This is a genomic window from Mesorhizobium sp. USDA 4775 (assembly GCF_054062655.1).
On record NZ_JBSSFM010000002.1, the window covers coordinates 1 to 57,671 of the forward strand.

At 59.2% G+C, this 57,671-nt stretch carries 37 protein-coding genes and 20 pseudogenes (1 of these 57 running past the window's edge); 31 read left to right on the plus strand and 26 right to left on the minus strand.

Annotated features, from left to right (window positions below; genetic code table 11):
* Positions 1 to 1,440: hypothetical protein (locus ACVILI_RS31780; protein WP_457102751.1), on the minus strand; the 1,440-nt coding region annotated here is incomplete at its 3' end.
* Positions 1,441 to 1,659: 219 nt separating this feature from the next.
* Here ACVILI_RS31780 and ACVILI_RS31785 point away from each other — a divergent pair.
* A pseudogene (locus ACVILI_RS31785) lies at positions 1,660 to 1,938 on the plus strand (helix-turn-helix domain-containing protein); the annotation flags it as partial.
* Positions 1,939 to 1,971: 33 nt separating this feature from the next.
* Here the strand turns inward: ACVILI_RS31785 and ACVILI_RS31790 are convergent.
* From ACVILI_RS31790 to ACVILI_RS31800, 3 genes and pseudogenes are all read right to left on the minus strand, one after another.
* Positions 1,972 to 2,214, minus strand: a pseudogene (locus ACVILI_RS31790) (IS256 family transposase); the annotation flags it as partial.
* A gap of 42 nt (positions 2,215 to 2,256) precedes the next feature.
* Positions 2,257 to 3,480, minus strand: a complete 1,224-nt coding sequence (locus ACVILI_RS31795) for an IS256 family transposase (RefSeq protein ID WP_038649879.1) — start codon at positions 3,478 to 3,480, stop codon at positions 2,257 to 2,259.
* A gap of 58 nt (positions 3,481 to 3,538) precedes the next feature.
* Positions 3,539 to 4,570 (minus strand): annotated as a pseudogene (locus tag ACVILI_RS31800) (IS256 family transposase); the annotation flags it as partial.
* Between the two features lie 280 nt (positions 4,571 to 4,850).
* Here ACVILI_RS31800 and tssK point away from each other — a divergent pair.
* From tssK to ACVILI_RS31835, 7 genes and pseudogenes are all read left to right on the plus strand, one after another.
* A complete protein-coding gene (tssK, locus tag ACVILI_RS31805) occupies positions 4,851 to 6,188 on the plus strand; it encodes a type VI secretion system baseplate subunit TssK (protein WP_038654562.1) in 1,338 nt (445 codons plus the stop codon).
* Positions 6,189 to 6,214: 26 nt separating this feature from the next.
* Positions 6,215 to 7,588, plus strand: a complete 1,374-nt coding sequence (gene tagH / locus ACVILI_RS31810) for a type VI secretion system-associated FHA domain protein TagH (protein WP_084791829.1) — start codon at positions 6,215 to 6,217, stop codon at positions 7,586 to 7,588.
* 16 nt (positions 7,589 to 7,604) lie between these two features.
* Entirely contained in the window at positions 7,605 to 8,891 is a 1,287-nt protein-coding gene (gene icmH, locus ACVILI_RS31815) for a type IVB secretion system protein IcmH/DotU (protein WP_051726977.1), read from the plus strand.
* Positions 8,892 to 8,902: 11 nt separating this feature from the next.
* Positions 8,903 to 12,496 carry a type VI secretion system membrane subunit TssM gene (tssM, locus tag ACVILI_RS31820; protein WP_240565387.1) on the plus strand — a complete coding sequence of 1,198 codons (3,594 nt, stop codon included), beginning with the start codon at positions 8,903 to 8,905 and terminating at the stop codon, positions 12,494 to 12,496.
* 330 nt (positions 12,497 to 12,826) lie between these two features.
* Positions 12,827 to 14,416: a hypothetical protein gene (locus tag ACVILI_RS31825; protein ID WP_038654566.1), complete on the plus strand. Its 1,590-nt coding sequence runs from the start codon at positions 12,827 to 12,829 to the stop codon at positions 14,414 to 14,416.
* A 543-nt stretch (positions 14,417 to 14,959) separates the two neighbouring features.
* A pseudogene (locus ACVILI_RS31830) lies at positions 14,960 to 16,288 on the plus strand (IS1634 family transposase); the annotation flags it as partial.
* Positions 16,289 to 16,357: 69 nt separating this feature from the next.
* On the plus strand, positions 16,358 to 17,338 hold the full coding sequence (locus ACVILI_RS31835) for an IS5 family transposase (RefSeq protein ID WP_457102752.1): 981 nt from the start codon (positions 16,358 to 16,360) through the stop codon (positions 17,336 to 17,338).
* Here the strand turns inward: ACVILI_RS31835 and ACVILI_RS31840 are convergent.
* The 9 genes and pseudogenes from ACVILI_RS31840 to ACVILI_RS31880 all read right to left on the minus strand — a co-directional run.
* Positions 17,337 to 17,504, minus strand: a pseudogene (locus ACVILI_RS31840) (sigma factor-like helix-turn-helix DNA-binding protein); the annotation flags it as partial. The gene ACVILI_RS31835 and the pseudogene ACVILI_RS31840 overlap by 2 nt on opposite strands.
* A 154-nt stretch (positions 17,505 to 17,658) precedes the next feature.
* Positions 17,659 to 17,905, minus strand: a pseudogene (locus ACVILI_RS31845) (IS110 family transposase); the annotation flags it as partial.
* Positions 17,906 to 17,969: 64 nt separating this feature from the next.
* A complete protein-coding gene (locus ACVILI_RS31850; protein ID WP_051726975.1) occupies positions 17,970 to 18,428 on the minus strand; it encodes a nuclear transport factor 2 family protein in 459 nt (152 codons plus the stop codon).
* Between the two features lie 157 nt (positions 18,429 to 18,585).
* A pseudogene (locus tag ACVILI_RS31855) lies at positions 18,586 to 18,830 on the minus strand (DDE-type integrase/transposase/recombinase); the annotation flags it as partial.
* 133 nt (positions 18,831 to 18,963) lie between these two features.
* Positions 18,964 to 19,944 (minus strand): IS5 family transposase, encoded by a 981-nt coding sequence (locus tag ACVILI_RS31860; RefSeq protein WP_457102752.1) that lies wholly within the window; start codon positions 19,942 to 19,944, stop codon positions 18,964 to 18,966.
* A 116-nt stretch (positions 19,945 to 20,060) separates the two neighbouring features.
* Positions 20,061 to 21,404 (minus strand): RNA polymerase factor sigma-54, encoded by a 1,344-nt coding sequence (gene rpoN / locus ACVILI_RS31865; protein WP_240565370.1) that lies wholly within the window; start codon positions 21,402 to 21,404, stop codon positions 20,061 to 20,063.
* Between the two features lie 168 nt (positions 21,405 to 21,572).
* Positions 21,573 to 22,106, minus strand: a complete 534-nt coding sequence (locus ACVILI_RS31870) for a peroxiredoxin (RefSeq protein ID WP_038654552.1) — start codon at positions 22,104 to 22,106, stop codon at positions 21,573 to 21,575.
* 1,084 nt (positions 22,107 to 23,190) lie between these two features.
* Complete coding sequence (locus tag ACVILI_RS31875) at positions 23,191 to 23,907, minus strand: IS6 family transposase (protein ID WP_183465491.1); 717 nt, start codon at positions 23,905 to 23,907, stop codon at positions 23,191 to 23,193.
* A 73-nt stretch (positions 23,908 to 23,980) separates the two neighbouring features.
* Positions 23,981 to 24,262: pseudogene (locus ACVILI_RS31880) on the minus strand (recombinase family protein); the annotation flags it as partial.
* A gap of 475 nt (positions 24,263 to 24,737) precedes the next feature.
* Here ACVILI_RS31880 and ACVILI_RS31885 point away from each other — a divergent pair.
* From ACVILI_RS31885 to ACVILI_RS31920, 8 genes are all read left to right on the plus strand, one after another.
* Entirely contained in the window at positions 24,738 to 25,007 is a 270-nt protein-coding gene (locus tag ACVILI_RS31885) for a putative hemolysin (protein WP_038654549.1), read from the plus strand.
* Between the two features lie 25 nt (positions 25,008 to 25,032).
* Positions 25,033 to 25,341, plus strand: coding sequence for an EamA family transporter (locus tag ACVILI_RS31890; protein ID WP_240565418.1), 309 nt, complete (start codon positions 25,033 to 25,035; stop codon positions 25,339 to 25,341).
* Between the two features lie 84 nt (positions 25,342 to 25,425).
* The gene (locus ACVILI_RS31895; RefSeq protein WP_038654543.1) at positions 25,426 to 26,064 is read left to right on the plus strand and encodes a CDP-alcohol phosphatidyltransferase family protein; all 639 of its coding nucleotides are present in this window, start codon (positions 25,426 to 25,428) and stop codon (positions 26,062 to 26,064) included.
* 36 nt (positions 26,065 to 26,100) lie between these two features.
* Positions 26,101 to 26,880 (plus strand): NTP transferase domain-containing protein, encoded by a 780-nt coding sequence (locus tag ACVILI_RS31900; protein WP_240565419.1) that lies wholly within the window; start codon positions 26,101 to 26,103, stop codon positions 26,878 to 26,880.
* Positions 26,877 to 27,776 (plus strand): GHMP family kinase ATP-binding protein, encoded by a 900-nt coding sequence (locus tag ACVILI_RS31905; RefSeq protein WP_038654537.1) that lies wholly within the window; start codon positions 26,877 to 26,879, stop codon positions 27,774 to 27,776. Before ACVILI_RS31900 ends, ACVILI_RS31905 begins: the two co-directional genes overlap by 4 nt.
* 70 nt (positions 27,777 to 27,846) lie before the next feature.
* Positions 27,847 to 28,887 carry a glutamate cyclase domain-containing protein gene (locus ACVILI_RS31910; RefSeq protein WP_038654534.1) on the plus strand — a complete coding sequence of 347 codons (1,041 nt, stop codon included), beginning with the start codon at positions 27,847 to 27,849 and terminating at the stop codon, positions 28,885 to 28,887.
* Between the two features lie 122 nt (positions 28,888 to 29,009).
* A complete protein-coding gene (locus ACVILI_RS31915) occupies positions 29,010 to 29,702 on the plus strand; it encodes an EamA family transporter (protein ID WP_457102753.1) in 693 nt (230 codons plus the stop codon).
* A gap of 211 nt (positions 29,703 to 29,913) precedes the next feature.
* Positions 29,914 to 31,629, plus strand: a complete 1,716-nt coding sequence (locus ACVILI_RS31920; protein WP_038654750.1) for an asparagine synthetase B family protein — start codon at positions 29,914 to 29,916, stop codon at positions 31,627 to 31,629.
* A gap of 198 nt (positions 31,630 to 31,827) precedes the next feature.
* Here ACVILI_RS31920 and ACVILI_RS31925 read toward each other — a convergent pair.
* Positions 31,828 to 32,168, minus strand: a pseudogene (locus tag ACVILI_RS31925) (transposase); the annotation flags it as partial.
* A 272-nt stretch (positions 32,169 to 32,440) separates the two neighbouring features.
* On the opposite strand from ACVILI_RS31925, the pseudogene ACVILI_RS31930 reads away from it, so the two are divergent.
* Positions 32,441 to 32,536: pseudogene (locus ACVILI_RS31930) on the plus strand (IS6 family transposase); the annotation flags it as partial.
* Positions 32,537 to 32,566: 30 nt separating this feature from the next.
* Here the strand turns inward: ACVILI_RS31930 and ACVILI_RS31935 are convergent.
* Positions 32,567 to 32,950, minus strand: a pseudogene (locus tag ACVILI_RS31935) (DDE-type integrase/transposase/recombinase); the annotation flags it as partial.
* 58 nt (positions 32,951 to 33,008) lie between these two features.
* On the opposite strand from ACVILI_RS31935, the gene ACVILI_RS31940 reads away from it, so the two are divergent.
* A complete protein-coding gene (locus tag ACVILI_RS31940; RefSeq protein ID WP_457102754.1) occupies positions 33,009 to 34,232 on the plus strand; it encodes an IS256 family transposase in 1,224 nt (407 codons plus the stop codon).
* 24 nt (positions 34,233 to 34,256) lie between these two features.
* Here the strand turns inward: ACVILI_RS31940 and ACVILI_RS31945 are convergent.
* Both ACVILI_RS31945 and ACVILI_RS31950 read right to left on the minus strand, forming a co-directional pair.
* Positions 34,257 to 34,598 (minus strand): annotated as a pseudogene (locus ACVILI_RS31945) (IS6 family transposase); the annotation flags it as partial.
* Between the two features lie 54 nt (positions 34,599 to 34,652).
* Positions 34,653 to 34,970: pseudogene (locus ACVILI_RS31950) on the minus strand (IS256 family transposase); the annotation flags it as partial.
* An 82-nt stretch (positions 34,971 to 35,052) separates the two neighbouring features.
* Between ACVILI_RS31950 and ACVILI_RS31955 the strand changes: the two are divergent.
* Positions 35,053 to 35,397, plus strand: a pseudogene (locus ACVILI_RS31955) (IS6 family transposase); the annotation flags it as partial.
* A 26-nt stretch (positions 35,398 to 35,423) separates the two neighbouring features.
* Here the strand turns inward: ACVILI_RS31955 and ACVILI_RS31960 are convergent.
* Positions 35,424 to 36,692, minus strand: a complete 1,269-nt coding sequence (locus tag ACVILI_RS31960) for an IS256 family transposase (protein WP_457102496.1) — start codon at positions 36,690 to 36,692, stop codon at positions 35,424 to 35,426.
* 94 nt (positions 36,693 to 36,786) lie between these two features.
* On the opposite strand from ACVILI_RS31960, the pseudogene ACVILI_RS31965 reads away from it, so the two are divergent.
* From ACVILI_RS31965 to ACVILI_RS31990, 6 genes and pseudogenes are all read left to right on the plus strand, one after another.
* Positions 36,787 to 37,071: pseudogene (locus ACVILI_RS31965) on the plus strand (DDE-type integrase/transposase/recombinase); the annotation flags it as partial.
* A gap of 704 nt (positions 37,072 to 37,775) precedes the next feature.
* Positions 37,776 to 38,138: a Nif11-like leader peptide family natural product precursor gene (locus tag ACVILI_RS31970; protein ID WP_091586492.1), complete on the plus strand. Its 363-nt coding sequence runs from the start codon at positions 37,776 to 37,778 to the stop codon at positions 38,136 to 38,138.
* A gap of 147 nt (positions 38,139 to 38,285) precedes the next feature.
* On the plus strand, positions 38,286 to 39,818 hold the full coding sequence (locus tag ACVILI_RS31975) for a radical SAM family RiPP maturation amino acid epimerase (protein ID WP_457102755.1): 1,533 nt from the start codon (positions 38,286 to 38,288) through the stop codon (positions 39,816 to 39,818).
* Positions 39,802 to 40,680, plus strand: coding sequence for a GNAT family N-acetyltransferase (locus ACVILI_RS31980; RefSeq protein ID WP_457102756.1), 879 nt, complete (start codon positions 39,802 to 39,804; stop codon positions 40,678 to 40,680). Before ACVILI_RS31975 ends, ACVILI_RS31980 begins: the two co-directional genes overlap by 17 nt.
* 1 nt (position 40,681) lies before the next feature.
* Positions 40,682 to 42,655, plus strand: a complete 1,974-nt coding sequence (locus tag ACVILI_RS31985) for a RiPP maturation radical SAM C-methyltransferase (protein WP_038654485.1) — start codon at positions 40,682 to 40,684, stop codon at positions 42,653 to 42,655.
* Positions 42,656 to 42,969: 314 nt separating this feature from the next.
* Positions 42,970 to 43,686, plus strand: coding sequence for an IS6 family transposase (locus tag ACVILI_RS31990; RefSeq protein WP_457102757.1), 717 nt, complete (start codon positions 42,970 to 42,972; stop codon positions 43,684 to 43,686).
* Between the two features lie 577 nt (positions 43,687 to 44,263).
* On the opposite strand, the gene ACVILI_RS31995 is transcribed toward ACVILI_RS31990, so the two are convergent.
* A complete protein-coding gene (locus ACVILI_RS31995) occupies positions 44,264 to 45,892 on the minus strand; it encodes an IS1634 family transposase (RefSeq protein WP_038655116.1) in 1,629 nt (542 codons plus the stop codon).
* A gap of 738 nt (positions 45,893 to 46,630) precedes the next feature.
* Between ACVILI_RS31995 and ACVILI_RS32000 the strand changes: the two genes are divergently transcribed.
* Both ACVILI_RS32000 and ACVILI_RS32005 read left to right on the plus strand, forming a co-directional pair.
* Complete coding sequence (locus ACVILI_RS32000; protein WP_038654855.1) at positions 46,631 to 47,221, plus strand: helix-turn-helix domain-containing protein; 591 nt, start codon at positions 46,631 to 46,633, stop codon at positions 47,219 to 47,221.
* A complete protein-coding gene (locus tag ACVILI_RS32005; RefSeq protein ID WP_038655397.1) occupies positions 47,214 to 48,443 on the plus strand; it encodes a type II toxin-antitoxin system HipA family toxin in 1,230 nt (409 codons plus the stop codon). The genes ACVILI_RS32000 and ACVILI_RS32005 overlap by 8 nt, the downstream gene beginning before the upstream one ends.
* A gap of 951 nt (positions 48,444 to 49,394) precedes the next feature.
* Here ACVILI_RS32005 and ACVILI_RS32010 read toward each other — a convergent pair.
* A pseudogene (locus ACVILI_RS32010) lies at positions 49,395 to 49,493 on the minus strand (MucR family transcriptional regulator); the annotation flags it as partial.
* A 206-nt stretch (positions 49,494 to 49,699) separates the two neighbouring features.
* Here ACVILI_RS32010 and ACVILI_RS32015 point away from each other — a divergent pair.
* Positions 49,700 to 49,885 (plus strand): annotated as a pseudogene (locus ACVILI_RS32015) (hypothetical protein); the annotation flags it as partial.
* Between the two features lie 20 nt (positions 49,886 to 49,905).
* Here ACVILI_RS32015 and ACVILI_RS32020 read toward each other — a convergent pair.
* The 6 genes and pseudogenes from ACVILI_RS32020 to ACVILI_RS32045 form a co-directional block, all read right to left on the minus strand.
* Positions 49,906 to 50,427, minus strand: a complete 522-nt coding sequence (locus ACVILI_RS32020) for an EF-hand domain-containing protein (protein WP_038654858.1) — start codon at positions 50,425 to 50,427, stop codon at positions 49,906 to 49,908.
* Positions 50,428 to 50,927: 500 nt separating this feature from the next.
* Positions 50,928 to 51,628: pseudogene (istB, locus tag ACVILI_RS32025) on the minus strand (IS21-like element helper ATPase IstB).
* Positions 51,588 to 52,659: pseudogene (locus ACVILI_RS32030) on the minus strand (IS21/IS408/IS1162 family transposase); the annotation flags it as partial. The pseudogenes istB (ACVILI_RS32025) and ACVILI_RS32030, both read right to left, overlap by 41 nt.
* A 122-nt stretch (positions 52,660 to 52,781) precedes the next feature.
* Positions 52,782 to 53,597, minus strand: coding sequence for an IS21-like element helper ATPase IstB (istB, locus tag ACVILI_RS32035; protein WP_284278837.1), 816 nt, complete (start codon positions 53,595 to 53,597; stop codon positions 52,782 to 52,784).
* Positions 53,594 to 55,108, minus strand: coding sequence for an IS21 family transposase (istA, locus tag ACVILI_RS32040; RefSeq protein WP_457102398.1), 1,515 nt, complete (start codon positions 55,106 to 55,108; stop codon positions 53,594 to 53,596). The genes istB (ACVILI_RS32035) and istA overlap by 4 nt, the downstream gene beginning before the upstream one ends.
* Before the next feature lie 178 nt (positions 55,109 to 55,286).
* Positions 55,287 to 55,808, minus strand: a pseudogene (locus tag ACVILI_RS32045) (helix-turn-helix domain-containing protein); the annotation flags it as partial.
* Between the two features lie 165 nt (positions 55,809 to 55,973).
* Between ACVILI_RS32045 and ACVILI_RS32050 the strand changes: the two are divergent.
* The 3 genes from ACVILI_RS32050 to ACVILI_RS32060 all read left to right on the plus strand — a co-directional run.
* A complete protein-coding gene (locus ACVILI_RS32050) occupies positions 55,974 to 56,324 on the plus strand; it encodes a transposase (RefSeq protein ID WP_038654724.1) in 351 nt (116 codons plus the stop codon).
* On the plus strand, positions 56,324 to 56,689 hold the full coding sequence (locus ACVILI_RS32055) for an IS3 family transposase (protein WP_148307453.1): 366 nt from the start codon (positions 56,324 to 56,326) through the stop codon (positions 56,687 to 56,689). Before ACVILI_RS32050 ends, ACVILI_RS32055 begins: the two co-directional genes overlap by 1 nt.
* Positions 56,690 to 56,825: 136 nt before the next feature.
* On the plus strand, positions 56,826 to 57,671 hold the 5' portion of the coding sequence (locus tag ACVILI_RS32060; RefSeq protein WP_457102496.1) for an IS256 family transposase. 423 nt of this gene lie beyond the right edge of the window; the window shows 846 of its 1,269 coding nt (coding positions 1–846); the start codon lies at positions 56,826 to 56,828; the stop codon falls past the right edge of the window.

A 57,671-nucleotide genomic window follows, 5' to 3' on the forward strand; every position in this document is an offset into this window, starting at 1 on the left:
CGCATATGCTGTGGCCTTTATCAGAAGGGGCGCCGCACTGCCCAGGCCTCCCGTCGCATAGGCAACGCCGCTGGCCCCTCCCAGCAAGGCGACAGTCGATAGACGAGCACTGCGTGTCAGCCAGTTGGCTGAACCATCCACCTCCTGCCGGATTGCAGACGCCACGTTGAGAATCCCAAGCCCAGCGAGAACAGTTGATGATGCAGCGATCTTGACATGGTCTGGCATGTTACCGAGATGCTGCGCGGACAGTTTGCCAACGACTTCGCGCAGGGCGGTTGTCAGAAACGTGATAGTGCCATCGCGAGCACTTGCATGCAGCAGGTTTGTGGCCCAGCCAGCGCCATCCTTTTTGAAAGTATTGGTTATTATTTGGTGTAGAACCCCAACTTGTTCTGAGACAAACGCCTGATCCTCAGGCCCGGCGCGTTCGAGCTGAGATGGGGTCGTACCTAGTGCCGCCAAATTGCCGGGGGAAGGTGGCTGGATGGCATCGGACAGTCCGGATGCACTAAATTCCGAACGCGCGCTGCTAAACTGGTTGTCCCGCAGGGAGGGCGGCGGTATCCGCATAGCCCCTCTGTCTGGCTCAGCAGCGGGTCCGCCGAAGTTCAACCCGTTCATCTGCTGCTCCATGCCCGATTGCTGCCCTAGTGCCGCCAAATTGCCGGGGGAAGGTGGCTGGATGGCATCGGACAGTCCGGATGCACTAAATTCCGAACGCGCGCTGCTAAACTGGTTGTCCCGCAGGGAGGGCGGCGGTATCCGCATAGCCCCTCTGTCTGGCTCAGCAGCGGGTCCGCCGAAGTTCAACCCGTCCATCTGCTGCTCCATGCCCGATTGCTGCCCTAGTGCCGCCAAATTGCCGGGGGAAGGTGGCTGGATGGCATCGGACAGTCCGGATGCACTAAATTCCGAACGCGCGCTGCTAAACTGGTTGTCCCGCAGGGAGGGCGGCGGTATCCGCATAGCCCCTCTGTCTGGCTCAGCAGCGGGTCCGCCGAAGTTCAACCCGTCCATCTGCTGCTCCATGCCCGATTGCTGCCCTAGTGCCGCCAAATTGCCGGGGGAAGGTGGCTGGATGGCATCGGACAGTCCGGATGCACTAAATTCCGAACGCGCGCTGCTAAACTGGTTGTCCCGCAGGGAGGGCGGCGGTATCCGCATAGCCCCTCTGTCTGGCTCAGCAGCGGGTCCGCCGAAGTTCAACCCGTTCATCTGCTGCTCCATGCCCGATTGCTGCGCCTGCTGATGAAGCTGACGGTAGTTCCGCATCAACTCCTCGGTTGTCCTCCCTGTCAATCCCGCTACCCAGAAGACTTCAGCGGGATCATATTCTTCGGAAGTATTGTAGGGCCACGCCCGGCCTGCGTTGTCCAATGGGTTCTCTCCGGCAGCAAATTCCGCAAGGAATGCCACAGCCCACCCATTGGCGGCCATGCATAGTTCATATGCCGTCATTCTGTCGGATGATGGGTCGCCATCGGCGGACCATGACGAACCGTGGGGCAGTTTGTCGATACCGGGTCAATACTCCCCAGAAGTGCCGTTTGAATCTTCCTCAGTTTAGCGTTGCCGCCGGTCTTCCGGGGCGCGCCCCGGAGGACCGGCGGCGCGTCATCACCGATACTGCTCTCGATGGTCGAGAGGGGAATGGCGGTGATCAAACTCGGGGAGATAGTCATGATCTTGGATATGCATCGGCAGGGGCTGTCGATGTCAGCGATCGCCAGGCAGACCGGCGTCGATCGAAAGACAATCCGCAAATACATCGAGCGTGGCCTTGAGGCCCCTGCCTATGGACCAAGGAAGCCGCGGGCGACGGTGATTGATCCCTTCACCGCTTATTTGCGTGAACGGGTTGCTGCCTATCCCGGCCTTAGCGGTCGGCGGCTCTTGCGAGAGCTGAAGGATCGTGGGTTTGCCGGGGGCTACACTAGAGCTATGCTGGAATTTGGGTGACGAGGCTGATCAAGCGGCGCTCTGCGGCTTCAATTCGATGACCTCGATTCCATCTTGGAATCTGGCACCTGCGATGAGTTTCGGCAACTGATTTTGTCCTTTCAATCGTCGCCATGTCCTGGCGGCGGCCATGACCAGTTTGAAGACCATCAGCCTTGCGGTCTTCGATGATAGGGAGCCTTTCGTGCGCACCGTGCGATGGCGAACGGTGGCAAAAACGCTCTCGATGGGATTCGATGTCCGCAGATGATCCGGGACTGTCAGGAATTCCGTGTGCGGGCGGGCTGTTGAACATTATGCAGCCATTGCCCTGATGAAGCGCTCGCCGAAGATGACAGCGAATTGGGCCTTGGCCATGGTCCACTCACGTGGCGGCATTTTCCACTCTTTCTCGGATCGGTTCAAGATCAGATAGAGCAGCTTGGTCGCCGCGTCGTCGCTGGGGAAATGGCCCCTGGCCCTGACAGCCCGTCGAAGTTTCGAGTTCAACGCCTCTATTGAGTTCGTCGTGTAAATGATCCGGCGGACGTCGTCAGGGAACGCGAAGAATGGAATGACCTCGGCCCAGGCGCGCCGCCAGCTCTGGCCGATGGCGGGATAGCGCAGGCCCCAGGGGCCGGCCTCGAACGCCGCCAGCGCCTTTTCGGCGGCATCGGCATCGACGGCGCGGTAGATTTCCTTGAGTGCGCCGGCGAGGCTCTTGCGATCTTTCCAGGACACGAAGTCCATCGAGTTGCGCAGCAGATGGACTATGCACGTCTGGACGATCGCCTCCGGGAACACAGCGGTGATCGCGTCCGGGAAGCCTTTCAGGCCATCGACGACGGCCAGAAGGATATCCTCCGTGCCGCGGTTCTTGAGCTCGTTCATCACCCGCAGCCAGAACTTGGCGCCTTCATTCTGCTCGAGCCACAGGCCCAGCACCTCCTTTGCACCATCGGCGCGCACGCCCAGTGCGATGTGGATGGCCTTGTTGCGGACCATCCCTTCATCGCGGATCTTGACCCGGATCGCATCGAAGAAGACCAGCGGGTAAATCGGATCGAGCGGCCTTTGCTGCCAGGTGGCGACTTCGTCGAGCACGGCGTCCGTCACCGTTGAGATCAGGTCCGCAGACACATCGATGCCGTACAGATCGCGCAGGTGCCCGGTGATCTCCCGGGTGCTCATGCCACGCGCGTACATCGACACGATCTTGTCATCAAAGCCGGGAAAACGGCGCTGGTACTTGGCGATCAGTTGCGGATCGAAACTCGACTGGCGGTCACGCGGAACATCGATCTCCAGCTTGCCGGTCTCGGTCGTCACCGTCTTGCGGCCATAACCGTTGCGCGTGTTGCCAGCGTCTTCGCCGCTCGCCAGATGATGGTCCATCTCCGCGTTCAGCGCGCGCTCGGTCAGAGCCTTCTTGAGCGTATCCAGCAGGCCGCCCTGTTCGAAGGCAGCACTGGCTGCCCCGCCTGCCAGAAGCTGGTCGAGAAGATCATTCGGTATCGCAGGTTCTTTGCGTCGGGTCATAGTGGGAATCCTTTTTACCCATTATGCCCGCCCGCACACGGAATTCCTGACAGTCCCGATGATCCCAATGTTCGGCGGGGAAATCGTAGAACGCCAGCAAGGCATTCTGATCTTTGGTCAGGCAGTCGACCGCCTTGCCGTATTTCGCATCATATTTCTCGACAAAGACGGCAATCGCCGTCTCGGCTGAGGCTCGGTTCGGGGCGGAAAAGATTTCGCGCAGATCTGTCTTCATGCCGGCCTGCATTGAGTTCGGCACCTTGTTGAGCACGTTGGCTGTCTTGTGCACCCAGCACCGCTGGTGCTTGGTGCCGGGAAGGACCTCATCGAGCGCGCTCCAGAAGCCAAGCGCGCCGTCGCCGACGGCAAGATCGGGCGCGATTTGCAGGCCACGACGCTTCACGTCGACCAGCAGCTCGCGCCAGCTCTGCGCACTCTCACGAATCCCTGTCTGGAAGCCGACGAGTTCTTTTTTGCCCTCAGGCGTGGCGCCGATCAGCACCAGCATGCATTCGGCATGGTCTTCCATGCGCGCCTGGAGATAGACCCCGTCCGCCCACACATAGACATAATGGCGCGCCGAAAGATCGCGCTTTTGCCAACGCTCGTATTCGGTGGTCCACTCTGCCGTCAGCCGCGTGATCACCGAGGGTGAGAGGTTCGCTGCCTCCTTGCCGAGCAGGGCTGCCAGAGCTTCCTGAAAGTCGCCCGTCGAAACGCCGCGCAGGTAAAGAACGGGAAGCAGCGCGTCCAGACTTCGCGTCCGACGCGCCCATTTGGGTAGGATCGATGAGGAAAACCGGACCCGGTCCGCTTCGCCGGTCGCGCCGCGGTCCCGGACCTTCACCCGGCTGACGGGCACCGGCCCGATCCCCGTCTGGATGCTCCGCTCCGGGCCGCGACCGTGCCGGACCAGCCGCTCACGTCCGTCCGGCAGCTTCAGATCCCGCATCTCGGCAAGAAACGCTTCGGCCTCCATCTCGATCGCCTGCGCCAGCAATTTGCGCGCGCCGGTGCGGAGCACATCCGTCAGGGGATCATCGATCTCGTCGGGCTGACGAAGGCGAACAATGTTGATAGTCTCGTTCATGGCGTATCGCTCTCCTTGAGAGGTTCTGGCAGGCTTCAATCACCCGCCTCGATACGCCGCCCTTCTCAAACCGTCATCACCCATTTTCCGCCATAGCTCACCGGCAGCAGGCCACAGGCCTCATGTGGAATGCGAAATTGATATGCAGCCATGGCAAGAGCGAGCCTGTAGTCCTGTCTCTAATGGCTGCATACTAACTGCGCATATAAGGATTTCAGAAAGATGCCTTACAGCCGTCTCATTGAAGACTTGATTTATCGAATGACGCGGAGCCAGGCGGATGTCTTGGGACAATAAGGTCGTTTGGTCGGAGGGGTTATTCCTCCGACCGCAGCATTTTCAGCAAAACGACCGTTACGTCGAAAAGCTGGTGCGCAGCAGAACGGCCGCTTTGCAGCGTTATGGCTGGGGCATCACCCAGCTCCGGCTCAATCGCGAGCTGCTTGGCTTGGGTAAGATCGCTATCGAAACAGCGTGCGGCGTTTTGCCGGACGGGACTCCGTTCAGCATTCCAGATGACGCCGACCAGCCCACTCCGTACGGCGTTCCGGGCGATCTCCGCGACTCACTCATCCACGTGGCAGTATCCCTCTATCAACCAGGGGCGGTAGAAACGGATGCGCGAGCAGAAATCGACGTCCCGGCCCGCTTTGAGGTTGCAGTCCAAGATCTTGTCGACACAAATGCGGGCGAGCGAGGCGGCGCCTCCATTGAGGTGGCACGGCTGCGTTTTCAGCTCTTGCCGGACGTAGCAAATCGCGCGGGGTTCGCCTGTCTTCCTATAGCACGCCTAATTGAGGTCCGGGCCGACGGTCAAATCATTCTCGATGAGAACTACATCCCACCAACTCCTGACTGCGCCAGTTCCCCTGTCCTGTCGAACTACGTGACCGAAATCACCGGCTTGCTTCACCATCGAGGTGAGGCGCTGGCAGCCCGGGTGTCGCAGTCGGGCACGCGCGGGGTGGCCGAGATTGCTGATTTCCTTCTGCTCCAGGCGATCAATCGTTATGAGCCCTACTTCGAATACCTTTCCAAAGTAGCAGGCGTGAATCCGGTGGGGCTGTACGGCCTCACGGTCCAGTTGGCTGGTGAGCTGGCCACGTTTTCACGGGACGAGAAGCGTCCCCCGTCCTTCGCCGGCTACAAGCACGACGCTCTGTCGCACACTTTTGCGCCGGTGATCAGTTCGATTCGATCCTCGCTAAGCACTGTGCTAGAACGGACGGCGATACCTTTGCCGCTGCGGGAGTATAAATACGGTGTCCATCTCGCCGAGGTGCTTGACCGTTCGCTGTTTACGACCGCGAGCTTCGTGATAGCCGTGCGAGCCGATGTTGAGACCGAGCGGCTACAGCGCGAGTTTCCCAGCCAAATCAAGATCGGCCCAGCTGAGAAGATCAAAGAGTTGGTCAATGTCGCGCTGCAGGGGATCAGCATCAACCGTCTCCCGGTCGCCCCAAGGCAGATCCCCTTCCATGTCGGCGTCAGTTACTTTGAGATCGATCAGCAGAGCCGCCTCTGGAAGGACATGCCTCATTCCGCTGGCCTGGCGCTGCACGTGGCCGGTGATTTCCCAAATCTCGACATGGCACTCTGGGCCATTCGGTCCCAATAGCCACCATTCGCGAATGCGGGTTCAACATGCCACTCGTTCTACGTGTAACGAATACGGGACCCGGCCTATCGGGTAAACGCGGTATGAGCTGGCTAATTGAGTCAGTTGGCGGACTGTCGGTAGGCGTGTCCGAGGACAATGGGTTTGTTCTGTCGGATGATCAGCAAACAGTCTCGACGCACCGCTTCTCGATCGAACGTGCGGAGGGGAAATTCTTGCTGATCGAGCCCAACGGCAATGGCACATCGTTGAATGACGGGGCTAAGCCGCTGCCGTCGGACCTGCCTGTTATCTTGGAGGCCGGTGATATCGTTCGAATTGGCGGATACATGATCAAGGTCGATGTAGCTTCCATGGAGGATTCTGCCGAAGGCGAGCCGCGCACTCTAGGCGCACTTGAGGCGTCGGATCTTCTGGGGGTGGTTGAGATGGCTCCTGCCATGTCGGTTGGTAAGACCACTCGACTCTCGTTCGTCGAGTCCTTCGATAGAGACTTTCCGCCGTCGTCGTTCTTGGACGCCGAGCAAGACTTATCGCCAGCCACCGCTGGAGCTTGGCAGATGGACAGTTATCCAGATCGTATACCGGACCAGTGTGGCATCTTCGTGCAGCCGGTGTCGTGCGTCGAGATCATCCCGGAGGAGTGGGATCTTGCGACAGAGCTCTCAGCGGAACAGGCGGCGAGAATTGGGCCAAGCTTCACCAGCGTCAACAAAGACCCTCCTGTAGAAACCGGCCTAGCCCCGTCACCGCCGGCGCCTGAGCAGTTGTCTCATCCGATCGTGGCTGGGCAGACAGAGTCTGGCGGGCAAAATCATGCTGCTATAGCGGCCTTTCTCACCGCCTGTGGGCTATCTCTGGCAGATCTCGGGCAAGCTGATATTTCAACGATCATGGATCGTGCGGGGCGGATGCTTCTGAATTCCTTCGTCGGTCTCAGTAGTACCGTCTCCGCTTGCCAGCACGCCCGGCACGAATCCGGCCATCAGTGTACGAGCACCGCGCAGCCGATCGAAAACACCCTGAAGTTGATGCTGAATGCCAAGGACGCCTTGCGCAGGGCTCTATGCACCGACATCCCGCGGCTCCTTAATGGAGACGTCGCCGTCGAGCAGGCCCCTGCTGACATCACAGCGCATGAGGGTCCGATGCTAACGGCACTGCACAAGGCTCTACCCAGTGCCCGTGAACGCCTCTGTCCTAAAGCGATCGAGGCGTCGATTGTCCGGAGCAGGAAGCTCTGGCTCGGCAGCCGGAAAGCTAGGCTTTGGGACGAGTACTGCCGAGTTTTCAATGCCGTCGTCTCCGACATCGAGACTGAAACGCTTCAGAGTGTTGAGTCGAGTTTTAGCCTCCGGGTCGTGAGAACATCGCTAGCGTGCACAAGGCACAAGCCATGATAATAGAGTCCGCCCAATGGAACCGGTAGCCATACCGACTGAGGGTACCGTCTTGCGTCCCGACCTCGCAGTCGGCCCTGGCCCTTCGGCTCTTTCGTCACCGCCGATATCAGACCAGCCGCTCTGGGAAACGCTAACGCTTCACCGGCTCAATCCGCTGGTCGCGGCTGCGGCAGCGCTGTTGGGCCTCTGTGCTCACCTCAAGACCAGTTCGGATCAACTTGATGTCGAAGAGTTGCGCTTGCGGGTGTTGCGAGGGATCGATGCATTCGAGCGTGGAATAATGTCGCTCGGACTGCCGACGCGGACGATCAAGATCAGCAAATACGCTCTTTGTGCCACGATCGATGACATCGTGCTGAATACGGCTTGGGGTAGCCACAGCGTCTGGACAACGCGAAGCATGGTCGGAACGTTGTTCGGCGAGACTTGGGGCGGCGATCGCTTTTTCGAGCTTCTAGAGCAAATGAAAAAAAACCCGACAAACGACCTCGACCTGCTGGAGTTCCTCTACTACTGCATGCGGTTGGGCTTCGAGGGTCGCTTCCGGGTGGCCGCGCGTGGGGCCTCCGAGATAAGCGTGTTGTGCGAGGACACGTACCGCCTGATCCGGGCAGCGCGTGGTAAGTTTGAGCGTGACATATCTCCACACTGGCAAGAACGGGCCGCGGCGCGAAGACCGTCCAGTAGATTCGTTCCATCTTGGGCCGCAGGCGCTACCGGGGCAGCAGCCCTTCTGTCGCTCTATACCGGGCTATTATTTGCACTCGATGGCCAGTCGGATGCAGTCCTTGCTAGGCTGGCAACTCTAGAGCCGCGTGGAGCGGTGAGCTTGGCGAGGACCGCAGCACCGCCCCCAGTCCTGAGGAGTGGCGATCGACTGCGTCGCTTTTTAGGCGCGGAAATTCGCGATGGGTTGGTCGCTGTCACGGAGGATGCGCACCAGATTGTGGTAACCATCCGTGCCCCAGGGATGTTCGACTCCGCAAGTTCGATCGTGAAGGATACGTTCGTTCCGCTTTTTCTGCGGATTGGGCGAGGCCTGAACGAGCAGCCCGGGGCGGTTCTTTTGACCGGACACACAGACTCGATGCCGATCGGATCTCGTGCTTATCTTTCCAACCAAGACCTCTCAATGGCACGTGCCAAGGCAGCGGCTGACATTATCAGATCGACGATGAGTGAGTCTGGCCACTTGCGGGAAGAAGGCAGAGGTAGCGGAGAACCGATCGCTTCGAACCAGACGCCAGAAGGCCGCGCCAAGAACCGCCGGATCGAAATCATAATCACGAAGCCACACTGAGAGTTAGCCCCATGCAGTCATTCAAGAGAGCGCTCGATGGCCGCTGGCTCGGTGTCATAGCAGTCGCCATAGCTACTGCTATGATCTTTATTTTTGGACGGCACCTCTCAATTGGAGGGTTTATCCCACTTGACAGCCTTGGTGAACAACTTGCGGCGTCAGCGTTAATGCCGATCGCGTACGTCGTGATTTACATGATCCAAGGCAACGTTCAAGACTTTTTCCTTGGACGAGTGTCCGGCATGCTGGAGGGGATCGGGACAAAGCAAAAAGAGGCGGATGGTGGAGGATCGACTTCTTCCGATTGGGACGGAGCGCGAGCCAGCGCCGCTGCCGAAGCAAAAGCCATGTCAGCTCGCTTTCGCCAAACTCGTATTACGCTAAAGCGGCTTCCTCGACACAGCGTTCTCGGCAAGCCGCGGCTCGATCAACTGCCGTGGTACGCGATTATCGGCTCGCCCGGATCGGGAAAATCCGCTGCCCTTGCCAATTCTGGCCTCAGCTTCCCATTGGAGGAAAAACTCAGCCGGAAATCGGGCGGCGTGGTCGAGGCCACGCGCAATTGTGATTGGTGGTTCACGGATCATGCCGTGCTCATCGACACTCCCGGATACTACATGGTTCAGAAGCGCAACCCGGAACAGGACAGAGCGGTATGGCAGGGCTTCCTTCGTCAGCTCAGCCGCAGGGGTCGGCACCAGCCGCTGAGCGGGGTGTTGGTATCAATCGCGATAAATGAGCTGAGCTCGTCATCCGAGGAGGAGCTCTTAGATCACGCCAGATGCATCCGGCAGCGGATCCTTGAGCTGTATGAAGAACTCGGATTGCGGCTGCCGATTTATATATTGCTCACCAAGAGCGATCTAATAGCGGGATTTAGCGAGTTCTTCGACGACCTCGGCCGCGAGGGGCGCGAGGCCGTATGGGGTTTCACTTTCGCGCAACAGCCATCGGAAAGTGAAGGCGATCCGATGGACTCTTACGCTGCAGAATATGACACACTCGTCGGGCGCCTCAATGACAGGCTGCTTGAACGACTGCAGCAAGAGAGCAACATCCACCGGCGCGCGCTTGTGTTCAGCTTCCCACAGCAGGTCGCAAGCCTCAAGCATCTGTCCCATCAATTTCTGCAGGAGGCCTTCGCTCGCAACGCCTACGAGGTCCCGATCTTGCTCCGCGGCATCTACTTCGTGAGCGCAATGCAGGTGGGTGCGCCCTTTGATCGCATTGCGGGGGCCAGGTCTCCGACCTTCGGCATCTCTCTGCCGGCCACCCCTATTTCATCCGACCAGAAGCGTAGTTATTTCATCACTCGTTTGCTTCGTCAGGTCGTCTTCGCCAACGCTGGACTTGTTGAAGCCCATCCCCGTGTCGAACGCCGACAGCGGTGGATTCAATATGGCTTGTGCACGACAATCGCGGCAGCTATGGCCTCAGCAGCTGCCTTCTTGATAGTCAGCTACAGCCGCAATGTCCACTTGATGGAAGGGGCTCGTCTAGCGGCCAGCAGCTATGCCGAGGAAGCGGGGAAACTGCGCCTCGACCGGGTAGACAGTAGCGATCTCCGACCAGTTCTGCCGCTGCTGGAGCGGCTGCGCACCGTGAAGACCGACTATGACGAAGCCGCCAGAGCGGAAAACAACTTCTCGGGATTAGTTTCAGCTCAAAGTGAAAACCTTCGGATACAAGCGCATGAGGCCTATCGCCGGGGCCTAGAGACGATCTTGCTGCCCCGCCTAGCTTTCCGACTGGAAGCACTACTAGCGGAACACCAGGACGACCCTCCGTTCCTCTATCCGGCGCTGAAAATTTATTTGATGCTTGGGGGGCGTGGACCGTTCCAGCCACAGGACATCAATGAGTGGATGACCCTCGACTGGGAGGGGATGTATCCAGCTGAGGCCGACGCCACCCTTCGTCGTGCGTTGGCCGATCACCTTGATGCCCTTTTGGACAACCCGCCGCTAACTATCGATCTCAACAGCGAATTGATCGAAAAGAGCCGCGCAAAGCTTCAGCGCCTCTCGATGCCGCGTCGTGTGCTCAACATCGTCACAAACAGTACTCAGGCCGCCAACTTGCCAACATGGCGTCTGTCCGACCACGCCGGATCGATGGGGGGGGACGTCTTGATGCGCAAATCAGGACAGCCCCTCAACACTGGCATCGCCGGTATTTACACCCTAGCCGGTTTCCATGGGACATTCCTGCGCCTGCTGCCACAGGTAGCACACGCGGTTGCTGCAGAAGGTTGGGTTCTTGGCGACCAGGCGACCACTTCCACAGGTGAAGCGGAAGAGACGTTGCGACGGGCGGCGATGGATCTCTACTTTCAGGAGTTTGCGGTTGGTTGGGACGAACTCATTAATGACATTTCGCTGCGGCCAATGGCGAGTGTCGATGACGCTTTGCGAACGCTGAACGCGCTTTCAGCACCCACCTCGCCGGTGCGCTTGTTCCTTGCCGCAGCGGCACAGGAGACCAAGCTCGGTGAACCGCCCGAACGCGACACGCCGACCGAAGGTAAAGGCAGCGCTCAGAAGGAACCATCCGAAAGCGATCTTCAGTCAATCTTCCGATCGCCGACTGTCGCCGACACTCCTGAAAGCCATGGCCAGCTCTATACGGATGTGCATTTTCTATGGCTACACCAACTTGTCGATGTGCCGCCCAACAGCCCCCCAGGTGCTCAAGCGCCGATCGACAGCGCTTTAAGCGATCTTGCTGCTCTTTACCAATCGATTGGTGAAATGCAGGGCCTCGCCGGCTCACACTCGTCGGTGAAGGGTGATGAAACCGCTATCGCGATCCGTAAAATCGAAGCGGGAGCCGCCAATCTGCCGCCACCCATTCGGCAATGGATCCTGAGCGTGGGCCGGTTAAGCTCGAAACTGTCCATGAGCGAGGCAAAACGTCATGTCGCCAGCTTGTGGGCAGAAGGTGCTGGCGACTTATGTCGGCGGGTAACCGCAGGACGGTATCCCTTCAGCCGCAAATCCCGTCGAGACGCTCCTTTAGAAGATTTCGCTCGGCTGTTCAGCAGGGATGGGCTTATCGACACGTTTTCTGCGCAGTATTTGGCTCCCTTTGTTGATAGGTCTTCGGGCCCGCGGGAAGTACAGTCCACGGGAAGCGTCGATTTACAAATCGACCGGGAGTCCTTGGCACAATTCAAGCGAGCAGCCGCAATCCGGGACTCTATGTTCAAGGATGCCGGTCGTCAGCCGTCAATCGAGTTTCTGCTAACCGTCGCTGATACCGATCGGTCGACCGACGAGGTGGTGGTTGAGATCGACGGCCAGCAAATCACGCAGCGACGAGGAGCATACAAACCTGTGCGTTTCCGTTGGCCCACTGTCGGCGGCCTCGGTGGCGCTTCGGTCACTTTCAACGGCTTCGCGCCTGCTGCCCTTTCGAAGGTAGGCCCCTGGGCCTTGTTTCGACTATTGGACGAAGGGAAGGCGATTCCTCAAGTAGCGACCGACGAGGTTTATGTACGGATAGCGGCTGGCCGCCACTGGGCGACATTCATCCTCCAGGCGGACACCCTGAACAACCCACTATCTGGCAACATGCTATCGCGATTCCGATGCCCACAAATCTGAGGAGGCCCACTGTTGCTGCCACACGTACGTCCTGCGGCTCCTACAGAGAGGTGCTACCACAGGAGGATTTCATCTGCACGAGGCGCCACTCCGAGACTGCCTCTCAAATGCCGATGGGACTGGCAGAGTCCACGGCCGATCCCCGTACAAGCGGACTGACGCCGTTCTTCGCCAAATTAATAACCAGGACGGTCGTGCTTAAATCCCGATCATGGCTTTGACCTACTGCGCGTGAAATGCCGTGAGAACTAATCGGGCGGGATTGACGACTCTTTGCGGGCCCATCCTTAAACGTAATTGAATCTGCGTTAACCAAAGTGGAGATCTATAATGAGCCAGGTACATGGTACACAAATAGCGCAGCGGTTCTTGTCCGTGATGAGGAGCACCCAATCCGACGAAAGACTGGAATTCTGCTTTGCCGTCGGTACTATTGTCATTGCCGGAGAAAAGAAGCCGGTGGTGTTAGTGCGGAAGAAAGGCTTGACGAGTCTGCGGCGAACTCTGGAAGATATGCGCTATAAAACTCCCAAAGGTGTTCAGGAGCCCATTGACTTCAAGTTTCTGAGATCTGGTACAGGAAGGATGAACCAAGAGGGCGTCATCGTCGTACGGCTGGCCAAAGGAGGCATGGCCAAATTTATGGCGATCAAGACCCAAATGAGGCGTTATTTCAAGGACCTGAGAGTAAGCCTCCCGGACATACAGGAGGCTGAGCCCCTGAGTGAAGAAGACCTCAACCGATTTGAAATCGCAGCCCAGGCGAACTCTGACGACCTGCCTTCGGATGAAAATCAGGAAGTCGTCAAAGAGAATGTGGCGGAAGGCGCTCCGGAATCTCTCTCTGAAGGACTGAAGCAAACCATAGCCACTTCGGCAGCGTCAATCGCAGCTCACTCCAATCGGATTAGTCGGCAAACGGGGTTAATGCAAACCGCTGAGCTGGGCCCATTGACTAATAAGATCGCCGATTGGCTCAAGGCAATACTGACGGCAACGCCGCTTGAAGAGCGAGAGAATGCCCTCCACAACTTCACTTGCAGGCTGCTATTAATGCTGGCCTACGACGACAATCGGAGAAATCTCCAATATGTGGACGAGGCACCCGATGGCGATGAGATGCAAACAGATCGCCCAACGAAGCCGGATGAAGCGGGCGTAGACGACGGCGCTGAGCGTGAAGCGATCGTCATAGATGGGATCGATCTCGAACGTGTTTCGAAAGACCTGGTCGATCAAGACGAGGTCGTAGAAACCCTGTTCCGAATGACCAAGGCAGAGGCACAAGAGCGACGGCTTCCTTATCCTCTGGAAACCGCGAGCTCCGACAGACTCGCCATGCTGGTGTCGTCGAAATGGCCCAAAGAAGAAGGCAATGCTGCCAACAGGTGCGATATTGTGGAGCGTCTAATTGCCGTGGTGGAGCAGCAGCTGGGCAACGATAATCAACTGATCGCCCTGCTTGGCCTCAATAAGATCGATAAGCTGGAAGAGGATTTCGCCACCACAGTTCGCAGCATGCAAGCTAAATGGCAAGTGTGCCGCGAGGCCGTGTTGGTGCATTGGGAGGACACGAAGAGCAAAATCAACAAGAAGTACGACGTCGAAGCCCTCGGTGGTACCTGGAAGTCTGTCGACGAGATCATCCTGAAGGTCAATGATGCGGTCTCGAACCAGCTTAGCGCTCTAAATGAGCAAGAGGCCGAGCTAAAAGTTGGCGTGATCGCGCGCGGTGAAGCAATTGTTGAATCGATCCTTCACGACCTCAACAGTAACCAATTCATCCAACTGCTTGACAATCCTCCGGCGGCCTTCGCTCCGATACCAATCGGGGAGACGCTGCGGGAAGGAATCGGGAGTGTCGGCAGCGAACTGAAGCGCATCAAAGCCTCTCTCGCCGCGGCCGCACCCGCCGCATAGCCGCTCAAGTAATGCCCTAGCCCGAAAAATTCATGGTGGGTTGGCGGATGTAGTGCAAGCCGTTGAAATAACGTAGGATTTGGTTGCTAAGGCCGATCCGACTCATTTCCCGGAGACCACACCCGCCATGAATGCTCTTACCCTGCCGCTGAGCGGTTTGTCATCAGTGGGCGGCAAGGCCGTCGTCGCCCGTTTCGACGGAGGCATGTTGTCCTCCGGCGTTGTCACATTGCAAACAACGTGACAACGCCGGCGGAATGGGCACGAAGAAGGGGCGGCATGGCACTGTAAAGTTATCAGCGGATTGATGCAGCGATAGCTGGCCGGGACGGCTGTCACGCTGCGGCGAGACACGCGATTTTGTTCCAGATTTGCATGGCCCAACTTGAACAGTTGGACGTGAACGGATAGCGAACACTGTCCGTTAAGCCATTGAATTCATTTGCCTTGAATTTCGGGCGCGAAAATGTGTGGTAACAACATTTGATCTGCTAGCCGCATGTTGTATGGATTTTATGGCATTTATTCGCTAACAACGCTGGCATGTTTGTCGTTGAGAGAGTCGCGCGCGGCCATCGCTATCTCTACCTCGTGGAAAGTGTCCGCGACGGCAAAACCGTTCGCCAGCGCACGATAAAGGCACTGGGCCGCAAGGATGCGCTGGTTGCCAGCGGCGAACTTGACAGATTGGCGGCCTCGATTGCGCGCCATGGCGAACGCAGCCTCATCCTGTCCGACATTGACGCGGGGCGGATTGCCTCTCGCCGCATTGGCGGTCCGCTGTTGTTCGGGCGGCTGTGGCAGCGGCTCGGGATTGGCGATGTGCTGGAAGAGGTGCTGGAAGGGCGCCAGTTCGGCTTTGCGGTGGAACGGGCGGTGTTCATTGGCACGTTGCATCGGCTGTTCGTGTCGGGCTCGGACCGCGACTGCGCGAACTGGATGGCCGATTATGGTATCGAGGGCGCCGAGGGTCTGGCGCTCCATCACTTTTACCGGGCCATGGCGTGGCTGGGCGAGGAACGCGGCGAAAAGGCGCAAGGCGCGCTGGTGGCGCGCTGCGTGAAAGACGTGATCGAGGAAAAGCTCTTCGCGCGCCGGCAGGACCTGTTCACCGACCTCAGCCTTGTGTTCATGGACACAACCTCGTTATCCTTCTACGGCGCGGGCGGCGAGACGCTGGGCAAGCGCGGGCATTCCAAGGACTTCCGCCCCGATCTGGCGCAAATGATCCTGGCGCTGGTCGTTGATGGCGAGGGCCGGCCGATCTGCACCGAGATGGTGCCTGGCAACACCGCTGACGTGACCGTCCTGTTGCCGGTGGTCGATCGGCTGCGAACGCGCTTCGGCGTCACACGCGCCTGCGTTGTCGCCGATCGCGGCATGATCAGCGCCGATACCATCGCCGCGCTCGAAAAGCTGGGCATGGAATACATTCTGGGGGCCCGCGAACGCTCGAGCAGCGTGATCCACAACGTCGTGCTCAATGACACGGCGCCGATGGTTCCGCTCGTTCTCGAGCGCCAGCGCGGTGAAACTCAGTTGTGGGTCAAAGAGGTCAAGTTCGGTAAAGACCGCTACATCGTCAGCCGCAATGACGCCGAGGCCGAGAAGGACAAGGCCGACCGCCAGGCGATCATCGCCGGCCTCGAGGCACAGCTCAAGAAGGGCGACAAGGCACTGGTCGGCAACTCGGCCTACCGGCGTTACCTCAAGGCCAGCGGCAAGAACTTCAAGATCGATGTCGGCAAGCTTGCCGAGGAAGCCCGCTACGACGGTATCACCGTGGTGCGGACCAACGCGAAGGTGACCCCGCTCCAGGCCGTGCTGCGGTATCGCGATTTGCTCGAGGTCGAGAGCCTGTTCCGCGCGGCGTTGTTGCGTGGATCACCCGGCGACTGATATTGAGCGGTGGTTTTCAGTCTCCTGATCCGGATTTCGACGATGCCGCACAAGTTCAATGCCGATCGGCGGGACAAGATTGCCAAGCAGAAATATCGAGTGACGAATTGGCCGGCATATAATGAAAGCCTGCGTCAACGTGGTGATTTGACCATCTGGGTGAAGGATGAGGCCCTGTCTTTATGGACGGCGCGGAGGCGGACATCGCGGGGTGGTCAGCCGAAATACTCGGATCTGGCGATTACGTTGTGCTTGACCCTGCGCGTCGTCTACGGGCTGGCGCTACGCCAGACCCAAGGCTTGATGCGCAGTGTCGCGGCGCTGATGGGGTTCGATATTGCCGTGCCTGACTTCTCCACCCTGTCTCGCCGGAGCAAAGGGCTGGCGTTGCCGTCGACAAAGTCCCGAGCCACAACATCAGGTCCGGTCCATCTGGTTGTCGACAGCACCGGCTTGAAGGTCTTCGGCGAGGGTGAGTGGCTGGAAAACAAGCACAAAACCAAGGGCAAACGCAAAAGATGGCGCAAACTGCACCTTGGTCTCAATCTTGTCAGTGGTGAGATTGTTTGTTCCGATCTGACCGTGGATGATGTCGGCGATCCGACAGCGTTACCAGGACTTCTGGACCAGATCGGTGGCCCCGTCGAGAAGTTCATTGCCGACGGCGCCTATGATGGAACGCCAACCCGAGATCTTCTGGCGACACGCTTTGGTGAGATCGTGGAGGTCATTATCCCACCTCCCAAGACTGCCGTTGCCAGCCCTCAATCGGTGCTGGTTCCATCTGTCCGCGATCGCCATATTGCAGAAATCCAGACCAAAGGGCGGATGGCATGGCAGAAATCCACCGGCTACAACAAGCGCAGTCGCGCTGAGACCCAGATGGGTCGATGGAAGGCTGTGATCGGGCCCAAACTCAAAGCGCGACATTTTGACAATCAGAAGACTGAAGCGAAGATTGGCGTCCGTGTTCTTAACCGGATGACAGAACTTGGCCGGCCCAAGTTCGAGCGCGTTGCATGAAAAATGCAGTGGATAGGGTTGCCTCGTCCAAGTCTGATCCATGCAACAGGGCTCGCCGAAGCGTTTCGCGCACCGTCGAGGGCGCTGCGCCCACACGGTATGAGATCGCCTTGTGGCCAAGGCCCTCTTCAAATCGATATCTCAAAATCTCGCGGACACGCCGCATGGTCAGTCTCTCCGCAGGCATTTCGTTCCTTCCCTGGACAACCCAAAAGAAGAAACATTCCACCAGCAGAGCACCGGCCCAAACACCGCCACCAGGGGACGGTTAATTCTCGGAACGAGGGGGCGACATCATCTCGGAATCGGGAGGCGACTTCCCTTGGAATTTGCACATTGCCTAGGCGGATGCCGAACGAACGAATGGTGTTCTCACGGTCGAGGAACTTGGCCTTCAGATTGCGCCGGTGCGTCAGCAGAAGCTTGGTCCGGTATCAGCTTTCCGACTTGATATGGGCCTGGCGGAACCAGCCGGTGCGCATGATATGGGCGATGCTGAGCGCATCGGGCCTTGTCGGTTTTGTTGCGCTGCGCCGAGTAACTTCTGACATGTCCAATCTTCACACATCTTCCATCGCTCCTTACGACAAAACGAGAAGGTCAGGTAGATTCTACCGGACCCTCGTTCATTTTACATCCCCGGGACGAACATCGGGTTGCCGCTTTTGGTTTGGCTGGCTGGAACCTCCTCCTGAAGAACGTCCCAGTGTTCGATGATCTTGCCTTTTTCAACGCGGAACGTATCGACCGCGATCATCGGTTTGGGACCAAAACCTGTATACCGACCGCGCACCATGACAATGTTCCCGTCGGCAACGACGGCACCCATTTCATATTTGAAGCCCGGCGAAGTGTTGGATACAAATCCCTTGATGACGTCCCTGCCGTTGGGAAACATGGGATTGTGTTGGATATATTTCTGGCTCCAGTATCTGTCGACGACCGCCGGATCGTGATCGATGAAGAGGCCGACAACAGCCCTGATGACCAGTTCCTTGTTTTTTTCAGGACCCGCGTGTGCAGCGACTGCAAGGCTTATGACGGCAACAGCCGCAAATACGCCAGCGCGCATGAAGTTCTTCAAAGACATAGGTTCTCCAATTCAGTTGACTTCGAAATGCAGCTATCCTCAGCTGTGTTGGATCGCCGGGACGAATCCCCACAAATCCTGATCTTAGTTAGAGAATTGGCCAGGCACTGTAAAGTTATCAGTGGATTGATGCAGCGATAGCTGACCGGGACGGCTGTCAGGCTGCGGCTCGACACGCGATTTTGTTCCAGATTTGCATGGCGGCGTTACGCAGGTCTCGATGTTGAGCTGATGACAGCGTATTGCGGGAAAAGTGGAACAGGTTGGCAATCGGATCATGGAAACGAACCGCTGAAGCTGGCGTGCCGACTTGAAGCGTTTCATGATCCTTTCGCGTCGTCGGGTCGGCTGGTGCGAATTTTCCGCTCGATTATTGAGGCCTTTGTGCGACCGGTGTTCGACACCGGGCATGAGGTCGAGCCGGGGACTGTCAGGAATTCCGTGTGCGGGCGGGCTGTTGAACATTATGCAGCCATTGCCCGAGCCCTGTTGCATGGATCAGACTTGGACGAGGCAACCCTATCCACTGCATTTTTCATGCAACGCGCTCGAACTTGGGCCGGCCAAGTTCTGTCATCCGGTTAAGAACACGGACGCCAATCTTCGCTTCAGTCTTCTGATTGTCAAAATGTCGCGCTTTGAGTTTGGGCCCGATCACAGCCTTCCATCGACCCATCTGGGTCTCAGCGCGACTGCGCTTGTTGTAGCCGGTGGATTTCTGCCATGCCATCCGCCCTTTGGTCTGGATTTCTGCAATATGGCGATCGCGGACAGATGGAACCAGCACCGATTGAGGGCTGGCAACGGCAGTCTTGGGAGGTGGGATAATGACCTCCACGATCTCACCAAAGCGTGTCGCCAGAAGATCTCGGGTTGGCGTTCCATCATAGGCGCCGTCGGCAATGAACTTCTCGACGGGGCCACCGATCTGGTCCAGAAGTCCTGGTAACGCTGTCGGATCGCCGACATCATCCACGGTCAGATCGGAACAAACAATCTCACCACTGACAAGATTGAGACCAAGGTGCAGTTTGCGCCATCTTTTGCGTTTGCCCTTGGTTTTGTGCTTGTTTTCCAGCCACTCACCCTCGCCGAAGACCTTCAAGCCGGTGCTGTCGACAACCAGATGGACCGGACCTGATGTTGTGGCTCGGGACTTTGTCGACGGCAACGCCAGCCCTTTGCTCCGGCGAGACAGGGTGGAGAAGTCAGGCACGGCAATATCGAACCCCATCAGCGCCGCGACACTGCGCATCAAGCCTTGGGTCTGGCGTAGCGCCAGCCCGTAGACGACGCGCAGGGTCAAGCACAACGTAATCGCCAGATCCGAGTATTTCGGCTGACCACCCCGCGATGTCCGCCTCCGCGCCGTCCATAAAGACAGGGCCTCATCCTTCACCCAGATGGTCAAATCACCACGTTGACGCAGGCTTTCATTATATGCCGGCCAATTCGTCACTCGATATTTCTGCTTGGCAATCTTGTCCCGCCGATCGGCATTGAACTTGTGCGGCATCGTCGAAATCCGGATCAGGAGACTGAAAACCACCGCTCAATATCAGTCGCCGGGTGATCCACGCAACAACGCCGATCACGAGCAACTTCTGACATGGCCCAGTTCGCACATCTTCATCAGCCGTCGGTTAACTTTACGGTGCCCTTGAGGCCTTGATTGCGCCAAAAGCGTTTTTCCCGGCGCCGCTGTACCGAGGAGGGGATATTCATCGCCTCGCGATATTTTGTGACGGTGCGGCGAGCGAGATCGATGCCGTATTCCTTGAGCCGGTCGGCGATGTCATCGTCCGAAAGCACGTTATCAAACGATTCTTCGGCGACCATTGCTTTGATCCTTTGGCGGACAGCTTCGGCGGAGTGCGCGACATCGCCTTCGGAAGAGGCGATCGCGACAGTGAAAAAGTACTTGAGCTCGAACACCCCGCGTGGGGTTTGCATGTACTTGTTCGACGTCACCCGGCTTACAGTCGACTCGTGCATGTTGATCGCGTCAGCGACCGCCTTGAGTTTGAGAGGCCGTAGGTGGGCGACGCCATATTTCAGGAAGGCATCCTGCTGGCGCACGATTTCGGTCGAAACCTTGACGATCGTCTTGGCACGCTGATCGAGGCTGCGGATTAACCAGGTCGCGTTCTTCAAGCATTCGTTGAGAAATGTCATGTCTTTTGATTTTTTGGCGACTCGGCGTGAAACCTCCTTGAGATAAGTGTGGTTGATCAGCACCTTGGGCTGCGTGTTCGGATCAAGCTCGATCTGCCATCCACCTCCGGGCGAGGGCGTGACCCAGACGTCCGGTACGGTGCCTTCCGGCGCGCCCGAGTGGAATGCGTTTCCGGGCTTGGGGGCGAGCGCACGGATTTCCTGCAGCATGTCGAGAAGATCTTCGTCATCGACGCCGCAACGCTCCTTCAAAGTCTGAAAATCGCGTCGCGCAACCACGTCAAGGTTGGCAATCAAAGCCGCCATGGCCGGGTCGAACCGGTCTCGCTGGCGCAGCTGTATCTCAAAACATTCGCCGAGAGATCGTGCGAAAATTCCCGGCGGATCGAGGTGCTGCAGGATACCCAAAACTCGTTCCACATCGGCCAGCGGGATGTTTAGCTTCCCGGCCAGCTCCGAAGCACTTGCCCCAAGATAACCAGTGTCATCCAGATGACCCGCAAGCACATTAGCAATCAGCCGCTCGTGCGGTGTGAGGGCGGTGAAGGAAATCTGACTAGCGACATGGTCGTGCAACGTTTCGGGTAAAGCGACAAACTCCTCGAAGGCGGTGCTCGATTTCCTTTGCCTGGGCAGATCCCGGGACCCCTTCGGATGCTCCAGAAGGGGATTGTTCTCGAGCTCCTGCTCCACGAACTGATGCAGTTCGGGAATGTTCAGCTGCAGCATGCGAATCGACTCGATGAGTTGAGGCGATAATGCAAGAGACTGTTTCTGAAGTAGGCTGAATGACGATTTCATGGTCACTTGGTATTCCTGTCTAAGAAGCTCTTGACCGCGGCCAGTTCGATCTCTCACAGGTCGACGCTTGCGCGTGACCTTTGAATGACCTCACCGGACGCGCCGCTTTAGAGCTTTGCCCTTGTGCAAGTGTCGTCCAAAACGCAGCTGCACAACTTCGGCACCAGGTCATGCTGCGTCCTTCAATGTTTGAAGGACGTTCTGCGGGGATGAGACGCCATAGGGGTCGGTCTCGCAGTTGTCGGAGAAACCTTCCTCCTCAAACCACTGCTCCACCACGCCATTATTGACCAGAGCCGCGTAGCGCCAGGAGCGCATACCGAAGCCGAGATTGTCCTTGGCAACAAGCATGCCCATTTTGCGAGTGAACTCGCCTGAACCGTCCGGGATCAGCTCGACTTTCTGCAGCCCCAAGGACTTCCCCCATGCATTCATGACAAAGGCATCGTTGACGGAGAGGCAGTAGATCGCGTCAACTCCTTCCTTCTTGAATTCCTCGTAGAGGTCTTCGAAACTGGGGAGTTGGTAGGTCGAACAGGTCGGGGTGAAAGCGCCAGGCAGCGAGAACAGGATGGCCCGTTTGCCGGCAAAGTAGTCGTGGGATGTTCTTTCTTCCCAGCGGTATGGATTGGGGCCCTGGACTGAATCATCGCGAACACGCGTAAGAAACGTGACGAAGGGAACCTTCTTTTGACCGGTCATCAAATTTCTCCGTTAAAGGAAACTGGCACTGGATTCTTGCAGGGGCTGGTGCAATACCGAGCGGCGGGTCTTGTGATGCCGGGCATGATGCCCACGGCGCTCCCGATGCTTTCCCCACTAGGGTGTATGGGAACGGCCCGGCTCCAGATCTTTCTCACCCGAAGGGCATAGATATGAGGGATGAGGGCACCTTCGAGCGCCTCGATCTGTCTTGCCGCGAATACGGCGCCGGAGCCGGCATGGATCACCCACTCCTCATAGCCGGGGTGAATCTCCTGGCAACCGGAAATGACCAGTAGCGGGATGAGCGTATGAGTCGCAAATGTGAGTCTCCACGCCACAGACCGGCGTGGCTGAACTGGTTCAGCGTATTGGCTGGACTTGCCTGTTTCCGGCCGACGTGGGCTCTGCCGAAACTTTGAGGAGCCTCTTGGCCACTGACATGCTGATGCAAACCGATGTCTGGCAAATGCGCGAGCATCATCTGGCGTCTCGGCGTCGGACCCCAGCTGCAAAGCCGCTTCCGAGGACGGATCTCCAAACCGGACGATGTCCCGGTCTTCAGCGAGGACGGCCGCCGTCGGCTTTGTCGATCGTTTGGAGCTTCGCGCGTCAGCCATGGTAGTCGCCTTCTTCGTGGTTTGATGGGCTCTAACCAGAAGAGTGCAAGCGGCATGCCATTCCAAATGAAGCTGCTTCTGCACCAGCGCTATCGCTTCGGGACGACGTCTTCGCCAACCCGGGGCTGCGCGCCAGAGCCGTCACGTCATCACACTGGACAAAAGTCCTGTGTAGAGCGGGTATTCACGCTTCCGGCACCGGCTGGCAAAGGACGGACCAGACAGCGCAAGCCCAGGCAATACCCCGCATCGGCCGGCACAGCGATTGCACAGTGTGTCTGCCCCGGCGTGCTTTTACGTGCGACTAACGTGAACGCAGGCCGGTCGCAGCAATCATCGCCGGCCGCTCTTCGGCAAGCGCCATTGTCCAGAGTCGATGAGGTCGAATTCGGCTCGGGTACATGCTGGAGGGCACTGTAAAGTTATCAGCGGATTGATGCAGCGATAGCTGGCCGGGACGGCTGTCACGCTGCGGCGAGACACGCGATTTTGTTCCAGATTTGCATGGCGGCGTTACGCAGGTCTCGATGTTGAGCCGATGACAGCGTATTGCGGGGAAAGTGGAACAGGTTGGCAATCGGATCATGAATGGAAACGAACCGCTGAAGCTGGCGTGCCGACTTGAAGCGTTTCATGGTCCTTTCGCGTCGTCGGGTCGGCTGGTGCGAATTTTCCGCTCGATTATTGAGGCCTTTGTGCGACCGGTGTTCGACACCGGGCATGAGGTCGCGCCTGGCGGCATCATAGGACCGGAGCTTGTCGGTGATCATGACCCGTGGTGTCCGCCCTTGAGCCTTCAGCAACTTGCGCATCAGACGCTTTGCCGCCTTGGCATTTCGGCGGCTTTGCACCAGCACTTCGAGGACGAAGCCGTCCTGATCGACGGCACGCCAGAGCCACTGCTTCTTGCCATTGATGGCCACCACACATTCGTCGAGATGCCATTTGTCGCCCAGGCAGCCGGCTGACCGTCGCTTGATCTCCCGGGCGAAATGCCGCCCGAATTTCTCCGCCCAGCTTCGAATGGTCTGATGCGTGACGATGATGCCGCGGGCCGCCAACATGTCCTCAACCATGCGCAGGCTGAGCGGAAAGCGAAAGTAGAGCCATACCGCGTGCGCAATGATCTCGGCGGGAAAGCGGTGGCGACGATAAAGCGGATCACGAGCAACTTCTGACATGGCCCATGTTCGCACATCTTCATCAGCCGTCGGTTAACTTTACGGTGCCAGCGAGTGAGCCAAAGATGTTGAACAGCGAGCGGAAAGCGACGCCACGCTCCTTCATCTCGTCGACGATCCGGATCAGATGTGACAGGGAACGTCCGAGGCGATCGAGCTTCCACACCACCAGGACGTCGCCGGATCGAAGCTCCTTCATGCACGCCTTCAGCCCCGGACGATCGTCGCGAGCGCCGGAGGCTTTATCGTGATGGAGATGACGTTCGTCGACACCGGCAGCGATGAGCGCATCGCGCTGCAGGTCGACCGACCGTCGTTCGTCGGCGGACGAAACACGCATGTAGCCAATGAGCATGTACGGCAAACCTCGAATTGGACGTTTTCGTACACAGCCACAATCCGACAGGGTTTGTCGCGCAAAATAGCGGGGTGGTTTGACGGTTTCGCAGGGCCGCCTTGCCGGGTGACGACAATCACTTGTTTTCCGTCAGGCAGGAATGTCCGATGTCCGACGCATGATGTCGAGTGAGCGACATGGGGCTGTTCGACTTGGCTCCTGCTCCCACCATCATTGAAGTCATTGAATATGATATCGAACACCTTGTTCTGAGTCTTTTCCTGCGTAGTTGGCACGATTTTTGAACCTTGAGATGACAGTAGCCGCCGACCGACTTCATGTCGTGGTCGATATCGGGATCACGGAAACAAAGGGAGGAAAGCAGCATGTCAGATCTGCGTCCGATGCGTATACTATCGGAAAAAGGGCGTCACCTGCAGAATCCGGGCGGCAATGGCGAAAGTGTAAGTAAGCTACCCCAAGGGAGATTGCGATGAAAAAAGCCTCGATTTTGGCCGCCGGCCTTGCCTTGATGTCGTCGATGCCGGTTGCCGCCGGTGCCGCCGCGCAAAAACCGGTCGGCATGGCCAATCCGGCATCCGTCCATTGCGGCGAGATCGGCGGGCACCTGGTGATCAGGAAAGACAGAGCCGGCAACGAATACGGCTTCTGCCGGCTTCCCAAAGGGCGCCTCTGTGAAGAGTGGGCGCTGTTTCGCGACAACAAATGCGTCGGGCCAAAGGCGGCCATGCACGGCAAGTGATGCGCACGCTCTATAGGGTGAGATGATGTCCGAACCACCTTCGCATCTTTGGCCCGGCGTGCCGCTCGCCCTCGGCTCGGCTGCTCTGTTCGGCGCGACACCGCCGCTTTCCAAGCTGCTGCTCGATGCCGTGAATCCCTTCATGCTGGCCGGGCTGCTCTATCTCGGCGGCGGTCTCGGCCTCGCTCTCTATCGCTTGCTTCGCGGCAAGCAGGCGGCGGCCGGTGAAGCGCAACTGGCCGCCCGGGATATCCCCTGGCTGGCGCTGGCAATCGGCATGGGTGGCATCCTCGCGCCGGTTTGGCAGTTGCCACCGCGACAGCCGACTACATGAGCGGCAGATGAGCATCGTTTGTTCAGCTGGGACCCGACAATGGAAGAGCACCGATCATCGCCAACGAGGCTACGAGCAACAATCATGACCAACGCATCTTCGATGGAACAAGAACGCCGCCAACCCATACTGGGAATTCTCCTGGATCCGCCGAACGCGATAACGTTCGTCGGAGCTCTTTCAGCGATGTCCGCATGCGCGATGGCAGTGATGGGTCAATACAACATCGCCCTGGTATGCGTTCTCTGGAGTCACCTGGCAGATTCGTTGGATGGTCTGGTTGCCCGCAGGATGCACCATCGCCAATCAGGGATGAGCGATGTCGGAAAGGCGATGGACGCGCTGGGAGATTTCCTATCCGCTGGTGTCTTTCCCTTGATCTTTCTCGCTTCATTGGGTGAGGCAGCGCCATTCCCGACGTTCGCCGGACTACTGATCTGTGCCGCGGGCATTTTGCGGCTGAGCTACTTCGAAGCGTTCGGACTGTCTGGAGGCTCTTTCGTAGGAGTGCCGCTGCCCCACAACATCCTCGTATTCGTCCTGTCGTACTACCTCGGCTCCCAAATCGTAGCGGATCACCTGATCCCGCTTATGGGGGCCGTTGCGGTCATCATGAGCGGGTTACATCTCTCATCGATCCGATTTCCAAAGATGAATGTGACTTGGATTGCCCTTTCGGCAGTCTTCATTACCGCGATGAGCGCTCTTCTCGTTCTTCAGTAAACAATTGTCTGAAGATCAGTTTCTATGGAGTTTTACATGCCAATAAAGACAGCGGTAATACTCGCTGCAGGTCTGGGAACCAGGCTTGGCGATATCACGAAGCATTCCCCAAAGGCCTTGGTAAAAGTCTGGGGCGAACCGCTTATCGTTCGATTGTGCAATCAGCTGGTGGACGCTGGGATCGAGGAGATCGTCGTGGTCGTCGGTTACATGCGTTCTAACATCATGAGCACTTTGGGAGCGGCCCATCGAGGAACGCCGATCACCTATCTTGAGTCGGACAATTTTGCATCGACCAACAATGTGACATCGCTGGCCAAGGCGGCGTCATACCGGCGGCCGTTCCTGCTTTGTGACTGCGATGTCCTGCTGGAATCCCTGCCGGCAGAATGGCTGGTCGAACACGGTCGCGGCCTGGGGGTGCCGGTACGGATGCTCGGCGTCGACGAAGTCGGCACAGTGATGCGTCTGATCGAGGGCGAAAGATGGGAAATGCGCGTGAAGCGGCGAGGAGACCCCAGCCACGACGGCGAAATGAAGTCGCTTAGTATTTATGCGATCTATGAGAGCTCCCTTGCGTCGACATTGCTGGATCGTTGCGTCGCGGCAGTTCAGAATAATGAAATCAACATCTACTACGAGGATATTCTGAGCCGAATCCTGCCGGACTTCACCGCGGCCGCGATTGATGTTGACGCAGCCGGCCTCCGGTCATTCGAGATCGACACCCCTCTTGACCTCGCTGAAGCAGAGGAATTCCTGTCGGTTCGCACTATCCAGCCAGCAGCGATCAGCGCGGGAGGGCGCACGCGATGAACGCGACGACCTCACTGGCAATTGGACATCACGGTGAAATCCTGCAGGGGGTGTTTCGAGACGATAGCCGTCGCCTGCATCGAGGCTTGGTGTCGCTGCCCTTTGCGCATCGATTTTCCATTGCGCGTGTCAGACCGTCTTCAGATCGGGGCATGACTGTCGTTCCGGACTATAAGAAGAAATCATTGGCCGCTGTGCAGGTGCTCTGCCGCGAGCTTGGATATGTCGGTCCAGGATTCGAGCTGAGCATCCGATCAAACATACCCGAGGGATATGGCCTAGGTTCCTCAACAGCCGACATCGTCGCAGCGCTGCGAGCGGTCGCACGGTTTCTCGGACACCGCCTGACCGCGCGCGCGGAATTTCGTATTGCGGTTGAAGCCGAAACTGCCAGTGACAGTACGATGTTTACGGGGCCCGCGCGGCTTGTGTGCCACCGCGAAGGGACGGTGCTTGAACGGTATGTAGGCGGGCTGCCTGCTTTTTCGTTGCTGAGTGTGAATGTCGCTCCGGATGATCCCGTCGATACGCTTGCCTTTCCTGCTGCGCGATACACCGAGGACGAGATCGAGGAGTTCGACCGCCTCCGCATCATGATGCGGCGCGCTATCTCGAAACAGGATCTCTCCTTGCTGGGAGAAATTGCGACGCGAAGCTCAGTTCTCAACCAACGGCAATTGCCGCAACCACACTTTGACGAAATCCGCGAAATAGCGCGCCCGTTAAAGGCGGCCGGCGTCCAGGTAGCACACAGCGGTCGGATGGTCGGCATTATGCTCAGTCCGAAAACCTCGATAACGGACCCGTGTTTCATCTCTGCCATGCAGCAGCTGATCGATCTGCACCTCCTACCGGAGTTCTACTCGGCAAATCTGTGTGAAGCCGGCAAGAAGTAACAAAACAAATATCTGAGTGATGTCGATCCGGCGTCACGCATCAGGATCAGTAATAAGCGGGAGACGTTCAATGGACTATTTCCAGTATCTTACAATTCTGACAACACAGGACGATTTAGACCTGCGACTTGGTAACGCCCTGGATACGCTCATGGCGCTTGATTTGAACTTAACAGGTCGTGTGCAACGGTTCTATCAGGCATGCCGCGGCGAGCGCGGCGACCCATTGTCGACGACCGCTGCGAAGGCCATTCTGGATGCTGTCGGCAAACATGAGGTCGCCCTGTTCGTGACCGGGTGCGCAGTGCGGCCGGAAATCGACGTTTCGATCGGCGAGCTGGATGGTCCGGCCGGCGCCGCAGCATTGGCACGGTCTCTTTTCCTCACTCGCGGCGTCGTCAGCGTTGTCGTGGTGGCGGAGCCTCTCGTTCCCCAGATCGAGGCTGCGTTTCGGGCGGCTGGCGCCAGTATCGTTAGTCCGTCGCAGTTGAACGAGGCCAAAAAGTCCCGGTCGCTGCTGTTTGCAGTCTCAATCGTCGGCATGCCAAACGACGAAGCCTTGCACGAGGCAGCCGTCAGGCTCTTCGATCATGTCAAACCAAAGGTGGTCGTCGCCATTGAGAGCCTCGGAATCGCGACCGACGGCAAGGGATATTTCTCAACGGGCAGAGCTTTCGAACGGGGTGTGCTTCGATCTGACGCCATCTTTGCCGAGGCCTCAATGAGGGGGATCGTCAGGCTTACGTGTTTCGACAATCCGAATGAGTCTGGGACTGGCCGCCTCCACACGTCCGACACAAAACATCCCCCCATCGCAGATGATTTCGAGTTTCTGATCCCGGGTACCAATGCAAACTGGGCGGCATTTGCGATTGCGGCTGCGATCGCGGGGATTGAAGCACGGCCGGAAGCGGCTATCACGCCCGCTCTCGACGTCGCGGCGGTTGAGGCCTCCCTGCGCGCAGGTTCGATTGATCCGTTCAGCGGCATGTCGGACCCTCTCTACGGCATCGATACGATGGAGATGGGCTGCCATGACACCGTTACCGGCCTAATGGCGAGGGCCGCAAAGGGATTCGTAGTCGCAAGCGCCCGCGGCGATCCTCGCTGAAAAGCAAGGGAACAACAGGCCACACGGGGCTGTCGCTCAGCGGTACGAGGTCAAACGTCCTGTCCGAGATCAATCGGCGATCCTCATGGCGGTATGAAATGCGATCTTCAACTCAAGCGATCGTGGCAACGAGCCTTGCAGCGCTCGTCAGTCCAGTCAACGGCATGTTCGTGCGGATACTTCCGGAAAACGTCGATTCTGCCGCCATCGTTTTTGCCTCATTTGTGCTTTTTGTCGTTCCCGCCGTCTTGTCAATCGGGACTGGATCGACCTGGGCAGCGAAGGGATCGGCACGCCTTATCCTCGTTCGGGGCATAGGATGTCTTCTGTCGATCATCGTCACCGTCGTCGCCCTGCGCCGGATCGATTTCGCGACGATATATTTTCTGAATATGTCGGGTCCCTTAGTGGCTTCGCTGGGCGCTGTCGGGCTCCTTCATGAACCAATTCGCAAAGCTCACTTTGTCGGCGCGCTTCTAACCCTACTCGGAGCGTCTCTGGCTTTGTCGCCGCAATTGCTCGGTTCTGCCGAGGATCTGCTGATAAGTGTTGCAGTTGTGGGGAGTTCCACACTGTTATCATTGACCGCTCGGACTGTTGGGAAATCTCTGAATCCCATAAACTTCACGGTGATCTCGATGGGCTTCGCCGCGATCCTCAGTGCGCCATTTGCGGCCCAGTCGCTCAAGTTTGAGGAACCGACAACATATGCGCTGTTGCTCGGGATATCCCTGTCAAATTTCGCCGCGATAATGTTGAGCTCGTTTGCCTACCACAGGGCTACATTTCGTCCAATGCGCCTTTTGAACTGCTGAAAGTCGGCGCTGCCGGCGCTGTTGGGGCGCTGATTTTCGGGGCGGTTCCAACTGCGCAAATGGTGTGCGGTGTGAGCGTCATATTGTTGACGACTGCTGTTTTGGTCCTTCGGGAATTCCGACTACCCACATCGTAAGCGCGTAGGCATCCCCACGTAGCGTGCAGGCTCTGATCTCATTTTTCGAACAGGAGAAGATTATCTTGGACGCGATGTTTGGCTCGATCGCCATGCCACTTGTCGACTCGGTACCAGTTTCCCGGATGCTGAAACACCGCGGAACTTACGTCGAGACGATCGAAGGGACCGACATTTCATTGACCACGGTCAGTAGGTCGCCTGGTAGAATCTTCAAGGATTCAGCGTTGATGGTGGCCTTTACCGGCACCCCTTTTGTCGATGGAAAACAGATCTCGATGGCCGCGGATCTTGCGAAGCTTTACGCGCTCGGCAAGCTGGATGCCCCAGAAGCTGTGAATGGTCACTATTGCATCGCGCTGATCGACATGACCAAGCAGCAGGTTCGTTTCCTCCGTGACAATATCGGGGTCAACACCCTCTACGTCACGCGGATCGGAAAGGGCCTGGCCTTCTGCACCGAATATAAATGCCTGCGGGCTTTGCCTGGCTTTGATAGATCAATCGACCTAGAAGCGATCAGGGGATTCGAACGAACCGGATGGGTGCCGAGCGGGGTAACATTCTTTTCCCAGGTAAAGCCGGTTTTGCCCGGAAAATGGTCGACGGTCAGATATGGAGACAATTCCTTTCCGTTGGAGACGGCATCATCGACCATGCCTGTGATAGCGGATGCTTTCGTACCGGTGGAAGCGGTCGCAGACGCTCTGCTGATCGCTGTGGAAGCGCTAAGCACCGATCAACCGTCAGCCGTGGGTATAATGCTGAGCAGCGGAGTGGACTCAGCTTTGATCGCAGAGCTGGTCGTCCGCTCTATGAAGCAAATCACGGTCAAGTCGTTCACTGTTGGTCACAACGGAGGAGACCCCGAGATCGAAGGCGCCCGCTTGACCGCGTTGGCTTTGGGCCTGGAGCATCACGAACTATTTCTGGAACCATCGGAATTTACACGACTGCTTCCAGAAGCGATGTGGGCGATGGAGAATCCCGGGGGCTATGACGAGTATCCGTGCCTGTTTGGGCTTAGCGAAATGGCAAGTTTGCATGTCGATGTTCTATTTTCTGGCAATCTCTCGGATACATTATTTGGGGGCATGAACTCCCACACACAGTTGTGGAAGAGCCTTAACGGACTGCCAACTGACCAGGAACCGGCCCCAGACGGAAGCCTTACGATCCTCAAGGGGTCAGCAGACGGCACGGACGCAACGCTGAGCACGCGGGCGCCTGCTCACAAATCCTTGCATGAAGAACTCGTCGCCGCAATGGAGAGGCGGGACGAGCGAATGGGCGCCCAGGAAATGCTAGCCGCTCGTTTTGGCATCGAGCTGCGCATGCCGTATGCCGACACTCACGTCGTCCGAACCGCAATGCGCATTCCCGACTCCCAGAAGGTCAGTGCCGAAGGAAATAAGCTTATCCTGCGCAAGGCGTCGGCGATCTTTTTGCCCGAGGAGATTGTGAAGCGACCGAAACGAATTCAGCAGCTGATGTACGACAGCGCAATGCGGATTTGGCTGTTGTCGACATTTGATCTCTTGTTCAACTCCACGCAGGCGCTAAAGCGGGACGTCTACGATTATGGAAATCTGGCTCTGGTCAGGGCACAGCTCGTGCGCGAGGTGACCCGCAGTACCGTTCAAAACACCTGGAAGGCCATTTCGATTGAAATTTGGCTTCGGATGTTCGCGGACGAAGAGCATTTCGCCAGCGCCATGAGCGACGAAACCGTTAAACCGGAAGCGGTCTTTTCGACCGCCCGCCCCAAAAATAGAAATGGCCACCTTTGAGCTAAGCCGATACTGAAGTTGTGTCGGCTGTAAGTTCATGGTGAACTGTTGCGCGTGTGGCGCTAACCGACACATCGCATTTGCGCGAGCAGTTTCTTGCGGAAGACTTCCGCGGGCGTTCGGTAGCCGAGGCACTTCCGCGGTGTCGAGTTGAGCCGGAAGAACCTCAGTGTCTGAATCGGAATGACCGCCGTGTTTTCAGGTCCTTGCGAGCCGTCTGGTGAGCATGCGGATGTTTGCGATGAAGACCCAGGCCTGTGCGGATTCGATGGATCGCTCGAAGTCCTTGGCCAGCCTTCGGCATCTGCCCAGCCATGCGAAGGTCCGCTCGACGACCCATCGGCGCGGCAGGACTTCGAAGCCTTTGGCGCTGTCCGACCGCTTGACGATCTCCATCGTGAACTTGCCGATCTTTTGCAGGGGCCCCGCAGTTTCGGCCCTGCATAGCCACCATCGGCAAAGACATGGCGCAGCCACGGCCAGCGCTCGAGTATGGATTTCAGGACGGCCGGCGCGCCGTCGCGGTCCTGGATGTCGGCGAGCTATGGCGGAAAATGGGTGATGACGGTTTGAGAAGGGCGGCGTATCGAGGCGGGTGATTGAAGCCTGCTAGAACCTCTCAAGGAGAGCGATACGCCATGAACGAGACTATCAACATTGTTCGCCTTCGTCAGCCCGGCGAAATCGATGATCCCCTGACGGATGTGCTCCGCACCGGCGCGCGCAAATTGCTGGCGCAGGCGATCGAGATGGACGCCGAAGGGCACCGTAAAGTTAACCGACGGCTGATGAAGATGTGCGAACATGGGCCATGTCAGAAGTTGCTCGTGATCCGCTTTATCGTCGCCACCGCTTTCCCGCCGAGAGCATTGCGCACGCGGTAGGTTCCGTTGCAAAGTTTTGTCTGGTCAGAGAATTTGCCAGAGTGGTGGCAACCTCATGCGGCAGCGAGGATTTCGAACTGCTCGGCGAGAGACGGGTTCGGAGTGAAGGCGTACCGCGCCTGTCGTTTGCGCATCATGTGGACCATCTCGATGCCGGACAGGGTGACCGCGGCGGCGTGCGTCGATTTGAAACCGAGCATCGGCCGCACCCGGCGCTTGATGCGCCGATGATCCTGCTCGATGCGGTTATTGAGGTATTGGCTTTGGCGGATGCGGATCGGCTTCGACCGGCGCCGGGAGCAATCCTGCAATCGACTTGTGGCATCGCAGGAAACGATGGCTTCCCGGTTGGTCTGACTGCCGTCGATGACGATGCGATCGGGACGGCCATGGCGTGCCAAGGCTTTTGTGAAGAAACGCTTGGCGGCCGGCAAATCCGGGACTGTCAGGAATTCCGTGTGCGGGCGGGCATAATGGGTAAAAAGGATTCCCACTATGACCCGACGCAAAGAACCTGCGATACCGAATGATCTTCTCGACCAGCTTCTGGCAGGCGGGGCAGCCAGTGCTGCCTTCGAACAGGGCGGCCTGCTGGATACGCTCAAGAAGGCTCTGACCGAGCGCGCGCTGAACGCGGAGATGGACCATCATCTGGCGAGCGGCGAAGACGCTGGCAACACGCGCAACGGTTATGGCCGCAAGACGGTGACGACCGAGACCGGCAAGCTGGAGATCGATGTTCCGCGTGACCGCCAGTCGAGTTTCGATCCGCAACTGATCGCCAAGTACCAGCGCCGTTTTCCCGGCTTTGATGACAAGATCGTGTCGATGTACGCGCGTGGCATGAGCACCCGGGAGATCACCGGGCACCTGCGCGATCTGTACGGCATCGATGTGTCTGCGGACCTGATCTCAACGGTGACGGACGCCGTGCTCGACGAAGTCGCCACCTGGCAGCAAAGGCCGCTCGATCCGATTTACCCGCTGGTCTTCTTCGATGCGATCCGGGTCAAGATCCGCGATGAAGGGATGGTCCGCAACAAGGCCATCCACATCGCACTGGGCGTGCGCGCCGATGGTGCAAAGGAGGTGCTGGGCCTGTGGCTCGAGCAGAATGAAGGCGCCAAGTTCTGGCTGCGGGTGATGAACGAGCTCAAGAACCGCGGCACGGAGGATATCCTTCTGGCCGTCGTCGATGGCCTGAAAGGCTTCCCGGACGCGATCACCGCTGTGTTCCCGGAGGCGATCGTCCAGACGTGCATAGTCCATCTGCTGCGCAACTCGATGGACTTCGTGTCCTGGAAAGATCGCAAGAGCCTCGCCGGCGCACTCAAGGAAATCTACCGCGCCGTCGATGCCGATGCCGCCGAAAAGGCGCTGGCGGCGTTCGAGGCCGGCCCCTGGGGCCTGCGCTATCCCGCCATCGGCCAGAGCTGGCGGCGCGCCTGGGCCGAGGTCATTCCATTCTTCGCGTTCCCTGACGACGCCCGCCGGATCATTTACACGACGAACTCAATAGAGGCGTTGAACTCGAAACTTCGACGGGCTGTCAGGGCCAGGGGCCATTTCCCCAGCGACGACGCGGCGACCAAGCTGCTCTATCTGATCTTGAACCGATCCGAGAAAGAGTGGAAAATGCCGCCACGTGAGTGGACCATGGCCAAGGCCCAATTCGCTGTCATCTTCGGCGAGCGCTTCATCAGGGCAATGGCTGCATAATGTTCAACAGCCCGCCCGCACACGGAATTCCTGACAGTCCCGCAAATCCCGGTATTCACTGAACCAGAACTCGACGGTGTCGCCGACGCTGTCGATGGCGCGATAGAGGTACATCCATCGCCCGCGAACCTTGATGTAGGTCTCGTCCGCATGCCATCTGCCGGTCACAGCGCGCTTGCGCCGGTTGAAGCGTTCCATCAGCAGCGGCGCGAAATGAACGACCCAGCGATGGATTGTTGAATGATCGACACTAATGCCACGCTCCGCCATCATTTCTCGAAGATCGCGTAGGCTCAGTCCGTAGGCCAGATACCAGCGAATGCAAAGCAAGATCACAGATTGGTCGAAATGGCGGCCTTTGAACATCTCAACTCTCCCGGGGGAACACCGGAGCCCAATGACAAAAACTTTGCAACACATCCATTTGGGTAGGATCGATGAGGAAAACCGGACCCGGTCCGCTTCGCCGGTCGCGCCGCGGTCCCGGACCTTCACCCGGCTGACGGGCACCGGCCCGATCCCCGTCTGGATGCTCCGCTCCGGGCCGCGACCGTGCCGGACCAGCCGCTCACGTCCGTCCGGCAGCTTCAGATCCCGCATCTCGGCAAGAAACGCTTCGGCCTCCATCTCGATCGCCTGCGCCAGCAATTTGCGCGCGCCGGTGCGGAGCACATCCGTCAGGGGATCATCGATCTCGTCGGGCTGACGAAGGCGAACAATGTTGATAGTCTCGTTCATGGCGTATCGCTCTCCTTGAGAGGTTCTGGCAGGCTTCAATCACCCGCCTCGATACGCCGCCCTTCTCAAACCGTCATCACCCATTTTCCGCCATAGCTCGTTGGCGGCCCGCGGCATCATCGTCACGCATCAGACCATTCGAAGCTGGGCGGAGAAATTCGGGCGGCATTTCGCCCGGGAGATCAAGCGACGGTCAGCCGGCTGCCTGGGCGACAAATGGCATCTCGACGAATGTGTGGTGGCCATCAATGGCAAGAAGCAGTGGCTCTGGCGTGCCGTCGATCAGGACGGCTTCGTCCTCGAAGTGCTGGTGCAAAGCCGCCGAAATGCCAAGGCGGCAAAGCGTCTGATGCGCAAGTTGCTGAAGGCTCAAGGGCGGACACCACGGGTCATGATCACCGACAAGCTCCGGTCCTATGATGCCGCGAGCTATGCTGGAATTTACGAGGCTGATCAAGCGGCGCTCTGCGGCTTCAATTCGATGACCTCGATTCCATCTTGGAATCTGGCACCTGCGATGAGTTTCGGCAACTGATTTTGTCCTTTCAATCGTCGCCATGTCCTGGCGGCGGCCATGACCAGTTTGAAGACCATCAGCCTTGCGGTCTTCGATGATAGGGAGCCTTTCGTGCGCACCGTGCGATGGCGAACGGTGGCAAAAACGCTCTCGATGGGATTCGATGTCCGCAGATGATCCCAATGTTCGGCGGGGAAATCGTAGAACGCCAGCAAGGCATTCTGATCTTTGGTCAGGCAGTCGACCGCCTTGCCGTATTTCGCATCATATTTCTCGACAAAGACGGCAATCGCCGTCTCGGCTGAGGCTCGGTTCGGGGCGGAAAAGATTTCGCGCAGATCTGTCTTCATGCCGGCCTGCATTGAGTTCGGCACCTTGTTGAGCACGTTGGCTGTCTTGTGCACCCAGCACCGCTGGTGCTTGGTGCCGGGAAGGACCTCATCGAGCGCGCTCCAGAAGCCAAGCGCGCCGTCGCCGACGGCAAGATCGGGCGCGATTTGCAGGCCACGACGCTTCACGTCGACCAGCAGCTCGCGCCAGCTCTGCGCACTCTCACGAATCCCTGTCTGGAAGCCGACGAGTTCTTTTTTGCCCTCAGGCGTGGCGCCGATCAGCACCAGCATGCATTCGGCATGGTCTTCCATGCGCGCCTGGAGATAGACCCCGTCCGCCCACACATAGACATAATGGCGCGCCGAAAGATCGCGCTTTTGCCAACGCTCGTATTCGGTGGTCCACTCTGCCGTCAGCCGCGTGATCACCGAGGGTGAGAGGTTCGCTGCCTCCTTGCCGAGCAGGGCTGCCAGAGCTTCCTGAAAGTCGCCCGTCGAAACGCCGCGCAGGTAAAGAACGGGAAGCAGCGCGTCCAGACTTCGCGTCCGACGCGCCCATTTGGGTAGGATCGATGAGGAAAACCGGACCCGGTCCGCTTCGCCGGTCGCGCCGCGGTCCCGGACCTTCACCCGGCTGACGGGCACCGGCCCGATCCCCGTCTGGATGCTCCGCTCCGGGCCGCGACCGTGCCGGACCAGCCGCTCACGTCCGTCCGGCAGCTTCAGATCCCGCATCTCGGCAAGAAACGCTTCGGCCTCCATCTCGATCGCCTGCGCCAGCAATTTGCGCGCGCCGGTGCGGAGCACATCCGTCAGGGGATCATCGATCTCGTCGGGCTGACGAAGGCGAACAATGTTGATAGTCTCGTTCATGGCGTATCGCTCTCCTTGAGAGGTTCTGGCAGGCTTCAATCACCCGCCTCGATACGCCGCCCTTCTCAAACCGTCATCACCCATTTTCCGCCATAGCTCTGATGCCGCCAGGCGCGACCTCATGCCCGGTGTCGAACACCGGTCGCACAAAGGCCTCAATAATCGAGCGGAAAATTCGCACCAGCCGACCCGACGACGCGAAAGGACCATGAAACGCTTCCAGTTGGCACGCCAGCTTCAGCGGTTCGTTTCTATTCATGATCCGATTGCCAACCTGTTCCACTTTCCCCGCAATACGCTGTCATCGGCTCAACATCGAGACCTGCGTAACGCCGCCATGCAAATCTGGAACAAAATCGCGTGTCTCGCCGCAGCGTGACAGCCGTCCCGGCCAGCTATCGCTGCATCAATCCGCTGATAACTTTACAGTGCCGCGCCGGGCGATGGTCCTGATGACGGTCTGGTATTTCCAGGCAGTCACGCGCGGGGAGCTCAGGAAGATCTTCAGCAAGGAAGTCAACCTCGACGGCGACCCTATCGATTACATTCAGCATGAGGCAAAGAGGGGCAATTCCTCGGTTTTTGACAGACGAACCTGTCGATGATGCGGCAGATGCTTGACGGCGATCCGCAATTGAACGGCCGATTGACAGCGCGCCCAATTGTCCGATGTACGGCGATGTCGGATAAGTGACATAGCAGTGTTAGGGCTATCGTATTGCTTGAGAACGATTTCTCCTTTGGCACGGTACATGCGTAGTCCTCTACAAAGGCGCATAGACTGAGGAGAAGTCGTCCGATGAAAGCGGATCACGAGCAACTTCTGACATGGCCAATGTTCGCACATCTTCATCAGCCGTCGGTTAACTTTACGGTGCCCCCGAATTGAGTATAAGCGCGCAGCTACGTCCTCAGAATGGTACGTCACTTGCACGGTGAATTTTCGAGAAGCCGTTGTGATGTTTTCCCCACAACCAACGGAGATGACGATGGCAATTGGCCCAGAAGTACTGAATTGCTCGCAGCAACTGAAGATGGCTGAACAGCTGCAGGCGCAGCGTGCCGAGGCAGGGGGGATTAACTATGTCGCGAGCTGAGGTAGAGCGATTCGTCGACGATCTGGCGAAAGACGACAGTCTGCTCGAAAAGGTGAAACCGAATGCTACGGGTCTCGCATCGGTTGTGGCGATCGGAAAGAACCACGGCTACAATTTCACACTCGATGAGGCTAAGAGTTACATTCAATCGCGAAGCCCACAAGAGTTGACCGATAAGCAGCTCGATGCGATCGTCGGCGGCAAGCATCATCATTCGAGCGTTGCGACCTCGACCAAGGTTGTGCAGACCGCTGCGGTCGCTACCACCGCTGTGGAGGCAGCGGAGGTAGCGACGACTGTCGCAGAGGCAGCCGAAGCCGTTGTAGTCGTCGCTGCGGTCCTGATCTGACCACGCACTTTATGGTCTGAGCGCACCCACCGATACTCGATTAGACGTGTGAAGAAAACTTAAAATCAGGCCACTCGTGAGGAGCGATCATGGGATCCTTTGGCAGTTGGCCTGCGAAACTCGCTTCGAGGGGGCTGCCGTAACGTCATGACGCACACTGCTGCCGAACACTACCGACAGATCTTTGACCGACGCACCCCCGGACAGCTTCGCACGCTGGCCCATATCAAGCGCTTCATGGAGCGCCTGGTCGGCGACATGGCGTTCCGCAGTGCGCTTTCGGAGAACGTCGATAACCCTCGAACGGTAACCGAGCGCTACGGCATCGAAGTCGACCCGATGGAGATGCTGCCGCTCTGGCGCGGTAGCTACCTGAAATACCGCTTCAAGCCGGAGTGTGCGTCGTGGCCGCTGGCTGTGATGTGGGGCGAGTATATGCGCGAGATGTTGCGCCATCGCGACATCCTGCGCGACGAGGGCGAAATGTCGACGGTCAACCCTCGCTTCCATGCGTGGCGCGAGCGCCAAATCCGCCGCTGCAACGGCGAATTGGGCGGATCGGCGGCGTCGGTCACGCACCCCGTCATCGCTTTCGAGCTGAGCGAAGGCTGCACCGTCGGTTGCTGGTTCTGCGGCCTGTCGGCCGACCGCTTCGAGGGTTACTATGAATATAGCGAGGAGCATGCCGAGCTTTGGCGCGGCGTGGTTGGTGTCGCGTGCGAGATGTTTGGTTCGGCAGCCCGCACTGGCTTCTGCTACTGGGCCACGGACCCGATCGATAACCCGGACTACGACCGCTTTCTGTTCGACTACTATCAAATCACGGGCGCATTGCCACAAACGACGACGGCCGCCCCGCTCAAGGATCAGGCACTCACAAGGCGCGTGCTCGAACTGTTCAAACGCTACCGTGGCGTGACAAATCGTTTCTCCGTCCTAAGCACGAACCACCTCAATCTGATTCACGAGGCGTTTTCGCCCGAGGACCTGATGGGGGTCGAACTCGTCCTGCAGGGCAAGGAGGCGCTGACCGCAAAAGCGTTCGCCGGGCGCGCGCGCGAGCGGAAGGAGAAACTCAGGGCAGCCAACAACGACGATGCAATCGCGTTGCTGGAGCGCGATCACACGACGATCGCCTGCGTTTCCGGCTTCCTCGTAAACATGCCGCGGGGACGAGTACAGCTGGTGACGCCGGTACCGGGGAGCAAACGCTGGCCTCTCGGCTACCGCATCCTGGATGAGCGTTTCTTCAGGACGCCCGACGAGTTCCGGGAGGGGCTCCAGAGCATCATCGACGAGCATATGCTCGAGAGCCCACCTCCGAACCTGCCGATCCGCTTCCGCGGAGACCTGCAATACGAGGCCGGGAACCTGCACTTCCACCTCCGCTCACGCAACATTGAACACCGGATACTCGACGACGTCGCTCCGATCTCCGTTGGCGATCTAATCGCGTGCGGCGACTGCACAGCGTCGGAGTTGGTTGTGCGCGTCATAACTGACGGAGCGAGCGCTCTTGCAGTCGCCGATCTGCTAGACCAGTTGTACGCGGCGGGGGTGATCGAAGAGGACCTAGACGACCGCTTTGCCTGGCAGACCAGCGAGGGGATAACGAGCCGCATCGAAGCGGCCAAACACGCGACCTCCCGCACGGGCGTCGACCATGCCGATTCGCCTTGAGATACTGGACTACGTCAGCCTAAAGGAGGTGCGGCATCTTACCTATCCGGCAGTGTGGAGCGTGGTGACAAGCCGTTTCGCATCCACGGTCCGCGGCGTCGCGGCGCGCACAACCGACGTGACCGCAGGACTTGCCCTGGCCGTGCCAGGGCCTTCAGGGCAGTTCGAACTCCTTTCGGTCTATGTCCTGCCTATGCTCCGCCGGATGGGCTTTGGCAGTTCCATGCTGGACGCGATCGAAGGGGAGTTCCGCGGTCTCGGCTTCAGTCTAGGCGTTCATTTCCTGCGCGTCGGCGAGCACAACCAGGACGCCGCACGCTTTTTCGTGAAAAACGGCTGGACCCGACCCGCGGTCAACAAACTGGTCTGCCACACGACCGTGCCGCTGGCGTTCGAGACGCCGTGGCTTGTCGAGGCGCGCCTGCCGGCCCGCTACCGCATCGTTGGCTGGCGGTCGCTCGGCGCCGACCAGCGAGCGATGATCCGGGATTTCGACGAACCCGGCGTGAATGACGACGTCAATCCGTTCATCTACGAGGAGGATAGTGACCCGCACACCAGCCTGGCGCTGGTTGATGCCGAGGGCGGAACGGTGCGTGGCTGGGCGATCACCCACCGGCTCGACTCCAGCACGCTGCGCTGGACCTGCTCGTTCATCCATCCCAGTCTCCAGGCAACGGCCTTGATGCGGCCGCTGTGGCTCGAAGTAGCGCGCCGCCAGCGCGCTTTTCCCGAACTGGTCAACCTCATGTTCACGGTTCCGCTCACGGAGCCGCGCATGGCTCGCTTTGCACTCCGGCGCATGAGACCGTGGCTGAGCGAACTCGCCTATGCCTGCATAACCATGAAAAGAGTGGCATGACATGAGCGCCGATGTGCCGATCGTGCTGGTCAACATGCCGATGTCGGCAATTGAACGGCCGTCGCTGGCGCTTGGTCTGCTGAAGTCGGTGCTGACGCGGGCCGGACTGCGATGCAGGATAGCGTATGCCAACATCTGGTTCCTGGAATACACGGGCCTCGCCGACTATAATCTGCTTGAGAGTTCCCTTCCTGAGGAAGCGCTTGTTGACTGGCTGTTCGCAGGCATCGCTTTTCCCAACTTCGAAGCAGACCACGACGTCTTCCTCGACCAGTATTTCAAGCGCAATCCGATACACCCAGATAAAGGTATGGCCGAGCGTCGTGCCAATTTCCTCGAGCTGCGCTCGCTCATCGGCGGCTTCATCGATTGGACAGCCGACAAGATACTGGAGCAAAGGCCGGCCATCGTCGGGTGCACCTCGACTTTCGCCCAGCATGTTCCCTCGCTCGCGTTGCTGCGCCGACTGAGCGAGCGCTCGCCGGGCCTAGTCACCCTCATGGGTGGCGCAAACTGCGAATCGGTGATGGGACGTACCACTCACGCGCGTTTCCCGTGGGTTGACTACGTCGTGTCGGGCGAGGCCGACGCCCTGATCGGCCCGCTGTGTTGCGACATCCTCAATCACGGTAGAGACATTCCGCCGGCCGACCTGCCATTCGGCGTTTTCGGTCCAGCGCATCGCGAGGCCGGCTACCCCGCCACATCGATGGGCGACTTGGCCCCCCGCGCAGTGGTCGAGAACATGCATGACCTGCCGCTGCCCGACTTTTCGGACTATTTTGCCGAACTCGGGCGATCGCTCTACGCCGACCGCGTCTATCCCGGGCTGCCGATGGAGTTTTCTCGCGGCTGCTGGTGGGGGGAGCGCAGCCACTGCAAGTTCTGCGGGCTGAACGGCGGATCGATGACCTATCGCCAGAAATCGGCCGAGCAGGCCGCAGAGGAGATGATTGAGATGTCGGCGCGCTACGGCTCGTCGCGCATCGAAGCGGTGGACAACATTCTGGCCATTGACTACGTCGAAAAGACCCTGCCTCGCCTGACCGCTCTACCCCACAAGCTTGCGATCTTCTTCGAAGTCAAAGCCAATCTGAAGCGCCATGAAGTCGAGAAGTTGGCTGCCGGCGGCGTCCGCTGGATCCAGCCCGGTATCGAGAGCCTGGATACCCGTGCTTTGAAGCTGATGGGCAAGGGAACGACGTCAGCGCACAATGTTCAGCTCTTGAAATGGTGCCGCCAGTATGGCGTGCGGGTCAGTTGGAGCATGCTGTGGGGGTTCCCCGGCGAGAGCGACGCTTGGTATGCGGAAATGGCCTCCTGGTTGCCGCTGCTGCATCATCTCCAGCCAGGACGTGCGGTGCGGTTGCGCTACCAGCGCTACAGCCCCTATCATCGCGCAGCCGACAAACATGGGCTGAAGCTGCGCCCAGCCGCCTCCTATCGCTCCGTCTATCCGCTCTCGGAACCCGATCTCGCGAATCTGGTTTACTACTTCGAAGACAGCGAAGACAATGATGTCGGCGGCCATTTCGCTGCTCGCGACGCGAACCGCCGCCCGGGGCTGCATGCCATTACCCAGGGTATCGATGCCTGGCTGAAAGCCTGGTACGAGCCGAAGCTGCCCATGCTGTCGATGCGCGACAGCGGCGACGAGATCACGGTCGAGGACACGCGCGCCATAGCAGTGGAGCGTGAACACCGGGTCAATGGCCTCGCGCGCGAAATTCTTCTGGCTGCGGACGAAGGCATCCCAGACACCCGCCTGCGCGCACGGCTGAGCACGGCGAATGTGATGCAGACCGAGATCGACGGGGCGATAGCCGACATGATCGCTCGCAAGCTGGTCGTGCGGCTGGATGAGCGGCTGGTTGGGCTCCCGCTCTGGAATCCCTATACACCAATGCCCGCGCCGACCGCGTTTCCGGGAGGCTATTTCGACCGACGTGTCAGGCCCGTGAGTGCCGCCACGTGAATGATGTCAAGCGAAGTGAGGATTTGACCCCTCCTATTGCCTCACTGGATGATGTTACCGAGCGCTATGGCGTCGGCATGACCCGCGTCTCCTTCCATCACGGCCGCAGGTGACAGGGGCAAGCTCTTTATCCAACCGCCATCGAGGATGATCCGCCCAGCCATTTCCATGCGCCAGGCCTTCACGAGCCGTTGCTACCATTCTGATGTTCTTTTCTTTGAAGCGGGCCGGGTCGATCTTCGTCAGGCGTTGCAGCACGTTTATTGGCACCGTAAAGTTAACCGACGGCTGATGAAGATGTGCGAACATGGGCCATGTCAGAAGTTGCTCGTGATCCGCTTTATCGTCGCCACCGCTTTCCCGCCGAGATCATTGCGCACGCGGTATGGCTCTACTTTCGCTTTCCGCTCAGCCTGCGCATGGTTGAGGACATGTTGGCGGCCCGCGGCATCATCGTCACGCATCAGACCATTCGAAGCTGGGCGGAGAAATTCGGGCGGCATTTCGCCCGGGAGATCAAGCGACGGTCAGCCGGCTGCCTGGGCGACAAATGGCATCTCGACGAATGTGTGGTGGCCATCAATGGCAAGGAGCAGTGGCTCTGGCGTGCCGTCGATCAGGACGGCTTCGTCCTCGAAGTGCTGGTGCAAAGCCGCCGAAATGCCAAGGCGGCAAAGCGTCTGATGCGCAAGTTGCTGAAGGCTCAAGGGCGGACACCACGGGTCATGATCACCGACAAGCTCCGGTCCTATGATGCCGCCAGGCGCGACCTCATGCCCGGTGTCGAACACCGGTCGCACAAAGGCCTCAATAATCGAGCGGAAAATTCGCACCAGCCGACCCGACGACGCGAAAGGACCATGAAACGCTTCAAGTCGGCACGCCAGCTTCAGCGGTTCGTTTCCATCCATGATCCGATTGCCAACCTGTTCCACTTTCCCCGCAATACGCTGTCATCGGCTCAACATCGAGACCTGCGTAACGCCGCCATGCAAGTCTGGAACAAAATCGCGTGTCTCGCCGCAGCGTGACAGCCGTCCCGGCCAGCTATCGCTGCATCAATCCGCTGATAACTTTACAGTGCCCGCCAGCCACAGGCGCGCAACCTGCGGCGACGGAACCACGCGTGCCCATGGTGCTCAGCAAGGCCCGCAGGGCCCCGTCCGCCTGCGCACAGAGGCTACAAGGCTGTGCGGGGGCTTCACTGAGCGGTCCGTCCGTGTCCACCGCGTCGCCCAACGGGGGCGGTCACGCCGTCGCCGACATCAGCCGCAAACAAAAATCCCCATAGCCATCAACTGTGCCCGCGGGTTCCTGCATGAGAGGCTTTCGTACGCCTCACGGCACCCGAAACCCTTCAGCAACTCGGTCATTTGCTGCCTCTGTAGCGTTTCCAGAAGCGGTCATTCGAAGGTGACTCCTCCAAGGGTTTACGATGGAGTGAATGTGTCAACTACTCGGTCGAGGCTAAAATTATCGGGTGAATTGAGCATTCTCGATGTCGTGCCTTTCTCTTACCCGACTTAAACACCGCCTGTGAGAATATGTCATTAAGTCAGCATGTTAGGCGCGCGCCGGCGCGTGTTACCACTACATTTTGGGGGGATCTCAGGCGAGTTGTTCGTCGAGGTTGTGTGGCAGAGCGATGCCAGCTGCCTTGAAGACGTTGCCCACTTGGCCGGTGACGTGAGTTCTGGTTGTGACGATGCGACCATCCTTTTCGATGGTGGCTTCCTGGAGGCGATCGAGATCGCGTAGGAGCGGCTGCCATTCGGGCGTCAGGCCTTTGGCCCGGCAGAGGCGGCGCAGTTCCTTGCTGAGCACGAGCGCCAGGAACGAGCAGAACACATGCCCGCGGATGGCGGCATCGGATTGGTGGAAGATCGGCCGGGTATTGAAGGTTGCCTTGGCGGCGCGGAACAGGCTCTCGACCTCGAGCAAATCGCGATACCGCAGCACGGCCTGGAGCGGGGTCACCTTCGCGTTGGTCCGCACCACGGTGATACCGTCGTAGCGGGCTTCCTCGGCAAGCTTGCCGACATCGATCTTGAAGTTCTTGCCGCCGGCCTTGAGGTAACGCCGGTAGGCCGAGTTGCCGACCAGTGCCTTGTCGCCCTTCTTGAGCTGTGCCTCGAGGCCGGCGATGATCGCCTGGCGGTCGGCCTTGTCCTTCTCGGCCTCGGCGTCATTGCGGCTGACGATGTAGCGGTCTTTACCGAACTTGACCTCTTTGACCCACAACTGAGTTTCACCGCGCTGGCGCTCGAGAACGAGCGGAACCATCGGCGCCGTGTCATTGAGCACGACGTTGTGGATCACGCTGCTCGAGCGTTCGCGGGCCCCCAGAATGTATTCCATGCCCAGCTTTTCGAGCGCGGCGATGGTATCGGCGCTGATCATGCCGCGATCGGCGACAACGCAGGCGCGTGTGACGCCGAAGCGCGTTCGCAGCCGATCGACCACCGGCAACAGGACGGTCACGTCAGCGGTGTTGCCAGGCACCATCTCGGTGCAGATCGGCCGGCCCTCGCCATCAACGACCAGCGCCAGGATCATTTGCGCCAGATCGGGGCGGAAGTCCTTGGAATGCCCGCGCTTGCCCAGCGTCTCGCCGCCCGCGCCGTAGAAGGATAACGAGGTTGTGTCCATGAACACAAGGCTGAGGTCGGTGAACAGGTCCTGCCGGCGCGCGAAGAGCTTTTCCTCGATCACGTCTTTCACGCAGCGCGCCACCAGCGCGCCTTGCGCCTTTTCGCCGCGTTCCTCGCCCAGCCACGCCATGGCCCGGTAAAAGTGATGGAGCGCCAGACCCTCGGCGCCCTCGATACCATAATCGGCCATCCAGTTCGCGCAGTCGCGGTCCGAGCCCGACACGAACAGCCGATGCAACGTGCCAATGAACACCGCCCGTTCCACCGCAAAGCCGAACTGGCGCCCTTCCAGCACCTCTTCCAGCACATCGCCAATCCCGAGCCGCTGCCACAGCCGCCCGAACAACAGCGGACCGCCAATGCGGCGAGAGGCAATCCGCCCCGCGTCAATGTCGGACAGGATGAGGCTGCGTTCGCCATGGCGCGCAATCGAGGCCGCCAATCTGTCAAGTTCGCCGCTGGCAACCAGCGCATCCTTGCGGCCCAGTGCCTTTATCGTGCGCTGGCGAACGGTTTTGCCGTCGCGGACACTTTCCACGAGGTAGAGATAGCGATGGCCGCGCGCGACTCTCTCAACGACAAACATGCCAGCGTTGTTAGTAAATAAATGCCGTCAAATCCAGACAAAACAGAGCAAACAGCACAAATGTTGTTACCACACATTTTCGCGCCCGAAATTCAAGGCAAATGAATTCAATGGCTTAACGGACAGTGTTCGCTATCCGTTCACGTCCAACTGTTCAAGTTGGGTCTTAGATCTGGGCTAGCACCTACGTTGGTTTGAGCATTATGAAGAAAAGTCCTGAATCATCGCGAACAGCGGAAAGCCAAGCGCGGTTTCTAGATCACACGCAGGTGCGTAGCGCGGTCCAGGCGGTTGTTGGTGGTCACGACGTCAGATGCGCCGTCGCGTTCTGGGGTGATTGAGCGCTTAAGGCCCTTTTCGGCTCAAAGAAGCGAGTGTCCAAGGCGCGAATTATCTGCGACCTCTCGTTGGGGGCACCAATCCTGAAGAATTGATGCTGCTCAGCGCGCCCGGCAATCCCAGCCTCACTCATTTGCTTTGGCCGCTGCGCGGTGGGGCTGACGCCGGCACGGATGGAGACTTCCCCGTGAGGAAAGGAAGCGTCGACATCGCGAAAGTGTTGCTGAAGGCTGACAGAATTTGTTGCGGGGCAAGCGCAACCCGATAGGATCCTATACAGTATTATATATCAGTGCGATGATATGATCATTATGCGGTATCAAGCGTAGACGGGGTACGTGCGACATGGTAGATATAATATCCTGATCACTTTGGCCTTTTTGATCCGGATTCGATATCATGGCATACCAAAGCGAAAACCTGATCGCGCAAGTACGCGAGGTTCGCGAGGCTTCCGGCGTTAGTCAACGTGCGCTCAGCGAGCGCGCGGGGCTGACGCAGAGCCATATCTCGCAAATCGAGAGCGGCAAGATGGAGCCGGGACTTTCCAGTTTCATAGACCTGACACGGGCGCTCGATCTCGAGGTCATGCTCGTGCCGAAAAAGCTCGTGTCGGCGGTGCTCGGCCTGGTCAAGGCTCAAGCGACGCCGGACATGCATATTCATGCCGGTCAGCTAAACGACAAGCGTTTTGCCCGTGCCGAGCGCCTAGTCAAGAAAATGAAGCACCTTTACGGCAGCTCAGCGGACCTCGATCGTATCGAGGATACGCTGCGCTTTCTGCGGCGGGCGAATCTCAGCGATCAAGAGATGCAGCTCGTGCGCGAACTGATCGCCCGCCTCGAGCGCTATCAGTCGAGCGTCCAAGCAGCACCCATCTTGCACGACATCGCGCAGAACCTGCAGCGCCTTCGCAACTCGATCGCCCATCCCGTTCCGTCGGAACCGCGAGCTGCCTATTCCCTGGACGATGGAGATGCGGATGCCTGATGTCTCGGTTTTGGATGTACGGCTCTACGACGAGCCTATTGGCACGCTAACCCACCTTCAGGGCGATCGGACGATATTTGCGTTCAACGAAGACTACGTCGATAATCCGGATCGGCCGACCCTCAGCCTGTCGTTCAGGGACGACCTGGGCGGCCTCATCACCAGAATCCGTCCGACACAAAGGGTCGTGCCGCCATTCTTCTCGAACCTGTTGCCGGAGGGTGGCTTGCGTCGCTATCTTGCCGAGCGGGCCGGGGTCAATCAGCAGCGCGAATTCTTCCTGCTCTGGGTGCTGGGGCTCGACCTGCCCGGAGCACTCTCGATCCATCCTGCGGTGGGTGACGGCCTTCCTCCTGGTGATCACGAGGATCTTCCGAAGAACGCCAAACCCAATGCGCTACGCTTCTCGCTCGCCGGTGTGCAACTCAAGTTCTCTGCGTTTCAGAACGCAGGGAAGGGCGGCGGCCTGACCATTCCCGCCGAGGGCGTCGGGGGATCTTGGATTGTGAAGCTCCCGTCCCAGCAGTTCACTGGCGTTCCGGAAAACGAGTTTTCGATGATGACGATCGCCCGGATGATCGGCATGGAGGTGCCCGTCATCAACCTGGTCGATCTCGATGCAATCGCCGGTATTCCCGAAGGAGTGGGTGAATTGAAAGGGCAGGCGCTTGCTGTCGCCCGCTTCGACCGAACCCTTGACGGTCCTGTCCACACCGAAGATTTCGCGCAGGTGTTCGGGGTATTCCCGGACGACAAGTACAAGCGTGCAAGTTACGCCAACATCGCGCGCGTGATCGGCACCGAGACGGGCCATGTTGGCGCGGCCGAGTTCATTCGCCGCCTCGTCTTCAGCGCGCTGATCGGCAATGGCGACATGCACCTCAAGAACTGGTCGCTGATCTATCCGGACCGGCGCTCGGCCGCGCTCTCGCCGGCCTACGACCTGGTGTCGACCATCCCCTATATGAAGGGAGAGGATACGGCTGCGCTTAATTACTCTCGCACGAAAAAGATGGCCAAACTTGATACCGATGAGCTTCGGCATCTGGCGGCCAAGGCACTTCTACCGGAAAAGCTTGCCGTCGACACTGCCACGGAAACCGTCCAAAGATTTCGGCAAGTATGGGCGGCTGAGACAACGCATCTTCCCCTGGCCGCCACCGTCGTGAAGGCAATCGACGCGCACGCTCCGACCGTGCCACTATTTAGCGAACTCGCATGATCAAGGCTCGCCCGGCACATTCGATCTGGCGGCGCACCGTCAAATAGAACGCCGCAGGACAACGCTGTCTCACAAGGCCGAAACGCCGCGCTCGAATTATTCCGCATCATCCGACGTTTCTCCGAGGACATCGATTTGTCCTTCCCGCCTTGCTGAGGACATGGACCATCATATCGGGATCCCTCGGTTGCCGAACTTTCAAGCTGCATGAAACTATCCCCTATTTCAGATACGCGATAGTTTCATGCAGCGGCATTGCCGAGCATCCCCACTTAATTTGTAAGTCACTGATTCTTAGACGAATTCCATCTTCGATTCCCATAATCCCAAGCAAAGGGAGAACAGGCGCTCCAGCAAATGCCCGGACTAAACAGCTAGCCTTGTCACCGCCGGCAGTTCCGAATGGCTCTCCCGGCTGGCACAAGGCGCCCGTCTAATGGTCGAGACGGCGGAGGACATTTTCGGGATCGAGGTTGGGACCGGAAGGAAAAAAGATCTCGAAACAATACGCCAATCCTCCGACACCATGGGTTGAAATCAGTGGTCACTGCCGCTCCAGCCTTAGCGTAGCGTCGGTATGCCAATGCATCTGCACTTCAATCGCCAAAATCCTGGATGGCGAACAATCGATCTACCAGCGAGCCGAGTTCTTCGATGGTATCCGCGCCAACTGCCGACACTGTCGATAGGCCGAAAAGCTGGCGTTCACGCGCTGGGTGACATGACGGCTTGAACATTCAGTGCTGCCCAAGTCCGGAAGGAAAGAGGCGCACTGCGGCAAGACTTGCCGAAAGGCAAGGATTCGCCGCGTTCAGACCCGCGATAGGCTGACACCTCGACTAGATGCAGCCCGTCAGGTTTTGGCGGGTGCCTTGCGGACTTTCTTCGGGGGTGACTTGATTGACACCGCAGTCGTCGTCGCGGCCACCGCACGAGCAGCCCGTTTTGGTTTTTTGCCGCAGCGGGTGTAGGCGCAGCCGCCTTGCGCCCGAGCCCTATTGATTTCGCCAGGGCCGATCGGGTCGCCGCGTAGTTTTGCGCGACCATCGGACACATGCCACCAAGCAAGGCGCGCGATGCGTTCATCATCGCGGCCCAGGGCAAAGATGTTGCTGAGCCAGTTTGCGATAACCCGGCCAAAAGTCCGTATGGGAGTGGAAAGAGACGATCGTTCATTGTGGGCCTCCTATTCGACGATAGTTGGTCCCACCCATTTCCGGCTTGATCCGGCAGAAAGCGTATCAGGCGCTTGAGCAATCACAGATACACCGTTCAGCGAACGTCTCGAGCATTGGGCGGAACTCCCTCGAACGGGATCAGAACCGGCGCCTCCTGACGCTGCTCCAGACCGAGTATCCGCTGTTAGAGCACGCGCGGTCATGCGCGGCGACAGCTCGCCGATCACAGTCGCTTTCGAGGATCCTGTCCTCCGCGCCGCCGGTCCGGGACACCGGCAAATGGATTATTCGGGTGGCTGATCGGACGCGCCATGGAAGAAAGTTTGAATTTCTTCCATGTCGATATTGCCATCGCCATTGTTGTCGACAGCGTTGAATATCCGCCCAACCAAATCTTGAACCTCGTTCTGCGACAGCGCGCCATCGCCGTTGGCGTCCATTATCGCAAACATCATGCGCATCCCTGCGCCATGCATCATCCTGGCTCCCATACCATGACGGCCTTCCCTCATGCTGTGCCCTTCAGGCGGACCCTGTCGGATGTCGCGGTGCCATCGGCCGCCGCCGCTCCGTTCTGCTTGGGGGTTGCGGTCCTCTTGAATTCTTTCCTGCATCATTTCACGCATCATCTGACGCATCATTTCGCGCATGGAGCCCTGGGTCTGGGCGTTTCCCGGAGATTGTTCGGCTCCCTGCTGCTGTGCCGGTGCTGCTGGTGTGGGTGTCCCGTTCGTCTGTGCCAGCGCTGGCGAGGCCAACAGTGGCACCATCACGGTAGCGGCCATAGTTGCGGTTGCTGGTCTCATTATGTCCTCCTTTGGGGGATGGATACGCCGAACGTGTCGGCATCAATCCAAACCCGCTGCTCTTCTCATGGTTCCTCTGAGGTCAGCCGATGACTGTCGCGATGAACAAACATGTGCAATTAGGCGCGCCGGCGCGAAGCCGGGCGCGGAACGGACCATTCCCTGTGAGCGACCTCTTGAAAGTACGGCGCGAATTAGTCATCGCCTATCTGTGTCGGCCGACCCGCCATTGGGCGGGAAGCCGCGACACGTTGATGATGCGGGGCCGCCGCTGATATCGAGTAGCACCAGCGACATTGATATCGTTGTTGCGAATATTGAAGCTGGAGTGCGATCTTTGCTTTTGGCGGGGCGAGGGCCCTCAGGAGAGTGTCTCGATATTGTGTCACTGTCTCGGGCTATCGGACGACGGGATCAGCCCCGCGCTAGCCAAAAACGTGCGAACCGCCGTGCGCGCAGCCCGGGCGAGCGCGGATTGCGGTTGGTAGCTGATGGGGTGATCAGGCGCGGTTCTTGAAGCGCCAGGACTCGTTTCCGGTCTCGATGATCTCGCAATGATGGGTGAGACGATCGAGGAGCGCTGTCGTCATCTTGGCGTCGCCGAAGACGGCGGGCCATTCTCCGAACGCCAGGTTGGTGGTGACGATGATCGAGGTCCGTTCGTAGAGCCTGCTGATCAGGTGGAAGAGCAATTGCCCGCCGGCTTGCGCGAACGGAGATAGCCGAGTTCATCGAGCACGACGAAGTCGAGCCGGGTGAGGTAATCGGCGATACGGCCCTGCTTGCCGGCGCGGTGCTCTGTCTCGAGCCGGTTGACGAGATCGACGACGTTGAAGAAGCGGCCACGTGAGCCGTTGCGGATCAGGGCGCGGGCAATGGCGATTGCCAGATGCGACTTGCCGGTTCCGGTGCCGCCGATGAGCACTGCGTTGCGCTGGTCGGCGACGAAGGTTCCGTTGGCAAGGTCCCGGACCAGCACCTCATTGACCGGCGTGCCGTCGAAGTCGAACTCATCGATGTCCTTGGTGATCGGCAGCTTGGCGACGGTGAGCTGGTATTTGATAGAGCGCGCCTGCTTCTCGGCGATCTCGGCCGACAGCAGATCGCCGACGATCCTCGGCGGCTCACGCTGGCGCTTGATGCCTGTCGTCATGACCTCGTCATAGGCACCGCGCATCCCGTAGAGCTTCAACGTGCCCATCAGTTCCAGAACCTGCGTGCGTTCCGTCAGCTTGCCCTCCTGAGGCTGTCGTAGCGGGCGCAGTCGGCCTGCGGCTCATGCTGCAGGCGAAGTGCGTCCGGGGTGAGGATGGTGATGGCCGGCGCGGGGTCGTGCCGCCGCGCCAGGATGTTGATGATGACAGCGGCGGAGCAGACGTTCTGGTCGAGCGCTTCCTGGCAGGCGGCCTCGACGGCATCGATGCCGTCGGTCAACACCGCGGCCAGGATCGACACCATCTGCCGATCGCCATCATGCGCCGCCTTCAATCTGCGTCGGATACGCTCCATCGCCGACGGCAGAACCCAGTCCTGGAACGGCGCGCCATTGCGCAGCGCGCCGGGCTTGCGGGCAAGCACAGGGACGTAATGCCAGGGATCGTAGACCGTCTCGTTGCGCCCGAAGGCGCGGACGTGCTCGGCGACGACCACGCCGTCCTGGCGGATGACGATCCTGTCGGCATAGGCCTGGATCTCCACCGGGCGGCCGACCGCGGTCGACAGCACCGAGTATTTGTTGTTGTCGAAGCGAACCGTGCAGGTCTTCGACACCGAGGCCGGCACCGTATGGAATCCGTCGAAGGGGCCGCGGTATGCGACCAGCTTGCCGCGCTCCTCCTCGAACACGTTCCAGATCGTTCGTTCCGGCTTTTCGATGTGACGGTGCGCTTTGGCGTAGGCGACGCACTTGTCCTGCAGCCAGGCGTTCAATTCCTCATAGGTCTTGAAGCGCAGCCTGGGCGTGAAGAAGCGCTCGCGCACCAGCCCGACCTGGTTCTCGACCTGACCCTTCGCCCAGCCCGACGCCGGCGTGCAGGCGACCGGCTGCACCAGATAGTGGCTGCACATCTGCAGGAAGCGGCGATTGTATTGCCGGTCCTTGCCGACGAACACCGTCTCCACCGCCGTCTTCATGTTGTTGTAGATGCCGCGCGTGCAGGCACCACCGAAGAAGGCAAAGGCCCGGTCATGGGCGTCGAACACCATCTCCTGCGTCTCGCGCGGATTGTGGCGCGACAATTCTGATGAGAAGCGCGCGACAATCTGGATGAGAATCTGGTGTCGCGGCGGAGGTGATGATCGCGGCATTGATTGCCGCGCGCAAGAGGGTTTGTCGGTTTGATTGTCGCGGCGCGTCAATCAGCGACGCTGTTGGCGGGTGTGGCATAGGACGCGGGGCGTCCCGGGCCACGCTTTCGCTCCATGGCCTCGCGGCGCCTGTAGCTCTCGACATTCATCTCGAAGATGGTGGCGTGATGGACGAGGCGGTCGACCGCGGCGAGCGTCATGGCGGGGTCGGGGAAGACCTTGCCCCATTCGCCGAACGGCTGGTTGGCGGTGATGAGCATTGAGCGCCGCTCGTAGCGGGCGCTGATGAGCTCGAACAGCACGCTGGTCTCGGCCTGGTCCTTGGTGACGTAGGCGAGATCATCGAGGATCAGGAGATGGAACTTGTCGAGCTTGGCCAGAGCGCTCTCGAGCGCCAGGTCTCGCCGTGCCGTCTGAAGCTTCTGGACGAGGTCGGTTGTTCTGGTGAAGAGCACCCGCCAGCCATTCTCGATGAGCGCAAGGCCGATGGCTGAAGCGAGATGGCTTTTGCCGCCGCCGGGCGGGCCGAACAGAAGCAGGTTCGCCCCCTTCTCCAGCCAGCTGTCGCCGGCGGTGATCGCCATCACCTGGGCCTTGGAGATCATCGGCACGGCCTCGAACGCGAAGGTGTCGAGGGTCTTGCCCGGCAGGAGGCGGGCCTCGGCGAGGTGGCGTTCGATGCGGCGGCGGTCGCGTTCGGCCAGTTCATGCTCGGTGATCGCGGCGAGAAAGCGGGCGGCGGGCCAGCCTTCCTTGTCGGCCTGTTCGGCGAATTGCGGCCACATGAGCTTGATGGCCGGCAAGCGCAGTTCGTTGAGGAGCAGGCTGAGCTTGGCGGTATCGACAGTGGTGTTGGTCTTCATGCCGCGTCTCCCGTCAGGCTGGCGCCGAGCAGGGCTTCATAGGCATTGAGCGGCGCAAGGCGCACGACGACATTCGGCAGCCGGGAGGGATCGGGGGCGAAGCGTTCCCGCAAGGCGGCCATGTCGGGCAATCGGCGCGCCTGCAGCGCGGCATCCAGTTGGTCGGCCAGTTCGCTCTCGCAGGCGCGCTCGTGAGCCATGGCGAGAAGATCCACCATGATGCGGCAGGCCTGCCGCTCCGGCAGCCGCTCCATGAGCATGTCGAAGGTGTGCCGATACGCCTCGCGCGGAAAGAGCTGGTCGCGATAGACCAGGTTCAACAGCGCCATCGGCTTGCGACGCAGCGAATGGATGACATGCCGGTAATTGACGACCTGATCGTGTTTGCCCGATGGAGAGGCACGTCCGCGCGGCAGCGTCACGAGAAGGGTGCCGCCGATGAAGATGTCCAGTCGATCGTCGAAAAGGCGCACCCTGAGCCGGTGGCCGATCAGGCGCGAGGGCACGGTGTAGAACACCTTGCGCAGCGTGAAGCCGCCCGATGAGGTGACGCGCACGGTGACCTCCTCGTAGTCGGATGTGCGCCGGACGGGCAGTTCCTGGAGCTCGGCGCGCTCGATGTCGATGCGCTTGGAATTGCGGGCGTTCATGCGGCTGACGATCTCGTCGACGAAGCGGCGGTAGCAGACCAGATCGCCGAAATCGCTCGATCCTCTCATCAGAGCCGCGTCGTCGATCGCCCGCTTGAGATGGCCGTGCGGGCCTTCGATGGAGCCGTTCTCATGCGCGATGCCGCGATTGTTGCGGGAAGGGGTCATGCCGTAGTGGCCGCACAGTTCGTCGTAGCGGCGCGTCAGGTCCGCCCGGGCGTCCTTGTCCAGGTTGCGGAATGCCGGCGAGAGGCTGTCGCTGCGATGCTCGCGGGGAGCCCCGCCGAGCGACCACAGCGCGTTCTGCAGGCCTTCCGCCAGGGCGACGAAGCTCTCGCCGCCGAGCACGACATGAGCGTGCTCGAAGCCGGAATAGGCGAGCCGGAAATGATAGAGCCGGTGGTCGAGCGGCTGGCCGGCGATCGTGATGCCGGCTTTACCCATGTCGGTGAAATCCGACAGGCCGAGGCGGCCGGCCTCATGCACCTGTCGGAAGATGACCTCCTGCTCCACGCCGTGGACGGCGCGCCAGGAGCGGACGCGCCGCTCCAGCGTGCGGCGAACGCCGTTGCCCAGATCGGGGTGGCGGCGCAGCATCTCCTCGAAGATAGCTATCGCGCGAATGCCGGGCGCGGCTTGCAGCATCGGCACGACCTCGGTCTGAAAAATATCGGCAAGCGGGTCGGCACGGCGTCGTTCCCGCGGCGCCTTCTTCTGCGAGGGCAGCCTCGAATCCTTCTCGATGCGATAGGCCGTGGCCGTGCTGATCGACGCCTTTGCCGCCGCGACGGCTGTCGAATTGGTCTGACGGAACTTCATGTAGAGCCTCATCTGGTGATCGGTTACGTGGCGGCCGGGCACAAAGTGATTCCTCCAAATCGGAAAAACCACCGGCATACCCGGTCGACCGCGATCACCAGACAAACGCCCCCAAAAAGGCAGCGGCGCTGGCGGGTTGAAACTCCAGTCGGGCTACGCCCTCCCTGCGATCCAACCCGCCAGCATTCTCATCTTGATTGACGCAACGCTCGCACCTTCATTGTCGCGCCGCACGCGGATAGGCCCTGACGAACATCATGCGGCTGTGGCAGAGCCGGACATGGCGACCTTCACGGTCACCGTCACGTCGTTGATCAGGACGATCTCGTGACTCCAGTCGAACTGGTAGGCCTCGCCCGGCGCGAAGAACAGCGGCACATAAGGCGTCCGCCGTCGCCGACCCCTGCGCCTTCGCCCAGCTCTTCGCGTAGCGGCGGACGGCGTCATAGCCACCCTCGTAACCGAGGCTGCAAAGCTCTTCGTAAATCCGGATCAGTGTCAGTTGGTCGCGTGCCGCCTTGCCACGGTTGCCATTCAAAAACCCGTCAAGCTGATCCTGCCACGGACCGATCTTCGGCTTGGGCTGCCGCTCGCGTTCGTAGGAGAACGATGTCTCATCGGACCTGAGTATCTTGCGGACCGTGTTGCGCGACACATGCAGCTCGCGGCAAATCCGCTTGAGCGACCAACCTTGCACATGGAATGCGCGCCGAACTCGGGCAATCGTATCCACCGACTTCATCCCCACACCACCCGCTCGCCACGACGAGCTGATGGTCGCAAATCAAAGCATCAGGGGGGCAAAAATTGGACGCCGATTCCCCGGCTTATGGAGTGCGCCCCTCGGAGCGGACAGATTGACTAAGCAGAGTTGACCTGGAAGCCGGGTTTTCGAAGGATGGAAGCCATGACTGCTCATCGCGCGCACAACATCGAATTCAAACGTCAGGTAGTGCAAGAGTTCCTCTCCGGCGAGACGCTGCATGGTCTCGCCAGGCGGCACAAACTAGCGCGTAACCTGATCCGTATCTGGGTCCAGAAATACGAGGCCGGCGCCTTCGACGAGGATGTGGTGGCGGCCGAAACAATGCAGACCTATGAGGCGCGGATCGCCGCGCTGGAGCGGCTGGTAGGCAGGCAAGCCTTGGAAATCGGGTTTCTAAAGGGGGCTCTGAAAAGCGCACCACGTCCCAGAAACGGGGCTACATCCGTGATCACCGGCCCCGCGGTGTCTGCATCGCTGAAGGATGCCGGCTGATGGGGATCGCGCGATCAACCTACTACGATCAGCCTGAAACCGCCGTGGATGACACGGCGCTCGTCGAGACGATGGGTGAGATCTCCGACAGCTTCGAAGCCTACGGCTATCGCCGCATGCAGGCGGCACTGCGGCAGCGCGGCATCGTCGTGAACCACAAGAAGGTCAGACGGTTGATGCGCGAGCATGATCTGCAGCCCAGGATCAGGCGACGCTTCATCGCCACCACGGACAGCGATCATGAATGGCCGATCTTCCCGAACCTGGCGAAGGACGTGACACTCGACGGCCCGAACCCGCTTTGGGTAAGCGACATAACCTATTGGCGATTGCGGCCGGCTTCGTCTACGTCGCGGTCATTTTAGATGCCTGGTCACACAAGGTCGTTGGTTACGACCATGGGAGCTATGGCGGAAAATGGGTGATGACGGTTTGAGAAGGGCGGCGTATCGAGGCGGGTGATTGAAGCCTGCCAGAACCTCTCAAGGAGAGCGATACGCCATGAACGAGACTATCAACATTGTTCGCCTTCGTCAGCCCGACGAGATCGATGATCCCCTGACGGATGTGCTCCGCACCGGCGCGCGCAAATTGCTGGCGCAGGCGATCGAGATGGAGGCCGAAGCGTTTCTTGCCGAGATGCGGGATCTGAAGCTGCCGGACGGACGTGAGCGGCTGGTCCGGCACGGTCGCGGCCCGGAGCGGAGCATCCAGACGGGGATCGGGCCGGTGCCCGTCAGCCGGGTGAAGGTCCGGGACCGCGGCGCGACCGGCGAAGCGGACCGGGTCCGGTTTTCCTCATCGATCCTACCCAAATGGGCGCGTCGGACGCGAAGTCTGGACGCGCTGCTTCCCGTTCTTTACCTGCGCGGCGTTTCGACGGGCGACTTTCAGGAAGCTCTGGCAGCCCTGCTCGGCAAGGAGGCAGCGAACCTCTCACCCTCGGTGATCACGCGGCTGACGGCAGAGTGGACCACCGAATACGAGCGTTGGCAAAAGCGCGATCTTTCGGCGCGCCATTATGTCTATGTGTGGGCGGACGGGGTCTATCTCCAGGCGCGCATGGAAGACCATGCCGAATGCATGCTGGTGCTGATCGGCGCCACGCCTGAGGGCAAAAAAGAACTCGTCGGCTTCCAGACAGGGATTCGTGAGAGTGCGCAGAGCTGGCGCGAGCTGCTGGTCGACGTGAAGCGTCGTGGCCTGCAAATCGCGCCCGATCTTGCCGTCGGCGACGGCGCGCTTGGCTTCTGGAGCGCGCTCGATGAGGTCCTTCCCGGCACCAAGCACCAGCGGTGCTGGGTGCACAAGACAGCCAACGTGCTCAACAAGGTGCCGAACTCAATG

What these genes read in the sequence shown, in the direction of transcription:
- ACVILI_RS31905 (WP_038654537.1), top strand. Translation starts at nt 26,877, where the DNA reads ATGAACGCGACGACCTCACTGGCAATTGGACATCACGGTGAAATCCTG.
- istB (WP_284278837.1), bottom strand. Translation starts at nt 53,597, where the DNA reads ATGAAGACCAACACCACTGTCGATACCGCCAAGCTCAGCCTGCTCCTC.
- ACVILI_RS31875 (WP_183465491.1), bottom strand. Translation starts at nt 23,907, where the DNA reads ATGTCAGAAGTTGCTCGTGATCCGCTTTATCGTCGCCACCGCTTTCCC.
- ACVILI_RS31975 (WP_457102755.1), top strand. Translation starts at nt 38,286, where the DNA reads ATGACGCACACTGCTGCCGAACACTACCGACAGATCTTTGACCGACGC.
- ACVILI_RS31960 (WP_457102496.1), bottom strand. Translation starts at nt 36,692, where the DNA reads ATGAACGAGACTATCAACATTGTTCGCCTTCGTCAGCCCGACGAGATC.
- ACVILI_RS31795 (WP_038649879.1), bottom strand. Translation starts at nt 3,480, where the DNA reads ATGACCCGACGCAAAGAACCTGCGATACCGAATGATCTTCTCGACCAG.
- ACVILI_RS31860 (WP_457102752.1), bottom strand. Translation starts at nt 19,944, where the DNA reads ATGCCGCACAAGTTCAATGCCGATCGGCGGGACAAGATTGCCAAGCAG.
- ACVILI_RS31995 (WP_038655116.1), bottom strand. Translation starts at nt 45,892, where the DNA reads ATGTTTGTCGTTGAGAGAGTCGCGCGCGGCCATCGCTATCTCTACCTC.
- ACVILI_RS31910 (WP_038654534.1), top strand. Translation starts at nt 27,847, where the DNA reads ATGGACTATTTCCAGTATCTTACAATTCTGACAACACAGGACGATTTA.
- ACVILI_RS31825 (WP_038654566.1), top strand. Translation starts at nt 12,827, where the DNA reads ATGAGCCAGGTACATGGTACACAAATAGCGCAGCGGTTCTTGTCCGTG.
- ACVILI_RS32005 (WP_038655397.1), top strand. Translation starts at nt 47,214, where the DNA reads ATGCCTGATGTCTCGGTTTTGGATGTACGGCTCTACGACGAGCCTATT.
- ACVILI_RS31980 (WP_457102756.1), top strand. Translation starts at nt 39,802, where the DNA reads ATGCCGATTCGCCTTGAGATACTGGACTACGTCAGCCTAAAGGAGGTG.
- tssM (WP_240565387.1), top strand. Translation starts at nt 8,903, where the DNA reads ATGCAGTCATTCAAGAGAGCGCTCGATGGCCGCTGGCTCGGTGTCATA.
- ACVILI_RS31885 (WP_038654549.1), top strand. Translation starts at nt 24,738, where the DNA reads ATGAAAAAAGCCTCGATTTTGGCCGCCGGCCTTGCCTTGATGTCGTCG.
- ACVILI_RS31835 (WP_457102752.1), top strand. Translation starts at nt 16,358, where the DNA reads ATGCCGCACAAGTTCAATGCCGATCGGCGGGACAAGATTGCCAAGCAG.
- ACVILI_RS31985 (WP_038654485.1), top strand. Translation starts at nt 40,682, where the DNA reads ATGAGCGCCGATGTGCCGATCGTGCTGGTCAACATGCCGATGTCGGCA.
- ACVILI_RS31895 (WP_038654543.1), top strand. Translation starts at nt 25,426, where the DNA reads ATGACCAACGCATCTTCGATGGAACAAGAACGCCGCCAACCCATACTG.
- ACVILI_RS32050 (WP_038654724.1), top strand. Translation starts at nt 55,974, where the DNA reads ATGACTGCTCATCGCGCGCACAACATCGAATTCAAACGTCAGGTAGTG.
- rpoN (WP_240565370.1), bottom strand. Translation starts at nt 21,404, where the DNA reads ATGAAATCGTCATTCAGCCTACTTCAGAAACAGTCTCTTGCATTATCG.
- ACVILI_RS32055 (WP_148307453.1), top strand. Translation starts at nt 56,324, where the DNA reads ATGGGGATCGCGCGATCAACCTACTACGATCAGCCTGAAACCGCCGTG.
- ACVILI_RS31940 (WP_457102754.1), top strand. Translation starts at nt 33,009, where the DNA reads ATGACCCGACGCAAAGAACCTGCGATACCGAATGATCTTCTCGACCAG.
- ACVILI_RS31900 (WP_240565419.1), top strand. Translation starts at nt 26,101, where the DNA reads ATGCCAATAAAGACAGCGGTAATACTCGCTGCAGGTCTGGGAACCAGG.
- ACVILI_RS31890 (WP_240565418.1), top strand. Translation starts at nt 25,033, where the DNA reads ATGTCCGAACCACCTTCGCATCTTTGGCCCGGCGTGCCGCTCGCCCTC.
- ACVILI_RS31920 (WP_038654750.1), top strand. Translation starts at nt 29,914, where the DNA reads ATGTTTGGCTCGATCGCCATGCCACTTGTCGACTCGGTACCAGTTTCC.
- ACVILI_RS31970 (WP_091586492.1), top strand. Translation starts at nt 37,776, where the DNA reads ATGTCGCGAGCTGAGGTAGAGCGATTCGTCGACGATCTGGCGAAAGAC.
- ACVILI_RS31870 (WP_038654552.1), bottom strand. Translation starts at nt 22,106, where the DNA reads ATGACCGGTCAAAAGAAGGTTCCCTTCGTCACGTTTCTTACGCGTGTT.
- ACVILI_RS32020 (WP_038654858.1), bottom strand. Translation starts at nt 50,427, where the DNA reads ATGAGACCAGCAACCGCAACTATGGCCGCTACCGTGATGGTGCCACTG.
- icmH (WP_051726977.1), top strand. Translation starts at nt 7,605, where the DNA reads ATGGAACCGGTAGCCATACCGACTGAGGGTACCGTCTTGCGTCCCGAC.
- tagH (WP_084791829.1), top strand. Translation starts at nt 6,215, where the DNA reads ATGCCACTCGTTCTACGTGTAACGAATACGGGACCCGGCCTATCGGGT.
- tssK (WP_038654562.1), top strand. Translation starts at nt 4,851, where the DNA reads ATGTCTTGGGACAATAAGGTCGTTTGGTCGGAGGGGTTATTCCTCCGA.
- ACVILI_RS31990 (WP_457102757.1), top strand. Translation starts at nt 42,970, where the DNA reads ATGTCAGAAGTTGCTCGTGATCCGCTTTATCGTCGCCACCGCTTTCCC.
- ACVILI_RS31850 (WP_051726975.1), bottom strand. Translation starts at nt 18,428, where the DNA reads ATGTCTTTGAAGAACTTCATGCGCGCTGGCGTATTTGCGGCTGTTGCC.
- ACVILI_RS32000 (WP_038654855.1), top strand. Translation starts at nt 46,631, where the DNA reads ATGGCATACCAAAGCGAAAACCTGATCGCGCAAGTACGCGAGGTTCGC.